This window comes from Tsukamurella conjunctivitidis, from assembly GCF_007858475.1.
Classification (GTDB): Bacteria; Actinomycetota; Actinomycetes; order Mycobacteriales; family Mycobacteriaceae; genus Tsukamurella; species Tsukamurella conjunctivitidis.
Window position 1 is genome coordinate 1 of the sequence record NZ_VIGX01000025.1, and the last position, 40,856, is coordinate 40,856.

General features: G+C 69.1%; 48 protein-coding genes and 3 pseudogenes. 17 read left to right on the top strand and 34 right to left on the bottom strand.

The genetic code is table 11. The features are described from left to right. Positions 1–396: 396 nt before the first annotated feature. The 3 genes from FK530_RS22505 to FK530_RS22515 form a co-directional block, all read right to left on the bottom strand. Positions 397–810, bottom strand: a complete 414-nt coding sequence (locus tag FK530_RS22505) for a hypothetical protein (RefSeq protein ID WP_146489203.1) — start codon at positions 808–810, stop codon at positions 397–399. 89 nt (positions 811–899) lie between these two features. Then, a complete protein-coding gene (locus FK530_RS22510) occupies positions 900–1,172 on the bottom strand; it encodes a PAAR domain-containing protein (RefSeq protein WP_114514739.1) in 273 nt (90 codons plus the stop codon). Further along, entirely contained in the window at positions 1,169–1,534 is a 366-nt protein-coding gene (locus FK530_RS22515) for a hypothetical protein (protein WP_146489204.1), read from the bottom strand. Before FK530_RS22515 ends, FK530_RS22510 begins: the two co-directional genes overlap by 4 nt. A gap of 106 nt (positions 1,535–1,640) precedes the next feature. Between FK530_RS22515 and FK530_RS22520 the strand changes: the two genes are divergently transcribed. Then, positions 1,641–1,862 (top strand): helix-turn-helix domain-containing protein, encoded by a 222-nt coding sequence (locus FK530_RS22520; RefSeq protein ID WP_114514741.1) that lies wholly within the window; start codon positions 1,641–1,643, stop codon positions 1,860–1,862. A 61-nt stretch (positions 1,863–1,923) separates the two neighbouring features. Here FK530_RS22520 and FK530_RS26920 read toward each other — a convergent pair whose 3' ends face one another. From FK530_RS26920 to FK530_RS22545, 7 genes are all read right to left on the bottom strand, one after another. Further along, positions 1,924–2,052 carry a hypothetical protein gene (locus FK530_RS26920; protein ID WP_269434178.1) on the bottom strand — a complete coding sequence of 43 codons (129 nt, stop codon included), beginning with the start codon at positions 2,050–2,052 and terminating at the stop codon, positions 1,924–1,926. Between the two features lie 948 nt (positions 2,053–3,000). Beyond that, positions 3,001–3,198, bottom strand: a complete 198-nt coding sequence (locus FK530_RS22525; RefSeq protein WP_114514742.1) for a hypothetical protein — start codon at positions 3,196–3,198, stop codon at positions 3,001–3,003. Between the two features lie 27 nt (positions 3,199–3,225). Next, positions 3,226–3,396: a hypothetical protein gene (locus FK530_RS25985; RefSeq protein WP_158645177.1), complete on the bottom strand. Its 171-nt coding sequence runs from the start codon at positions 3,394–3,396 to the stop codon at positions 3,226–3,228. 263 nt (positions 3,397–3,659) lie between these two features. Next, positions 3,660–4,064, bottom strand: coding sequence for a hypothetical protein (locus tag FK530_RS22530; protein WP_146489205.1), 405 nt, complete (start codon positions 4,062–4,064; stop codon positions 3,660–3,662). A 42-nt stretch (positions 4,065–4,106) separates the two neighbouring features. After that, positions 4,107–4,463 (bottom strand): hypothetical protein, encoded by a 357-nt coding sequence (locus FK530_RS22535; protein ID WP_114514744.1) that lies wholly within the window; start codon positions 4,461–4,463, stop codon positions 4,107–4,109. Positions 4,464–4,497: 34 nt separating this feature from the next. After that, positions 4,498–4,839 (bottom strand): hypothetical protein, encoded by a 342-nt coding sequence (locus FK530_RS22540; RefSeq protein WP_146489206.1) that lies wholly within the window; start codon positions 4,837–4,839, stop codon positions 4,498–4,500. A gap of 19 nt (positions 4,840–4,858) precedes the next feature. Further along, positions 4,859–5,107: a hypothetical protein gene (locus tag FK530_RS22545; RefSeq protein WP_146489207.1), complete on the bottom strand. Its 249-nt coding sequence runs from the start codon at positions 5,105–5,107 to the stop codon at positions 4,859–4,861. A 20-nt stretch (positions 5,108–5,127) separates the two neighbouring features. Here FK530_RS22545 and FK530_RS22550 point away from each other — a divergent pair, with 20 nt between their 5' ends. Further along, positions 5,128–5,451 (top strand): hypothetical protein, encoded by a 324-nt coding sequence (locus tag FK530_RS22550; protein ID WP_146489208.1) that lies wholly within the window; start codon positions 5,128–5,130, stop codon positions 5,449–5,451. Here the strand turns inward: FK530_RS22550 and FK530_RS22555 are convergent. The 3 genes from FK530_RS22555 to FK530_RS22565 are packed head-to-tail and all read right to left on the bottom strand — an operon-like array spanning position 5,448 to position 6,180. Continuing rightward, positions 5,448–5,756, bottom strand: coding sequence for a hypothetical protein (locus tag FK530_RS22555; protein WP_114514747.1), 309 nt, complete (start codon positions 5,754–5,756; stop codon positions 5,448–5,450). The two genes, FK530_RS22550 and FK530_RS22555, sit on opposite strands and share 4 nt — an antisense overlap. Before the next feature lie 22 nt (positions 5,757–5,778). After that, positions 5,779–5,973, bottom strand: coding sequence for a hypothetical protein (locus FK530_RS22560; protein WP_114514748.1), 195 nt, complete (start codon positions 5,971–5,973; stop codon positions 5,779–5,781). 15 nt (positions 5,974–5,988) lie between these two features. Then, positions 5,989–6,180 carry a hypothetical protein gene (locus FK530_RS22565; protein ID WP_114514749.1) on the bottom strand — a complete coding sequence of 64 codons (192 nt, stop codon included), beginning with the start codon at positions 6,178–6,180 and terminating at the stop codon, positions 5,989–5,991. A 91-nt stretch (positions 6,181–6,271) separates the two neighbouring features. Between FK530_RS22565 and FK530_RS22570 the strand changes: the two genes are divergently transcribed. Beyond that, complete coding sequence (locus FK530_RS22570) at positions 6,272–6,574, top strand: Rrf2 family transcriptional regulator (RefSeq protein ID WP_114514750.1); 303 nt, start codon at positions 6,272–6,274, stop codon at positions 6,572–6,574. Positions 6,575–6,861: 287 nt separating this feature from the next. Here FK530_RS22570 and FK530_RS22575 read toward each other — a convergent pair whose 3' ends face one another. The 3 genes from FK530_RS22575 to FK530_RS22585 form a co-directional block, all read right to left on the bottom strand. Continuing rightward, positions 6,862–7,527 (bottom strand): site-specific integrase, encoded by a 666-nt coding sequence (locus FK530_RS22575; RefSeq protein WP_146489209.1) that lies wholly within the window; start codon positions 7,525–7,527, stop codon positions 6,862–6,864. Then, positions 7,524–8,237 carry a tyrosine-type recombinase/integrase gene (locus FK530_RS22580; RefSeq protein WP_231706759.1) on the bottom strand — a complete coding sequence of 238 codons (714 nt, stop codon included), beginning with the start codon at positions 8,235–8,237 and terminating at the stop codon, positions 7,524–7,526. Before FK530_RS22580 ends, FK530_RS22575 begins: the two co-directional genes overlap by 4 nt. 190 nt (positions 8,238–8,427) lie before the next feature. Further along, entirely contained in the window at positions 8,428–8,799 is a 372-nt protein-coding gene (locus FK530_RS22585; protein ID WP_146489210.1) for a hypothetical protein, read from the bottom strand. Between the two features lie 115 nt (positions 8,800–8,914). Between FK530_RS22585 and FK530_RS22590 the strand changes: the two genes are divergently transcribed. Further along, positions 8,915–9,166, top strand: coding sequence for a hypothetical protein (locus FK530_RS22590; protein ID WP_146489211.1), 252 nt, complete (start codon positions 8,915–8,917; stop codon positions 9,164–9,166). A 74-nt stretch (positions 9,167–9,240) separates the two neighbouring features. Here the strand turns inward: FK530_RS22590 and FK530_RS22595 are convergent. Further along, positions 9,241–10,523, bottom strand: a pseudogene (locus tag FK530_RS22595) (IS3 family transposase). A gap of 157 nt (positions 10,524–10,680) precedes the next feature. Between FK530_RS22595 and FK530_RS26795 the strand changes: the two are divergent. Further along, positions 10,681–10,797 (top strand): annotated as a pseudogene (locus FK530_RS26795) (helix-turn-helix domain-containing protein); the annotation flags it as partial. A gap of 59 nt (positions 10,798–10,856) precedes the next feature. Here FK530_RS26795 and FK530_RS26800 read toward each other — a convergent pair. The 4 genes from FK530_RS26800 to FK530_RS22615 form a co-directional block, all read right to left on the bottom strand. Continuing rightward, positions 10,857–11,495 (bottom strand): hypothetical protein, encoded by a 639-nt coding sequence (locus tag FK530_RS26800; RefSeq protein WP_231706762.1) that lies wholly within the window; start codon positions 11,493–11,495, stop codon positions 10,857–10,859. 110 nt (positions 11,496–11,605) lie between these two features. After that, complete coding sequence (locus FK530_RS22605) at positions 11,606–13,255, bottom strand: hypothetical protein (protein WP_193560356.1); 1,650 nt, start codon at positions 13,253–13,255, stop codon at positions 11,606–11,608. Next, positions 13,252–14,568 carry an O-antigen ligase family protein gene (locus FK530_RS22610; protein WP_146489212.1) on the bottom strand — a complete coding sequence of 439 codons (1,317 nt, stop codon included), beginning with the start codon at positions 14,566–14,568 and terminating at the stop codon, positions 13,252–13,254. Before FK530_RS22610 ends, FK530_RS22605 begins: the two co-directional genes overlap by 4 nt. Continuing rightward, a complete protein-coding gene (locus FK530_RS22615; protein ID WP_146489213.1) occupies positions 14,568–15,338 on the bottom strand; it encodes a hypothetical protein in 771 nt (256 codons plus the stop codon). Before FK530_RS22615 ends, FK530_RS22610 begins: the two co-directional genes overlap by 1 nt. 148 nt (positions 15,339–15,486) lie before the next feature. Here FK530_RS22615 and FK530_RS22620 point away from each other — a divergent pair, with 148 nt between their 5' ends. Then, the gene (locus FK530_RS22620) at positions 15,487–16,917 is read left to right on the top strand and encodes a WecB/TagA/CpsF family glycosyltransferase (protein WP_114515415.1); all 1,431 of its coding nucleotides are present in this window, start codon (positions 15,487–15,489) and stop codon (positions 16,915–16,917) included. Here FK530_RS22620 and FK530_RS22625 read toward each other — a convergent pair. Next, positions 16,877–17,818, bottom strand: a complete 942-nt coding sequence (locus FK530_RS22625; RefSeq protein ID WP_231706760.1) for a glycosyltransferase family 4 protein — start codon at positions 17,816–17,818, stop codon at positions 16,877–16,879. The genes FK530_RS22620 and FK530_RS22625 overlap by 41 nt on opposite strands. A 260-nt stretch (positions 17,819–18,078) precedes the next feature. On the opposite strand from FK530_RS22625, the gene FK530_RS22630 reads away from it, so the two are divergent. Genes FK530_RS22630 through FK530_RS22640 form a run of 3 tightly spaced genes read left to right on the top strand, consistent with a single transcriptional unit; the run spans position 18,079 to position 22,516 of the window. Beyond that, positions 18,079–19,491, top strand: coding sequence for a flippase (locus FK530_RS22630; RefSeq protein ID WP_114515417.1), 1,413 nt, complete (start codon positions 18,079–18,081; stop codon positions 19,489–19,491). Further along, positions 19,488–21,470 (top strand): glycosyltransferase, encoded by a 1,983-nt coding sequence (locus FK530_RS22635; RefSeq protein ID WP_114515418.1) that lies wholly within the window; start codon positions 19,488–19,490, stop codon positions 21,468–21,470. Before FK530_RS22630 ends, FK530_RS22635 begins: the two co-directional genes overlap by 4 nt. After that, entirely contained in the window at positions 21,467–22,516 is a 1,050-nt protein-coding gene (locus tag FK530_RS22640; protein WP_193560357.1) for a glycosyltransferase, read from the top strand. Before FK530_RS22635 ends, FK530_RS22640 begins: the two co-directional genes overlap by 4 nt. Here FK530_RS22640 and FK530_RS22645 read toward each other — a convergent pair. Next, the gene (locus FK530_RS22645; protein ID WP_231706761.1) at positions 22,482–23,567 is read right to left on the bottom strand and encodes a glycosyltransferase family 4 protein; all 1,086 of its coding nucleotides are present in this window, start codon (positions 23,565–23,567) and stop codon (positions 22,482–22,484) included. The two genes, FK530_RS22640 and FK530_RS22645, sit on opposite strands and share 35 nt — an antisense overlap. 38 nt (positions 23,568–23,605) lie before the next feature. Between FK530_RS22645 and FK530_RS22650 the strand changes: the two genes are divergently transcribed. Both FK530_RS22650 and rfbB read left to right on the top strand, forming a co-directional pair. Beyond that, entirely contained in the window at positions 23,606–24,232 is a 627-nt protein-coding gene (locus FK530_RS22650; protein ID WP_146489214.1) for a hypothetical protein, read from the top strand. A gap of 4 nt (positions 24,233–24,236) precedes the next feature. Continuing rightward, on the top strand, positions 24,237–25,253 hold the full coding sequence (gene rfbB, locus FK530_RS22655) for a dTDP-glucose 4,6-dehydratase (protein WP_114515088.1): 1,017 nt from the start codon (positions 24,237–24,239) through the stop codon (positions 25,251–25,253). Between the two features lie 43 nt (positions 25,254–25,296). Here the strand turns inward: rfbB and FK530_RS22660 are convergent, their stop codons facing one another. Genes FK530_RS22660 through FK530_RS22680 form a run of 5 tightly spaced genes read right to left on the bottom strand, consistent with a single transcriptional unit; the run spans position 25,297 to position 30,205 of the window. Further along, positions 25,297–25,878: a dTDP-4-dehydrorhamnose 3,5-epimerase family protein gene (locus FK530_RS22660; RefSeq protein WP_114515089.1), complete on the bottom strand. Its 582-nt coding sequence runs from the start codon at positions 25,876–25,878 to the stop codon at positions 25,297–25,299. A gap of 2 nt (positions 25,879–25,880) precedes the next feature. Beyond that, positions 25,881–26,756, bottom strand: coding sequence for a glucose-1-phosphate thymidylyltransferase RfbA (gene rfbA, locus FK530_RS22665; RefSeq protein WP_114515090.1), 876 nt, complete (start codon positions 26,754–26,756; stop codon positions 25,881–25,883). A 4-nt stretch (positions 26,757–26,760) separates the two neighbouring features. After that, complete coding sequence (locus tag FK530_RS22670) at positions 26,761–27,759, bottom strand: glycosyltransferase (RefSeq protein WP_114515091.1); 999 nt, start codon at positions 27,757–27,759, stop codon at positions 26,761–26,763. Beyond that, complete coding sequence (locus FK530_RS22675; RefSeq protein WP_114515092.1) at positions 27,756–29,105, bottom strand: glutamate-1-semialdehyde 2,1-aminomutase; 1,350 nt, start codon at positions 29,103–29,105, stop codon at positions 27,756–27,758. Before FK530_RS22675 ends, FK530_RS22670 begins: the two co-directional genes overlap by 4 nt. Continuing rightward, positions 29,102–30,205 carry a transferase gene (locus FK530_RS22680; RefSeq protein ID WP_114515093.1) on the bottom strand — a complete coding sequence of 368 codons (1,104 nt, stop codon included), beginning with the start codon at positions 30,203–30,205 and terminating at the stop codon, positions 29,102–29,104. Before FK530_RS22680 ends, FK530_RS22675 begins: the two co-directional genes overlap by 4 nt. 14 nt (positions 30,206–30,219) lie before the next feature. On the opposite strand from FK530_RS22680, the pseudogene FK530_RS22685 reads away from it, so the two are divergent. Then, positions 30,220–30,771 (top strand): annotated as a pseudogene (locus tag FK530_RS22685) (dTDP-4-dehydrorhamnose 3,5-epimerase family protein). A 29-nt stretch (positions 30,772–30,800) separates the two neighbouring features. On the opposite strand, the gene FK530_RS22690 reads toward FK530_RS22685, so the two are convergent. From FK530_RS22690 to FK530_RS22705, 4 genes are read right to left on the bottom strand one after another with little or no spacing between them, the layout of a single operon-like run. Next, entirely contained in the window at positions 30,801–31,817 is a 1,017-nt protein-coding gene (locus tag FK530_RS22690) for an NAD-dependent epimerase/dehydratase family protein (RefSeq protein WP_114515094.1), read from the bottom strand. Further along, on the bottom strand, positions 31,814–32,470 hold the full coding sequence (locus FK530_RS22695; RefSeq protein WP_114515095.1) for a PIG-L deacetylase family protein: 657 nt from the start codon (positions 32,468–32,470) through the stop codon (positions 31,814–31,816). Before FK530_RS22695 ends, FK530_RS22690 begins: the two co-directional genes overlap by 4 nt. Beyond that, positions 32,467–33,246, bottom strand: a complete 780-nt coding sequence (locus FK530_RS22700) for a glycosyltransferase family protein (RefSeq protein ID WP_114515096.1) — start codon at positions 33,244–33,246, stop codon at positions 32,467–32,469. The genes FK530_RS22695 and FK530_RS22700 overlap by 4 nt, the downstream gene beginning before the upstream one ends. Next, positions 33,243–34,499: a class I SAM-dependent methyltransferase gene (locus tag FK530_RS22705; protein WP_114515097.1), complete on the bottom strand. Its 1,257-nt coding sequence runs from the start codon at positions 34,497–34,499 to the stop codon at positions 33,243–33,245. Before FK530_RS22705 ends, FK530_RS22700 begins: the two co-directional genes overlap by 4 nt. A gap of 238 nt (positions 34,500–34,737) precedes the next feature. On the opposite strand from FK530_RS22705, the gene FK530_RS22710 reads away from it, so the two are divergent. Continuing rightward, a complete protein-coding gene (locus FK530_RS22710) occupies positions 34,738–36,201 on the top strand; it encodes a sugar transferase (protein WP_158645179.1) in 1,464 nt (487 codons plus the stop codon). Between the two features lie 28 nt (positions 36,202–36,229). Further along, a complete protein-coding gene (locus FK530_RS22715; RefSeq protein WP_146489215.1) occupies positions 36,230–36,424 on the top strand; it encodes a hypothetical protein in 195 nt (64 codons plus the stop codon). 91 nt (positions 36,425–36,515) lie between these two features. Here the strand turns inward: FK530_RS22715 and FK530_RS26975 are convergent, their stop codons facing one another. Further along, positions 36,516–36,644 carry a hypothetical protein gene (locus FK530_RS26975; protein WP_331456365.1) on the bottom strand — a complete coding sequence of 43 codons (129 nt, stop codon included), beginning with the start codon at positions 36,642–36,644 and terminating at the stop codon, positions 36,516–36,518. Then, on the bottom strand, positions 36,641–37,030 hold the full coding sequence (locus FK530_RS26980; RefSeq protein ID WP_331456366.1) for a hypothetical protein: 390 nt from the start codon (positions 37,028–37,030) through the stop codon (positions 36,641–36,643). The genes FK530_RS26975 and FK530_RS26980 overlap by 4 nt, the downstream gene beginning before the upstream one ends. 128 nt (positions 37,031–37,158) lie before the next feature. Here FK530_RS26980 and FK530_RS22725 point away from each other — a divergent pair, with 128 nt between their 5' ends. From FK530_RS22725 to FK530_RS22735, 3 genes are all read left to right on the top strand, one after another. Continuing rightward, positions 37,159–38,202, top strand: a complete 1,044-nt coding sequence (locus FK530_RS22725) for a ThiF family adenylyltransferase (RefSeq protein WP_146489216.1) — start codon at positions 37,159–37,161, stop codon at positions 38,200–38,202. A gap of 239 nt (positions 38,203–38,441) precedes the next feature. Beyond that, complete coding sequence (locus FK530_RS22730) at positions 38,442–39,185, top strand: hypothetical protein (RefSeq protein WP_114515100.1); 744 nt, start codon at positions 38,442–38,444, stop codon at positions 39,183–39,185. A 208-nt stretch (positions 39,186–39,393) separates the two neighbouring features. After that, entirely contained in the window at positions 39,394–40,461 is a 1,068-nt protein-coding gene (locus FK530_RS22735; protein ID WP_158645180.1) for a GGDEF domain-containing protein, read from the top strand. Positions 40,462–40,856: the final 395 nt, after the last annotated feature.

The window sequence follows — 40,856 nt, forward strand, 5'->3', positions numbered from 1 at the left end:
CGGCGCAACCACACTGCGCACCCGCGGCCGCCCATCCACACCCCGGACTCTAGCGGCTCAGGGCCCCACTCAGGTGGGGCCGAATGAAACCGCCCTACCGGGGCCAGATCAACTTGACATAGCCATGCGCTGCCCGCCTGGCGTTCTCGACCGATCACTGACCTCTGCCTCCGTGCGACAGCGTCCGTAGCCGGTTCAGCGCGAGTGCGGCACTACCGACAGCTCCGGCGATCCCAACTATGAGCATCCCGAGGGCGATCTTGCCTATCAGAAACGGGGTGGCTTCGAAGACGAAGACCAGAACCAGCGCCGCTGCGAGGCAGGCCCCCGCCCCAATCAGGCTCTCGTAGAGTTTGGTGCGGGCTACCTGCACAGCTTCCGCCTGATGGTTCGTCCTCACGTTGTGACTCCCTCGTTCTCGGTCTGTTCCGCGAACCGCTGCGCAAGGCCGCACCAACCGCTGACGAGACCCTCCGTGGTCTCTATGGTTTCGGTACCTGACCAACCAGCAGGGCGCGAGGTGAGAAGTCCGGCAAGGAGGAACTTGGCCAGGCCGGCATGCTCGTTTCGTCGCGCTGCGGGTGATGGCGCCTCGGACAGCACGGCGGCCAGATCCGCCTCGGCAAACGCCCCGGCGACGCCACCGCCGCACACGAGGACGGGGTCTATCACGTGGGGTGAACGCGAGAACACGTCGACCAGGACCCCGACCAACACCTTCGTGTCGGCGGTCCCGCGGTCAAGGATCGCGTAAGGCATCCTTAGCCCGTCCAAGCGACGGGCGGTGAGACGGACGACGTCGACGTTCACCTCGCCAGCATCGAACCCTGCAGCATTGAGTGTGGCCACAGTCCGCACCAGCGGCCAGGAAGACGCCTTGTCGTACTGGCTTTTCCGCATCAGACGTTGCGCAGTCTGCTCGTGTGGCGCATGGCCGCGTAGACCGCATCCTGCGCGAGAGCGACGGCGCGGTCGACGTCGCCCAGGCCGGCGCTGGCTGCCTGCACGGTCACCCCTGCAGTCGTGGTGTCTCCGATCTCGTCGACGTCGAGCTCATCTGGATCGAGGCGCGCGAACTCATGCTTGATCTCGCTGAGCCGACGTCGGGTTCCCTGCAGGGCATCGAGCAGATCCACGACCTCGTCGTGAAGCTCTGCGGCAGTTTTGCTCATGGGTCCATCCTCCCTCGAAGGATGAGCAGGTCGGCAGGGGTGTACGTTCCGCGTGCGAGCCGATCGTTCCGCTCGATGGTGAGCTGGAGCGAGGCCATTGCTGCGTCGAGGCGCGCCAGCTCAGGGTCCTCCTCGGCGTGATTCGGGCCGGTGTCATTCATCGGAAGTCTGTTGCTCCGGATCTGCTCCGCACGTCGGTACGAGGGCCACAGGGGGCGCGTCGCCGCGACCATCGCACCCATGTAGAGCGCGGCGATCAGCAGGTGCGGCCAGAGGTCCGCCGTACCGGTTGCAGATACAACGCAGGCAACGACCGCCCCAGCAATGCTGAGCACCAGCGTCGGCATGAATGGTCGGATCATGCTGTACTCCCTTCGGCTTCCGGACTACTCGACCCTTGGTGCCCAGGCTCGACACAATCGGTACTGTGCTCTTTAGTCTACATCGAGTGTGCGGTATGGTCTACATGTGACGGAGGATCAAGCAGCCCGACTCAAGGAGCTCGGAGAGCGCCTCCGCGCGGCACGCGAAGGCGTCGATGAGACTCAAAGTCGCGCCGCGGAAAGCGTTGGCCTGCACCGCACCTACATCAGTCGGGTGGAGAACGGCGGCGAGAACATCACGGTGGGGGCGTTGTACCGTCTCGCGGATCACTACGGCGTACCAGCGAGCCGGATTCTGCCCGACTGAGGCCCCTTCCAGGGGGTTGCGACGTTTGCCCCCGCAGCCCCTGGAAATCTGGGGCCCGCGGTCAGTCGAACGAGATCACGTCGATCGGGGCCACCAGCTCCCAGTCCGGGATGCCCTTGCTCGGCGCCCAGCACGCCAGCTTCCGGTGCGGCTCCGCGATCCATCCACCTCGGGCGTTGAGGTCACGCAAGCAGTCAGCCTCGGAAACGTACTTGCCACAGACGAAGACCAGCCCCGAAGCAGGGCATGACTGCGTCGGTGTGGGTCCGGCGTTGGCGGCGCCAGCGGGTCCGATGGCGCTGATGCCAACGGCGGCAGCCGCCGCGGCGAGGAGAATCGTTGCGCGGGCATGCCCACGCGAGATCTGAGTGTTCATATGCGCTGTCCTTCTTCTTGGTGGGCGGTCACTACTCCGCCCACGCCTACTGGTCGCGGACCTCACGGTCCACACCTTCGATGCTAGCCGTTTTCGCAGCTCGGGAGAGGTGCTGACGAGTCGCGGATAGGGCGACCCTGCCACTGGGACTGAAGTATCCTCACCGCCCCATTCCATTCTGCCGGGAAGCCTGCTCACGGCTGCTGCTGTACGGGCGTCCCCCCATCGGCAGGCGCGCCCCTGCTTCAACCGCACCAGACTTCGCGCGGTGAGTCTTGTTGGGCAGCTTCCCGAAAGCTCTTGCGACAACAGATGGTCGGTTGACGCTGGCTACGGTGCGAAGATACTTGACCGCCCTCTTGGGATCCGAGGCGGAAAGTGCCGCCGCTACGTCTACGTCGTAATGCGAGACGTTGTCCGCGATCTTCGGGTTCCCCAGTTCCGCTGCTATCGGGTCGCCCTGTTGCTCTGGTTTCTGTCCACTCATTGCGCTGTCCTTTCGGTAGGGCGGTCACTACTCCGCCATGACGACCGATCGCCAGAGCTCTCGGCCTGCACCTTCGATGCTAGCTGTGCTGCCTCGTGAGGTTGGTGACACGGCCGATCACGCGGTGAGGTCGTCGAACGAAAGCTGCTGAGGGCATGCTGGCAGGTCCGGAACCACGATCCCGCTCGCCGTGAGGCGGTAGTCCTTCCACGGCACGCGGCTCACGGGCGGCCGGTGACCGAGGTCGGCGTGCGGCCGGTCGTGGTTGTAGAAGTTCAGGAACGTGGGTGTCCGCCGAGCGCTTCGACGACGGCCCCGTGCGCCGCGGCGTAGCGCTGAGCCTCGTCGGCCTCAGCGTCGGTGAACGTACGGACGTCGGCCGGACGGCCCGGGACCCGCACGATCATGGTCAGATCCGCGAGCTTCGCGGCACTTCGTGGACGCCGGCGCTCGGCGCGTTCGTCGTCAGCCATCGCTACCTCCTCGTTCGGTTTCCTGGACTATGCCAATGTCGCGAACACGCCACCTGTGGCCGTGATCGCCGAGCCTGCCCACACGGCCAGCGCCTTGATGCTCGTGACCCGCCCCGCCCCAACACGCGCAACGGTGATCACCTGGACCGCAATGAACACAGCGATGATGACCAGGGCGGAACCTTGCGATGCGCTCATCCGCTCACCTCTCCTTCGATTGATGGACTACTGGGCTGCCTGGTTGCGCCTAGGCACTTTTGCCCCTGTCGATGCGGCCGTGTGATTTCGGACCGTCCCGTCACCGACGAGCGCGATCCCCCTTCCGCAGACGGGACAGGTCCCCCGAGGGTGCGCGTACCCGAGGTACCTGCGGTCAAGACACTCCGCCTCAGCGCGCATTCGGCTGCCCGCGCACTTCTCGTACTGGCCCATCTTCGCCCTCGACTCCGCGCTCACCTCTCTCATGAGGCCAGCTCCCGGGTGATGGCGGCGCGGATCGCGTCTGCGAGCTCACGGAGGTCGATCGGGCCTTGATAGCCGACGAAGTACGGGTCGGGGTCCTCTTCGATGTACTCGCCGGCGTCATCGGTACGCCGAACGGCCGAGTTGTAGCACCACTCCTTGGTGACCAAGACCTCGCGCATGGTCTCTGCGAGCAGGTCGGATTCCATGCGTTCGGCTCGCTCGTTCAGAGCCTCCGCGGTCGCAGTCGCCTGATGGTCGATGAACTGGTCGATGCCGTCGCCCTTGCGCCGGATCTTTCGGACCCAGCCGCATCGGCACGCAACCGTACCGTTGCCGTAGGTCTGCTTGCGCTGGTGCTGCTGCGCGACGAGCCGGAGCGCCGCGTGTGGATACTCGGTCATGGCGTTCCTCCTCGTCGGGCCGGTTCGGTTTCAGTTCGGTTTTCAGACGTCTTCCGGGTGCAGCTTCATCAGCTCGGCTCGACGGGTGCCGAGCATGTGCTCGATCACGATTCCGTCGAACCAATGCTCATCACGCCCGTCGTCGAGCTCGTAGAGCTTCGGACGCACGACCCGGACGTACGCGTCGTCTGGATAGTCGGCCGCGGCCGCGAGCGCCGCGCGGAGATTTCCCAGCATGAACCCGTCGCCGTCCGAGTCGACCGGCTCTATCGCTTCGATGATGCGAGAGGCGACGCCGCGTTCGATCACCTCGAAGGCGCCGTTGTCCGCCCACTTCCACGACTCGTTGTCGACGGGCGCTCTCGCGCTGTCCGGCCAGAACGGCTCAGCCTCAGACATTTTCTGCCATCTCCCTTCGGTTCTCAGACGTAGATCAGTTCGGTCCGCCGTCGGTCGGCGGATGGTCCGCGACGTACGCGCTCGCGGAGAGTAGCGCCTGCGCGATCCGCCGAGCAGTGGCACGGGTGATGTGGCACTCGTCCGGGTAGTGGTCGAATCGGCGCCCAGCAGCGAAGGCGACCGTGCCGTCTTCTGTGATGATCGACAGCTCCTCAGACTCGTACCAGACTGCGCGCTTCCACTCCCCGTGATCTTCGATCCTCAGCGGCTGGGACATGAGGTAGGAGGTCGACGCCTGGGCAGCCAGCCGCTCGAGGTCGCGATGCAGTGCCCGCAGCGCGTCGTCTGCACTCGGCAGCCGTTCCACGTTCGTCACAGCGCTCCTCCTCTGTTCGCTATCCGGACGTTTCTTTGGTGCCGTCGGTGAGCAGGTCGTGCGCTGCGAGCATGGTGCGGAGTCGTTCAACCTCCTGCGCCAGCTCAAGGTGTAGCGCGTTTCCGCCGCCCCATTGGTACGCATATCGTGCTCGCACAACCACGTCGAGATCGTCTGCTCGGCCTTCATCGATTGCGCGGTTGACTAGGTCGCGAAGCTCCCTGTTGGGGATGTGTCCCTCGAAGGTCTGTGAATTGCGCTGCTGCATGGTGTTCCGATCTTCGATTTGTGGATGGTTGGGAGCGGATTCCATCACTGGAGATCGCCGGTGGTCGCCCGCTCGAATACGGCCACGGTGCCCAGGACACCTGCCGCCAGCCAGTGCTGGTCGGCTTTGAACCGGTCGAGCCGGATCCGCACGCGCTTCCCACCCGCGAGGTATCCGCACACACCGCGTGGGTCTCGTCGAGCTCGAGGACCCGCACCTTCCGGCCGGCCATCCGCCTGTCGTTGTCGGCCCACACCTGCCCGGGCTCGACACCGTGGGGGTTGTTGTTGGATGCCATCGTCGTCCTCGTGTTCTTTCTCGCGGCGCTTCGGTTTCTGGACTAGAGGCTGGCGCCGTTCCGCCGGCGCCGAAAGGTCACGGTCAAGAAGACCCCGACCGCAACGACCGCGTGGGCGCCGTAGAAGGCCACGGCTGCGATGGGGGTAAGGGGCGTGGGTTGTACCCACACGGCGAACCCAACCCCGAAGACCGTCATGGCCGGGTAGAAAGCCGCCGCGCTCACCATCTGGCCATGGCGCTCCTCGGGTGGGCGGATACTCCGCTGCGTCACGAAGAATGCGAACCAGAAGTCAGCAAGCAACACGACGACCGTGATTAGTGTTCCGATCAACGTCACGGGGTTCTCCATGGCTATTCCTTCGATTCGTGGACTAGGCCGGGGGATGATCTCGGTACTCGGCCACCGTCTCGCCCAGCAGCTTCGTCATGTCCGGCATCTTCGGCTCCCAGCGTCGGGACGGCGGCGTCTGAATCCGCGCCACTCGCCCCTCTCGACGCGGCTCCGCAGCCGTCGAATCGTGGTGCTCGCAGCAGCCGCCGTAGGTGGTGTCGTGCTCGTCGCTCATCGTGGTCTCCTTCGGTTACTGAACAGTGCCGAGCGGTTCGACGGTGGCCCCGTGCTCCGCGGCGTAGCGCTCGGCGTCGGGGCCCTCAGCGTCGGTGAATACACGGACGTCGGCCGGACGGCCGGGGACCCGCACGATCAAGGTCAGATCCGCGAGCTTTGCAGCGCCCCGTGGACGCCGGCGCTCGGCCTGTTCGTCGTCAGCCATCGTCTCTCCTTCGGTATGCCTCCATGGTAGCCTATTCTCGAATCATTGACAATCATTTGTAGCAATAGGCTGGTGGTGCATCGTGGCACGGATGGACGAAGGGGAATTGATTGTGCGACAGATCCTTTCCCAGACCTCGCCTGGGCAGAGGGTGGGCTCGGTCGATAGCATCTGCGAGGCCACTGGCCTGTCCACCGGCGGAGCGATTGCGGTGATGAAACGCCTCATCGAACAGGGTCTCGTCCGAAGCGAGCGCGGCCCCAAGGGCGGGTACTGGCGGACCGACGCCCCCGTGCCGGCGGCCGGCGCTCAAGACGAGCTGCGCGAGATCGCTAAGGCACTTGAGAGCATCACCGCCCGGGTCAACGCCCTCATCGCCGACGCCAATACGTAGGGGTCTGGTGTCTGGAAAGTGCATCTCTTGATGGAATCGAAGTGCAGACAATGAATCCAGACTCCCGCACCTGCCAGATCAGTGAGTTCTTTAGCGGTTCAGGGTGTCTGGCTCAACGGGGGCGTGGATGCGCGGATCGCGGCGATGATCCAGGCGTCGAGGTCTGGTCTCTCCGCGACTTCGGGTGCGAATCGGCCAGCTTCTGCGGCGAGAAGGGCGTCGAGGGCACGTTCGTACAGTTCATCGGTCACATGAATTGGACGCGCCAGCTCGGCGTTTGGTTCCCGTCAGGGTGCGGTTGCGTCGTCGAGCAGCTGGAGGAGCACCTCGAGGAGCTTGCTCGCTCGGGCATCGACCTCGTCGAGCACGTCATCGACGACGTGGTGCTGTAGTGCGCGTAGGTGCAGCCACTCCTCGAGCACGGCGGCTGGCGAGAGTCCGGCCGCGGGTAGGTCAGGCGCGGTGGTGTACTCTTCGCCGCCGTCGGCGGTGGTGGTGATGTGGAGCTCGTCGGTCTCGTCGTCGACGTAGATCGCGCCGGCGGTGAGCCGGGACAGCGCGGTCGGGCGGATCCCGCTTGTGGCGAGCACGAGGAGTAGCGTGTCGCGGCGGGCGAACAGCGCGGCGGGCCAGCCGTCGGGCAGGTGGGTCGCGACGTCGACCGCAAGGTCGGTGAGGTGGCGCCGGCGCGCCGCGCGGGTGGCGTCGATCGCCTCGCGCACCGCCTCGGCGATGCCGGGCGGGCGGTGGCCGGCGCGGCGGTGCGCGCCGTTGAGGACCGCGACCCGGCGGCGCTGCGTGCGAGGCGCCGCGGGGTTGGCGGCGATGAACCGGGCCAGCACGGCGGGGGTCGCGGGCACCGGGTGCTCGTCGACGGCCGCGCACCAGTCCGCCCAGAGGGTCCAGGTGGCGCGATCGCGGGCATCGAGGTCGCCTGCGGCGGGGATGGTCATAGGCCTAGTTTCGTGACGGAATTGGCGACGAGGGGCGCGTTTTCGCGGCGGTAGCGCAGGACCGTGCTGACGGTGTTGTGCCCGGTCTGGGCCATGACCTCCTCGAAGCTGGCGCCGTTGCGCAGGGTCTGCGTGACGTGACCGGTCCGGAGACTGTGCGCGCCGAGTCGTGCGATCACTGCGGGATCGATGCCGGCGCGCAGCGCCCGGCGCCGCACGATCGCGTGCACCGACGACTCCGACAGGGCAGCGTCGGAGAGTAGGCCGTTGCGGGCGGTGGACCGGAAGAACGGGCGGCGCGCTGCGACCCAGCGGACGGCGCGCTGGTAGGAGTTCGTGCCGACGTGGCCAGCCTCGAGTGGGGCAGCCTCGGTGAGCAGCCGGATGACGACGCGGCGGCCGTAGCGGTCGCTCGCGGAAGCGACCTCGGCCCAGCGGACCGCGGCGCACACCGGGCACCGTCGGGGATCCTCGGCGCGCGGCGTGGGGTGCCGCCCGGGCCCCTCAGCCCAGCCCTCGCCGGCTGCCACCGCACCGCACCACGCCGACGCCGACTCGAGCTCGTCGGCGGTGCACGCCACGCAGTACCGCGCCCCACCGCATCGCACCACGACACCGTCCGGACGGCGATAGATGTGCCCGTGACCGGCATTCGCGTCGCACGCAGAGTAGTTCGGCCACGAACCGAGGTCCGTCACGGGGATCTGCATATCGCCAACCTCTCTGATCCCGCTCATTATCGCGATCGAGGGGCAAACCGGGCAACCAACTTCTCACGCCGGCGCCGGCGTGTTGGCCAGGCCTACGCCGACCAGCACGGCAGCACCGTCGAGACGATGCGGGCCTAACAGCACTCATCGGCCCAGAGGGGGGGGGAGCGGCTCCGATCACTCCGCGTCGTCATCGTGCTGCGCCGACTGCACCACGCCGTCGAAGTTGATCACGCCGACCTTCGCGCTCAGCGACGCCGTTCCCTCGCTCGAGCTGCCGCTGCACTGCCGTCGCCCCGGGCCACCCGCGCAGCCTCTCCAAAGACGCCTGCAGCGGCTCCTCCACCAGCGTATGCAGCTCCGCGATCGACGAGACCAACGACAGATCGGACCCGAGCTGCTCCAGCATCCCGAACGTCTCCAGGCCAGCACCCGGATCTACGGACCCATCCTTGAGCCCGACGAAGAACCCCACGTCGTCGGTGCCGTCGAGCACCCCCACCTCTACGCCGCCTGGCGACGGCGCCTGTTCCGCACCCGGTGCCGTCGTCTTCGGCAGCAAGGGCCTCCTCGCCGCATCTCTCGCCGGAAGTGTGAGTGGCTATGTCAAGTTGATCTGGCCCCGGTAGGGCGGTTTCGTTCGGCCCCACCGGCGAACGAGGTTTAGTGTTCTGGGTGTGGATGGGCGGCCGAGGGTGCGGCGCGTTGTTGCGCCGACTGGTTGGGATCGCGAGTCGGTGCGGGTGTATGCCGAGTTCGTGATCGCGCGTGATGATCAGCTTGGTGATCAGTTATCGGTGCGGGTGAAGCTGCAGGATGAGGAGCCGTTGCCGAATCTGACGACGCGGTGGACCGTGGTTTATGTCACTCACCATAGCCGGACCTTGCGCCGGCATCTGTCGGTGGTTAAGGACGAGCGCCGCGCCTAGCCTGTGGAGGTTGCTGCTTCGGTGTGGGCGAGTCGGTAGCTGTGGGTGAACCGTCCCGGCTTTCCTGCCGTGGTTTACGTGTGGGCGGGTAGCTCGCACACGTCTTGTTGGTCAGCGTAGTGGGCGGTTTCGTATTCGTCTGGGGTGAGCATGCCGAGGCTGCCGTGCAGCCGTCGGGTGTTGTACCAATGAACCCAAGTGGCGGTGGCGAATTCAACGTCCTCACTGGTTCGGTAAGGACCGTTGTGGAAGACGTCCGTGCGGACGCATTCGGTCTTGTAGATCCCGTTGACGGTCTCCATCAGAGCGTTGTCATATGCATCGCCGACAGAGCCGATCGATGGGCGGATTCCTTCGAGGTGCAGGTGCTCGGTGAAGCGGATCGACGTGTACTGCGATCCCGCGTCCGAGTGGGCGATGAGCTGGTTCTTTGCGACTCTGTGCCCGGCTCGCTCGCGTTGCCACAGGGCCATCCGGACGGGGACGTCGACGAGCTCGACATCGCGGCGGGTGGAGTGTTCCAGCCGACGATCCGCTGCGAGAAGCAGTCCACGACGAACGCGACGTAGGTGAAGGTGGTGTGGGTGCGCACATACGTAAAGTCCGAGACCCATACCCGGTCCGGCGCCGGCGCGGTGAAATCCCGGTTAAGCAGGTCAGCAGCACGCAAGGCCCGCGAATCCGGGATCGTCGTCCGATGCGCCTTCCCACGGACCACCCCGGACAGGCCCAGGGATCGCATCGCCCGATCTACCGCACCGAACCCAGCACCAGGGAGCCTGCGGCGGGCGGCAGCGAGCATCTTCCGCCGCCCATACAGACCTTCTGGCGCAAGCTGTTTAGTCCCCTCCGGCGTGGTTGTGAAAGCGAGCTGCCGGATAGTGTCCTCCACGATCGCATCCGAGACGCCCCGCTCGGAAATCTCCTGGCTGCGCGCGCACCAGGCTCGTAGTGTTCGCGCCGCGACCTGCAAGCCTGCTACGTGCAGGGCCTGGTGGATCGACTCGACGGCGTGACCAGATGCCCGCATCTGGTAGATGAACGCCACGATCAGCGGTTTCGGGGGTCGAGTTCCCCCGCGAAGAAAATCGCCGCAGACTTGAGCACGTCGTTGACCTCCCGAAGGCGACGGTTCTCCGCCCGCAACCGGCGCATCTCCTCACGTTCGGCGGTGCTGACCCCGACGGCGCGGCCGATCTCATGCTGGGAAACCCACCGACGAACCGACTCCGGCGAGACCCCCAACGATTCTGCGACCTGCACCCGCACCGCGGTCGCCGAAGAGTACTCACTGCGGTGCTCGGTCACCAGGCGAACAGCCCGACTCCGAAGTTCTTGGGTCAACCTTGCGTGGCATAGAAGCCATCCTCTCAATCACTCACAAAGGAGCGGCAGAGAAGTCAGAACGGTTTACCTCTCGCGGGTGCTCCATCGCTGCCGGTCGAGGACGTTGCGCTGGCCCTTATCGGTGCAGCAGTCCCGACAGCCATCGCGGACCTTCGTCTCGTCGTCGCGGTCACACGTTGCGGGAGATCGCGAACCAGCTGAACAGGTCCGCGTCGACCATCAGCAGAGAGCTGCGGCGCAATCACGCGCCAGACGGAACCTATCGACCGTTCCAAGCGCACCGGATGGGTCGCCACGGTCGGCGTACGGACCGCCGGGGATGCACTTGCCGTAGCCGACTGATTCAAGGGTTCCTACGCAGGGCCTCGGTGCGAATATACCAGGCATCAATCCGTTTCAGGCGCTGCATGCCAAGGCTTGCGAGAAGATCTTCTACTCGTCGTTTGTCAAGCAGTGCCTTAAACGAGTAATTCAACCCAATTTCGTAGTCCATCGGTACGCAAACCGCAAGAATGGAGGCACCAGGGACGATGCTAAAATAATCAGCCACTTCACGCAGGAGCTCTGTCTCGTAGATTCCCTGCGAAGAGGATGAATCCATGTTATCGACAACTATTAGAATGTCGGCTTCAGAATGAAGTCGCGACATCGGCCTAGAGTTCCTCGTTTCTATTAACTCGCTTGCGATGGTGGATAACTTTCTGTCATTTGCTGCAGCTTCAAGAAGGCTTTCATTAGGTCCGCGCCGAAAGGAAATGATGGCCAGTTCGCACTCAATCAGCGTTATCGCGTCTAGCGTGTTAAAAGTTCTATAATCAAACTTTTCGCGAATTAAGGAAGCGGAAAACCATCTTATAGATGGAAACTCCTCTCGCTCAAATCGCGATGCTCGAGAAGACACTTTGAGAAGGATGTCATGGTCGAATTCACCAGTATTAGATCGATTGCTCTCGAATTTGTCTCCATTGGGTGCCTTGTTCATAATTTATCTTTCGGATAGCTTTCCAAGGGGTATCACCTCTGCATCTGCCGGGCTACTGGCGAAGCTGCTCTCGCACGGCAAGAGCTAGAAGAAGCAGCAGCAGCCATCGCTCAACGGACATCGATCTTCCCCACTGGATATGCGCCATCGCAGTCCCGACCGCGCAGTGCGAGATTCATAGGGGGCAGTTCCATCCTGTGGGTAGCGTCCAGCTTATGCTCGCTCCACGCCACTTTTACCCACAGAACATATGCGCCGGGGAGTAGCGGCACCGCGACGGTATCGGTTGTCTCCGCTACAGGCGGGCTGGCCGCAGTGTCCTCGTAGGGAACCGTCGGGCTCGCGAATAGGGTAGAGAGGTCGACACCCGCTGGCACGGAGGCGACTGATCGACCTTCGCCATCGACGAACTCGTACGTGGTCGTCCACCGGTCGTACGTCGGGGCCGAACCGAAGTTCGCCCAGCGGATGGTCAGCGTGGCAGGATCGCGGTCGGACGCGGGCGCTAGCCCGGCGGCGGTGACGGCGTACCGGTATCCCGCGTACTTCGTCGCGCGCGACCACAGGTCGTACTGTTCCGAGGTCATCCGCTCGGGCCGGCTCTGCGCCGGGAAACCGGTACTCGACGTCATCGAGACGTGTCCGTCGACGACCTGCGACACCGCCCGCCGGTAGTAGTCGAGGACTGTGCCTCCGGTCAGCATCTGCGGCGGCCACTCGGTGAGCACCGGCGCAGTCCGGTATCGCCGGCTCAGCAGCGCCACGATCGGATCGCGCTCGACGACGTACTGCGACCACTGGTTCTCCGCCCACGTCGGGATGACCGGATACGTGCCCAGCGAGTCGCTCCGCACGCCCACGGGGTGCCGGACACCCGCCAGTGCAGCGCTGTCCCTGAGCAGCAGGCGCGCGATCTCCGGGTTGCCCATCGCGGACACCACGCGCGTCGAGCGGAACGCGCGCAACGTCGCGTCCACGAGCCGCGCGGCGGAACCCGAGGTGATGTACTGGTCGCGGTACTGGCTGTAGTACCCGAGGCGCGCCCGGCTCTCCTCGGGCGAGGGCCCCGGGGTGCGCGCGTCGTCGCGGACGAATGCGACGTGGTTCTCACTGAAGTCCCCGTACCCCGACATCTCGTAGATCGCCAGCCGCTCGTCACGGTCGTACCGACGGCCGAGTGCCGCAACCAGATCGGTGAACCGATCCAGGTACTCGGCGCTGTTCCACTGCGGCACGACGTATCGGACGCCGTCCACGACATAGGTCTCAGTGGCGTCCGGTATCCCGCGGAGCCAGTCGGGCACGGACGACACCGTGCCGCCCCGCTGCGTGACATCGCAGCACGAGTCGAACGCCGTCACCCGGAACCCGAAGCGCTTGCCCTGCGCGGCCGCGTCGGCGATCGCCCGGTCGAGGGCGGAGAAGTCGTAGCGGCGCGAGTCCGGCGCCCCGGGCGGCAGCCGCCGCGGATCCTTCGGTTGCAGCGACTTCCACGGGATCCGTGCGCTGACGTCCGAAGCGCCGGGCCACGCCGGAAGCCCGCGGTTGAGGTCGGACCCCTGCGGGAACAGCGGTTCCATCAGGTTCTGGTACTGCCCCCGGAGCGGATTGACGAGATCGGGTTCGGAGAACGGGATCACGCCGATGGTCGGCGAGGCGGGCCGCGAAGCGGGGGATTCGGCGCAGCCCGCCAATCCCGTGACCATGACCGCTACGACCACGACGACCGCGAGCACCCGGGCCCGGACCGAGCGGGTCACGGCGCGGCCCGGGACAACCGGAACAACACACCCGCGAGCGCTACCAGGATCCACGTGAGGTACCAGACCTGGAGGAAGCCGGACGTGTCGAGGATCAGGGCGATCACCGCGAGTGCCGCCAATGCGCCGCTGACGCCGGAGCCGAGTTCGGCGGTGGGCCCGTCCGCGGCGGCGGAAGCGCGGACGGCCAGCACGAGTGCCACCGCCAGCGCGACGCAGAAGGCCACGAATCCGACCACCCCGGCCTCCATCAGTCGCGACAGGTACTGGTTGTCCAGGACCGGTTGCCGGAGCGCCGGATACGCGCCGACACCCTGGCCGACCCATAGGTGCTCCTGCACGTGCGCGGTCACGTACTCGATCCCCACCTGCCGGGACTTGATCGACGAGTCGGTACCGGACCCCGCGAAGGTCTGGACCAACGCGGAGACGACGTTGATCTGGGCCGCTATGCCCACGAGAGCGACGACCGCACATCCCACCACCAGACCGGCGAGCCGCCGGATCGGCCAGCGCCAGCACATCACCACGACAGCGGCGATGGTCCCGACGACGGCGGATCGCGAGACGGTGACCAGGTCGCCCACGACGAGGATCACCAAGCACACCGCCCAGGGCAGCGCCGATGCGCCCCGGGCGCGCGCGTTGAGGCACAGTGCCGCGGCGAGGGGAATGAGGACCGTCAGGATCGCGCTCAGCTCCAACGGGTGCCCGGCGCTGCCCTGCGGGCGGTCGAGTCCCTCCCGGGTGGCGTTCTGGACGATGACGAAGTCGTTGGCCTTGGTCAGCCCGGGGATCCGGAAATCCGGGGCGACGTCGATGCCCGTGCCGAACCGTACGAGCGCGAAGAGCGCGCTCAGCGTGCCGCCGAGAACGAGTCCCGCCAGCACGATCCGTACACCGTGTTCCGAGCGGAGCACCGCCAGTAGCAGGAGCACCACGCCGACGAGGCACAGGTCGACCACCACGTACCGGTCCATCGGCATGAGCGCCACGCCCGGCACACCGCGGGCGGTGGCGGCCCCGTACGAGAGGAACGACGCGAACACGTAGCCCGAGACCGCGACCACGACGGCCCGATCGGAGACCGGGCGCGCGTTGCCGGTGAGCCACGCGCCGAGCCACACCAGGGCGCCGGCCGCGAACAGGGTCTGCGCGAGGCTCATCCCGAAGGTCGCGGGGACGGTGATCGCCTGCCGCATCGAGAGCAGGAAGAATCCGGCGGTGCCCACGAACAGCGCGCCCGGAGGCCCGAAGCGCTCCAGCCGGGAGGTCAGTGCCGACCCGGCGGCCACCGGGTCCTGAAGCCGCATCACGCCACTGGCTGCGACCGGGCCGAGCCCTCCGCGTCGGCGGGAGGATCGTCGTCGGTGTCGGCCGCGTCGTCGGCGACTACTGCGTCGGCGGGAACGGCAGCGTCAGTGTCTACGGCAGAGTCGGCGTCCGGCTCACCGTTCCGGCGTCCGCGCAGCACGTCGGCTGCGGCACCCACCAGCAGCAGGACGAGGACGGTCCCCAGCAGCCCGCCGGACGCGTATCCGACCGCGGCCCGCAGCGCGCTTCCGCTCACCGCGGCCCCGTCCGTCGGCTCCACGGGCACCCGGAGATCGGCGAACGTCCCGTCCACCACGCCGGCCTCGCGCTGCATCCGCTGCAGCCGGTCGCGCATGAAATCGATCAACGCCGTCGCCCCGCGCCGCGCCGCCTCCGGGTCCGGAGCCGACACCGAGAACGTGACCTGCGGCGACAACTGGGCGTAGTTGGCCGCGTCCCCCGCCACGGTGGACAGCTGATAGTCGGGCGACGCGCCCGCCTTGGCGACCGCATCGCGAGCCTCGTCGCGCTCGGCGGCGGTCGCGAGAACGTACGCCAGCTGCGCGGTACTGGCGACGTTGACGAACGGATTCAATCCGGCGTCCCGGTTGCCCGCCCCCGGCGGGATGACGACGACGGCCGAATTCGTCACGTAGTGCGTCGAGGTGGACGACCACCCGAACACACCCGCGGCGACGGTGACGACCAGCACGGCCAGCACCGCCAGCCGGCGCGCGAGAATCGTCCGAACGAATCCTGCGACACTCATACTTCCCTCTATCTTCTCGGTCGGAGCGGGCCGGGATCGACACCCCGCACGGGTCCGGCCGGCGCTCGTCCGGGACCGTCGCGCCCGGAGACGCGACCCGGTTCGGGTCGCACAGTGACGCAGCCGACACGCACTTTACTATGATGCAATGTCCTGGATCCGAGGCCGCCCCGCGGCCTTCAGAGGCGCCCGCGAGGCGACCCTGCGCGCTGGTTCCACCGAGTACTCCGTGCGGCGTCCCCGGATCCGGGACTACCCGCACTGGCGGAGGACGCGGATCGACGAAAAGGCACGGCTTGCAGCCGCCTTCGGGTCCCCGGACGCGGACTGGCCCGACCTCCACTCACCGTCCGCGTGGGTGGAGTGGGTCACGTCCGTCCGGAGCGCGGCGCGGCGGCGCGAGGCACTGCCGTTCGTGCTCCTCGAGCACGGCGCCGACGGTCCCCGCTTGGTGGGCGAGATCGGCGTGGGCGCCGTCGACCCGCGCACCGGAACCGGCGAACTGTACGCGTGGGCGGTCCGCACCGCCCCCGAGGTCGTTCCGTGGGCGGTGGCGCAGGTGATCTCCCGGACCTTCGACCCGCCGTTCGCATTGGACCGGATCGTCGCCCCGACGGCGCGCGGCAACAGATCGGTGCACCGAGCGCTCGAAGTCCTGCGGTTCGAACACCGTGCGACTCGGCGACGGTTCCGCATGTACGCCGGCGAGCCGACCGATCACGACCTCTGGGTCATGGACAACACCCCCGACAACCGTGCCCGAATCCGGAGGCTCGCAAAGATGAAGACCACGCCCGTCATGCGGATCGACGACACAGTCGTCGTGAGGATGACCCATACCGAGGTCATCGACCTGGTGGAGCGCCGCGCCGCCGAACCGAGCGGCGCCCCGCTCGCGCTGTGCTCCGCGAACCTCGACCATCTGCATCACTTCCGGCCGGGCCGGCACCGCCTGGGCCGCGACGTCGACTGGGTGGTCGTCGCCGACGGTGCCCCCATCGCCCGGCGGGGGGCCCACCTCGCCGGCACCGATTGGCCGCGGGTCACCGGTGCCGACCTGCTGCCCGATGTGATCGCATTGTGCGAGGCCCGCGGGTGGCCGATCGGCTTCCTCGGCGGCACCGCCCACGCGCACGGACTGCTGCGCGACGCCCTGCACCGGGACCATCCGGGCCTCTCGGTCGCGGGGTACTGGTCCCCAGAGCGTGCCGAGCTCGACGACCCGGTCTCCGGGGCGCGCATCGCGGACGAGATCCGGTCGGCAGCGCCGACGGTGCTCGTGGTCGGCCTCGGCAAACCCCGTCAGGAGCAGTGGATCGACGATTGGGGGACACGCTCCAGCGCGGCAGTCCTCCTGCCCTTCGGCGCGGCCGCCGACTTCGTGGCCGGGACCGTCGAGCGTGCCCCCGAGCGGTGGCAGCGGAGTGGCCTCGAATGGCTCTACCGGCTGCAGCAGGAGCCTCGGCGCCTGGCCCGCCGCTACCTGATCCAGGGCCCTCCGGCGCTGGCGCGGCTCCGCGCCGCCACGATCGGGGAGATCACATCGCCCGCAGCATTCGAGCCAGGTGATCGGCCATGACCTCCGTCGTGAACCGCTCCCGGACTCGCGCTGCCGCCAGCCGCCCCATCTCGATCCGGCGGTCGTCGTCGGCGAGCAGTTCCTCGGTGGCCCCGGCGAACGCGTCGACGTCGCCTGCCAGCACCAGGAGGCCGGTTTCCCCGTGGTCCACGTAATCCGCTACGCCGGGGTTCGCGGTCACCACGACCGGCCTGCCGCTGGCCATCGCCTCGAGCACGACAGTCAGGCCCGACCCGGTGACCGTCGGGTGCAGCGCCACCGCGGCGACCGATGCCCGGCGGTACACGTCCCGGATGCGTCCGTTCAAACGCTCCGTGTGCAGCGTGACCAGGCCCTCGGGCGCCTGGAAGGGCAGGCCGGACGCGAGTTCGAGACGTACCTCCGGACGCCGGTCCCGGACGGCGCTCACGGCTCGGATCAGCAGCCCGTGGTCGCGGAACCGGTCCTCGCCCGCGCTCATCACCAGGCCGGGTTCGGCGGGGAGCGGCTGCTCCGTGTAGAAGTCCGTGTCGATTCCGAGAGGTATGAAATGCAGCCGCGATCGGGCCACGCCCCAGTCGGAGTCCATGAGCGGGAGAACGGCCGAGCACTGGGCCCAGACCGCGGCCGCGCGGGGCAGCGTCCGGGCCGCGAGAGCGCCGTGCACCCGGCCGGCTGCGGCCCGCGTCGTGAGCCAGCCGATACCGGCCGCGACCGGCGCACCACCGTCCAGCAGCGCGGGAACACCGGTCCGCTCGTCGTACGCCAGCACCGCGTCGGCGCCGCGACCACGGAAGTGATCGGCCGCGGCCTCGACGATCTCGTAGCCGTCGGTCCGGTGCCGCACGGCGCGCGCGAGACGCGCGGCGGCGCGGCCGGACCGGCCCGGACCGAAGCCGGCGGACGCGAACCGCACGTCCACTCCGCGATCCGTCAGCCGGTGGAGGCCGTACGGTGACCGATCCGGAACCTCCCCGGCGGCATGCCGCCGTGCCCAGTCCGACGCCGACAGACCACCCGCCAACGGCACCGTCACCAGCACTCGTGCATCCTCTCGAACCGGCCGTGATCGACCTCACGGCGCCCGTTAACGATGGTAACGGTCCGTCGAACGCGACACTTCGTGGTCGCGCATCGTCGGGTCGGATCGCTCGCGCGTTCGGGCTCCAGGTCGGCGCACGGATGGTGGGCCTGCTCGCGTCGATCGTCACGGTCGCGGTCACCACCCGCCATCTCGGCCCGGTGTCGTACGGCCATCTGACGACCGCGATCGTCTTCGTCGGGCTCTGGACCAGCCTCACCGAGCTGGGCATCGGTGCGGTGATCGTGCGGCGGGTGACCTCCGGCGTGGGGGACTTGACTCACCTCGTCCGGGTGAACGCGGGGCTCTCGCTCGTGTACTGCGTGCCGCTGACTCTTCTGACCTGCCTCACCGGCTGGGCCGTGTACGGCGACGACCCGCAGGTCGTGTGGATGATCGCCATCGTGGGTGGCACACTGCTGCTCACCACGCTGAGCTCGTGCTTCCAGCCGGTCTTCCTCACCGACGTGCGGTTCGGTGCGATCGCGGCCTCGGACGTGCTCGGGCGCGTGCTGTCGCTGGTGGGCACCGTCGTCCTGATCGCGATTCGTGCCGACCTCGTGTGGTTCGCCGCGGTGCAACTGATCCCGCCCGCGGTGGCGCTGCTGGTGCAGGGGATCGTCGCGCACCGGTTGGTCGGGGTGCGACCGATCTTCTCGGCGAAGGAGAGCTGGCACCTCGTTCGCGAGAGCCTGCCGCAGACCGGAGTCCTCATCGTGGCCGCGTTGTACTGGCGCGCGGACGGTTTCCTGCTCAGCCTGCTGAGCACGGCCGACCAGGTGGGTGCCTACGGCCTGGCGTACACGATCGCCTTCAACGCCACCGTGATCTCCGCGGTGTACCTCACGTCCGCCCTGTCGACCATGACGAACCTGTTCGCCACCGACAAGCAGGCTTTCGCGCGGTTCGCGGAGCGCAGCGTCGAGGCGCTGCTGTTCATCGGCGCACCCCTCGCGGTCGTGGGAATGATCCTCTCCCCCGGCCTCATCCGCCTACTCGGCTCGGCGGAGTTCGTGGCGGCCGGCGGGCTCACCCTCGGCCTGCTGTTCGTCGCGGTCGCCGTCACCTTCCTCACCGCGGCCCTCAGCCAGGCGCTGTTCGCCGCACACGATCAGGTGTTCCTGCTGCGCCTGAACGTCCTGAACCTTCTCGGCAACATCGTGCTCAACCTGGTGCTGATTCCGCACTACGGTGCCGCGGGCGCCGGGATCTCGCTCGCGGTGAGCGAGCTGATCGGCCTCGTCGTGGCCGGCTGGCGGCTGACCCGCCGCAGCCCGTACCGCACGCCGTGGCGGTTCGGCCTGCACCTCTGCGTCCCCCTCGCGGCGTCCTCGGCGACCTGCCTCGTGCTGTCCGACCTCCCCGTGCTCGTCACCGGAGCGGCCGCGGCCACCGTGTACCTCGCGGCCAACCTGATCGTCGGACCGGTCCACCTGAAGTCCGTGAAAGCCATGTTGACACAACGCGACCCCGCTCCCGCAGGCGAGCCGGGCACAGAAGGGAACGCATCGTGAGCGCAGAACTGGACCGCGCGTACCTACCGGGCGGGCCCGTCGCGTCCCCGCCGCCGGCGGTACCGACCGCCCGCGAGCTGGCGGTCCTCGTGGTGGCCTACCGGAATGCGGACGACCTGCGGTCCTGCCTGGACTCGGTGCGCCGCCACCTCCCCGACCATCCGGTGCTGGTGTGGGACAACTCCGGACCGGACTACCCCGGCATCGCCGACGTGGCGAGCGAGTTCGACGAGGTGCGCTGGCTGTCGAACGGCGCCAACCTGGGCTTCGCCGCCGGCGTGAACCGGCTGGCCACCGAAGTGCCGGAGCACGACATCCTGCTGCTCAACCCCGACGCCGTGCTGCTGGACGACCTGTCGCGCACCCGGGAGGCACTGCGTCGCCCGGGCATCGCCGCGGCCGCGCCCGGGGTCCACGATCCGCACGACGCCGGTGGGCGGCGCCGTCCGTGGGACGTTGCGCACCGTCGGCGCGGCGTCATCCGCGCGCTGGTCTCGCACGCGGGTTACGCGGAACGGCTCCGCGGCACCCCGTTCTCCGACCTGTACGGGTCCAGCCCGGATCACATCGACGGCTATCTGACGGGCGCCTGCCTCGCGGTCTCCCGCGACGCCTGGACCGCCGTCGGCCCCTTCGACGAGGAGTTCTTCCTGTACGGGGAGGAATCGGATTGGCAGGAGCGGGCCCGGGCAGCCGGCTGGTGCGTGGCGCTCACCGCCGACCGGGGCGTCGACCACTCGGGGCACGGCACCGTCCGGGGCGATTCCGTGGCGAGCCGGCGCTCCGCCGATCTGCTGCGGGCGAACGTAGCCCTGAACATCGAGCACGCGTCGGGGCCTCGCGCCGCCGGCGCGTTCCTCGCCGGGCTGGCCGCACTCGACCGCGTCCAGCGTTCCAAGCGGGCCGCCCGCACCGTCGCGGCCGGCACTCCCGGCCGTCCGGCCGTCGTGATCACCACCAACCGCCTGGTCTTCGGCGGAGCCGAGCGTCAGCACGTCTTGCTCGCCACCGAGCTGCAGCGCCGCGGCTACCCGGTCACCATCGTCTGCATGCAACGGTTCGGCCCGTTGATCGGCGAGATCCCGCACTCGATCCGCGTCGTGCGCCAGCCCTGGTGGGCGCCCGCCCCCGACCTCCCACCCGGGCCGGCCGTGCTGATCAGCGGCGACACCAACACCGAGACCGGCTACGCCTCATTGTGGCGGGCGGCGGGCAGGGACCGGCGCTGGCTGGTCGCCGCGCACATCCCGCCCGAGCCCGACGGGCCGACGTACTCCGCGGGCCTCGCCGCGGCGATCCGCCGCGCGGACGGATTCATCGCGCTGTCCCCGCGGCACTGGGCCGAGGCGACGGCGTTCCAGGATCTCGGCCGGCGGGTGTTCACCGCCCCGAACGGCGTCGCCGGTGCGGCCACGCTGGACGACGTCCCGGACCGCCCGGCGGTCGCGCCGCGACCCCGCCTCGTGATGCTGTCCCGCATCGTCGAACACAAGAACCCGCACCTGCTGGTCGAGGCACTCCACGGGCTCCGGCACCGGGATTGGGACCTGTCGATCTACGGCGACGGCCCCGACCGGGAGCGCCTGGAGGCACTCACCCCCGACGACCTCCGGGACCGCGTGCACTGGCGCGGCTGGTCGCCGGGACCGGATCACGCGCTCGCCGATTGCGACCTGTTGTGCGTGCCCAGCCGGTCCGAGGCGTTCCCCCTGGTGATCCTCGAGGCGATGGCCCGCAGGGTGCCCGTGGTGGCGTCGTCGGTGTGCGCGGTTCCCGACATGCTCGACGGTGGGCGGGCCGGCGCCCTGGTGGACGACATCTCCGTCGCGGGGTGGACGGCCGCGCTCGACGACCTCCTCCCCCGCCCGGAGACCTGGCGGGAGATGGGCGAACACGGCTTCGCGCGGATGCGGGAGCGGTACACGATCGAGGCGATGGCCGACGCGTACGAGCGCGCCTTCGACGGGATCGCCGAATGACCGGCCGGCTCCTGTGGTTGTCGCCGTGGATGCGGCCGTTGGCGCGGGTGTACTGCGAGGGCCTGCGGGAGCGGGGCTGGGAGGTCGTTCTGGTGACCTCCGATCAGCATCCCGAGTCGGACGGGGCCCGCCCCCGCCCGTACGAATGGGTGCTGGACCCGCGGCCGAAGACCCCGTCGACCTGGCCGCAGTACGCGACCGCCCTGCGCCGGGCCCGGGGGTTCGCGGCCGATGTCGTGGTCACCGAGCTCGTCCGCGATCCCCGCTGGATCGCCCTCGCCGGGCGCGCCCCGCGGGTGCGGCTCGTGCACGACGACCGCCCGCACGGCGCCGACGAGCACCTGCCCGGCTGGGAACGCGCACTGTTCGGCCGGTGGGGCCGATCGGCCGCGGCGACACTCGCGTTCAGCGAGTACGTCGCCGACGCGATCGGCGCGGACGCGCACGTACCGCTCACCAGCGACCTCGACCCGGCCCGCGTCCCCGCGCTCGTGCCCGCGGAGGACAGGCGGGACTTCGTGGCCGTCGGGCGGCTCAACACCTACAAGAACCTCGATGTGACGCTGGCGGCGTGGGACCGGCACGTCTCGGGGCCGGGCTGGCGCGGTGACGAGCTGGTCCTGATCGGCGACGGGGACGGGCCCGCGGACCTCGCGCCGCACGTGCGCTGGGAGCGGGGCCCGTACTCCTACGCCGACGTGCTCGGCCCGATGTCCGCCGCCAAGGGGTCGATCGCCCACTACCGGCGTGCCACGCAGAGCGGCGTCCAGGTGCTCGCGATGCAGCTGGGCGTCACGCCGATCGTCTCGCTCGAGGGTGCGCTACCCGAGTTCCAGCCGATGGGCGAGCCCGGCATCCCCGCCGACGACGTGGCCGGGCTCGCGCGGGCGCTCGACGACCTCGCCGACCCCGCGGCCGCGGCGCGGCGCGGCGCGGCCGCGCGCGAGCACTACCTCGCGAACTACGCCGTCGACGTGTCTGCGGGCCGGCTGGACGCGCTGCTGCGCGGCGTCATCGACGCGCGAGGCCGATCCACAGCTCGCTGAGCCGGTCGTACCAGCGGGAGACGGCGAAGTCCTCGGACCGGCGGCGCGCCGCCTCGGCCAGCTCCGCCGCGCGGGCCCGGTCGTGGACCAGCCCCGTGAGCGCGGCCGCGATGGCCGGCGCGTCCCCCGGCTCGACGAGCAGGCCGTCGACCCCGTCGGTGATCGCCTCCGGGATGCCGCCGATCGGCGTGCTGATCGGCACCAGCCCCGCCCCCATCGCCTCGAGCAGGGCCATCGGCAGCCCCTCGTCGTAGCTGGGCAGCGTGAAGACATCGGCACGGGCCAACAACCGATCGCGCTCGGCGGCGTCCACCCAGTCGCGCACCGTCACCGCACCGTCCAGCCCCGCGGTGCGCACCGCCGCCCGGACCTCGTCCACCTCGCCGTCGCCCGCCAGCGTCAGGTGCACCCGGCCGGCCACATCGGCCGGCAACCCGGCGACGGCCCGGACCAGGTCGTAACTCCCCTTGCGGTGTCCCAGGCGGCCCAGCGCCACCACCTCGACCACGTCCCCTGGGCGGTCGTCCGCGCCGGACACGGCGTCCGGGAGGACGACGGGGTTGTACAGCACCTCGACGACGCCCTCCGGCAACCCGAGCGCGGCGCGGTACTCGGCGGCGAGACCGGCACCGAGCACGAGCCAACGATCCGCGGGCAGCGCCACCCGGACCAGCCGGCGGACGGGCGCGGGCAGCCGCCCCATCCAGCCCCCGAAGTCGAAGCTGTGGCCGTGGATCACCGCCGGCACCCCGCGCAGTCGCGCGGCCCACAACGCGGGAGACTTCCGGATCACGCTGCCGCCGTGCGACAGATGCACGTGCAGCACGTCGACCCGACCCGCGAGCACCAGCCACACCGCGGTCGCCATGCCCGTCAAACCCACCCGAAGACGCTCAACGGTGCCGGCGTCGACGTACGTGGGCACGACCCGGATCCGCAGCCGCGTATCCGGGTGGTCACGCATGTGTCCGATCACGGTGGCCATGCCACCACGACTGCGGGAACCGGGGGGCGCGGGGCCGATCACGAGGACACGATGCGGTGCGGTCACCGGTACAGAGTAACCAATATCGATTACACTTCCGTCACATGATTGCGAACCGGCCCCGCGCCGACTGGGCCGTCCTCACCGGGGCCCGGGGGCGCATCGCGGTCCGGCGCGCACGGCGGACGGCGCGCGAACTCCGCGCGTTCCGCCGGTCCCCCACCGTGCCGTCCGTCGCGGGCGCCGTCGCGCTCCCCTCCGCCGAGGTGCGCACCGCGGCGCAAGCCGCCGGGTTCGGCCGGTTCACGACCCGGAGGTCGCTGCTCGACGGGACGCTCAGCGCCTACGCCCTTCCCGGGCCGGCGCACGCGCAGGACGTCCTGCTCTGCAGGATCGACACCGGCACGGCGACCGCGGAGCTGACGGTGACGGCCGCGCCGTCGGTCCGGAACGGTTCCGCCGTCACCGCGCTCGCGGCAGGTCTCCTGGCCGCGCACGAGGACCTGCGACGGGTGTCCCTGCCCCTTCACGCCTCCGCGCCCGCCTGCGCCGAGCTCCTGGCCGGGGGCTTCGTCGACGAGGGGTGGACGCCCCCTCCCGTCGGCGGGCCGCGGGCGCGCCCGCCGGTTCGGCGCGACGACGCTGCCGATCCCGGTTGGCACATGTTCACGCTGTTCGCCCCGGAGCCCGCCGACGTCCACCCGGATACGCCTCCGATTCGCTATCGTTGAGATCGTGCGAGTACTGGTCACCGGCGGCGCCGGCTTCATCGGCGCGAACTTCGTCCACCAGTCCCTGGCCGAGTGCCCCGGCGTCCGGATCACCGTGCTCGATGCGCTCACCTACGCGGGCAACCGGTCATCGCTCGCGAGCGTCGCGGACCGGATCGATTTCGTGCACGGCGACATCTGCGACGAGGAGCTGGTCGACCGCCTCGTCGCCGCGTGCGATCTGGTCGTGCACTTCGCCGCCGAATCGCACAACGACAACTCGCTGGAGCAGCCCCGGCCGTTCGTGCAGACCAACGTCGTGGGCACGTTCACCCTGCTGGAGGCCGTGCGCAAGCACGGCGTGCGGTACCACCACGTGTCCACCGACGAGGTCTACGGCGACCTCGAGCTCGACGATCCGGAACGGTTCACCGAGTCCACGCCGTACAACCCCTCGAGCCCCTACTCGTCCACCAAGGCGTCGAGCGACCTGCTGGTCCGGGCCTGGGTGCGGTCGTTCGGCGTCGCCGCCACGATCTCGAACTGCTCCAACAACTACGGTCCCTACCAGCACGTCGAGAAGTTCATCCCCCGGCAGATCACGAACCTCATCGACGGCGTGCGCCCGCGCCTCTACGGGGCCGGCCGCAACGTGCGGGACTGGATCCACGTCGACGACCACAACCGCGCCGTCTGGGCGGTCGTGGACCGGGGCACGATCGGCGAGACCTACCTGATCGGGGCCGACGGCGAGGTGGACAACCGCACCGTCGTCGAGACGATCCTGCGCGAGTTCGGGCGCACCCCCGACGATTTCGATTTCGTCACCGACCGCCCCGGCCACGACCTGCGGTACGCGATCGACTCCACGCGCCTCCGCGAGGAGCTGGGCTGGGAGCCGCGCTACCGCGACTTCGGCGAGGGGCTCGCCGAGACCGTCGCCTGGTACCGGGCCAACGAGGCGTGGTGGCGGCCGTTCAAGGGAGCGACCGAAACGGGCTACCGCGCGAGCGGCGAGGCCGTCCGGACGCCGCAGGGCTGACGCCGGAACCCGCTGCCGCTCCGGGCCGTCCGGGAACGGGAGGTCAGTGCGCCGGGGCCGGCCCGGTCCCGAACGCCGCCCGCAGCGTGGGCGCCGCGGCGTCCTTCCCGGAGCGCACGTACTCGAGCGGCGCACCGTCGCGCCCGGTGGATGGCCAGGCGATGCCGAGCTCCGGGTCGAGGGCGTCGAGGTCGTGATCGAGCTCCGGGCTGTACTCGAGCGAACACAGGTACATCACCGTCGACTGGTCCTCCAGCGACAGGATGGCGTGCCCCAGCCCCGCCGGCAGGTGCACGACGCGCCGGTCCACATCGTCGAGCAGGACGTGATCCCAATGCCCGAACGTGGGCGAGCCGGGCCGCAGGTCCACCACCACGTCGAGGAACGCGCCGCGCACGCACGTCACGTACTTCGCCTGGCCGGGCGGGTCATCGGTGTAGTGGATGCCGCGCAGCACCCCGGCGGCCGACACCGAGCAGTTCGCCTGCAGGAGCGTCAGCGGCGCGCCGACCACGGCCTCGAACTCCGACGCCTTGAACCACTCCAGGAAGCGCCCCCGGTCGTCGCCGAACTGCTGCGGCGTGAACTCCCACGCCCCCGGGACGGACAACTGCCGTGCCTTCATCGTCATCGGTTCCGCTCGCTCTCCAGAAGGCTCAACAGGTACGCACCGTATCCCGATTTCACGAGCGGCTCGGCGCGCGCACGCAATTCGTCGTCGGTGAGGAAACCGCGGCGCCACGCGACCTCCTCCGGGACGCCGATGCGCAGTCCCTGGCGTTGCTCGATCGTGCGGACGTAGGTCCCGGCGTCCAGCAGGGAGTCGACGGTGCCGGTGTCGAGCCACGCCGTTCCCCGCGGGAGCACGTGCACCTGCAGGCGCCCCTGTTCGAGGTAGGTGCGGTTGATGTCGGTGATCTCCAGTTCGCCGCGCGCCGACGGGCGCAGTCCGGCGGCGATGTCCAGCACGTCGTTGTCGTAGAAGTACAGGCCGGGGACCGCGTAGTTCGACCGCGGACGCTCGGGCTTCTCCACCAGGGACAGCGCCGTGCCGGCCTCGTCGAACTCGATGACGCCGTACCGCTCGGGGTCGCTGACCCGGTAGGCGAAGACGGCGCCGCCGTCGAGGTCGCCGAACCGCGCCAGCTGCGTCCCGAGACCGGGGCCGTAGAAGATGTTGTCGCCCAACACCAGTGCCGCCGAGTCGTCGCCCACGTGCTCGCGGCCGATGATGAAGGCGCTGGCCAGACCGTCGGGTTCGGGTTGCACCGCGTAGCTGATCGACACTCCGAACTGGGAGCCGTCGCCCAGCAGGCGGGTGAAGGCCTCGCTGTCGTGGGGTGTCGTGATCACCAGCACGTCCGAGATCCCCGCGAGGATCAGCGTCGAGAGCGGGTAGTAGATCATCGGCTTGTCGTAGACCGGGACCAGCTGCTTGCTCACGCCCAGGGTGATCGGATGCAGACGGGATCCGGTGCCGCCCGCCAGGATTATTCCGCGCACTCGCCTATCCTTCCTCGGTCCGCCCGCGACCGCCGCGCACGTCGTCCGCGACCAGGTCATCTATGCGGGCCAGGTACTCGTCCATCGTGCCGCCGCGCGCACGGGCCGCGGTCCGCAGCGCATCGCGCCGCGGCGGGTCCGCCAGGAGACGATCTATCGCAGCTCGCAGTGCCGCCGCATCGCCGGGCGGCACCAGTTCGGCGCACGAGGCATCGAGGTATCCGTGCAGCCCCGAGACATCGCTCGCCACGATCGGCACCCCCGCCTGGGTCGCGTTCATCACCCGGATCTGGCCGATGCTGGCGCCGGTCTCCGGCACGGGGATCACGTACACGGTCGCGGCGTCCACGATCGCCTGGTGTTCGTCGGCGGGAACGTCGTGCCGCACCACGACGCCCGCGGCGGCGAGCCGGCGGACCAGCGACAGGTCCTCGCCGGTGCACACCACCCGGACGTCCCAATCTGCACCGTCCGCCGCGGCGAAGAAGGTCTCCCAGTCCGTCCGCCGGCCCGTGGCGACCACGATCCGGCCGTCGTTCCGCGCGGCGAGCGGCGTGTCGTCGAAGCGACCGGGCCACTGCACCACGCGGAACCGGTCGGCCGGCACCCGCTGGACCGCGGCGAACCGCTCCACCTCGGCGGCGGTGAGTACCTGCGCGCGCAGCAGCGCGCGGCGGAGGAGTACCCGCCGCAACAGATGGAATCGCACGCGGGCGAGGCGGCCCGGCCCCTCCGGCGGGTGCACGATGTACTCGAGCAGCACGAGCCGGCGCCGGCCGATCAGTCCGTAGAGGATCAGGCAGACCGTCGCGCCGGGACTCGGGTTCGTGGTCACCACCGCGTCGGCGCGCAGCCCGACCGCCGCGAGCGCGAGCCCGCGAACGGTGCCGTTGCGCGCGGCCAGCCACCGGATCCGGGGCGGTAGCGCGCCGTCGAGCCGGGTGGCGCCGGAGATGGACGGCGCGTACCACGAGTCGGCGACGATCGTGCGGGGCCGGCTCACGCTCCGCCCCCGAGCCGCCGCGGTTCGGCCCGCCGCCGCAGGGCGGGCGCCACGGGGCGCCCGTGCAGCAGCCCGTCGACGGTACCCGCCGCGATCGCCCGTGCGTACACCTCGAGCGCCTCGGCCGTCGCGGCGACCGTCTCGGCCACGTCGGTGTCCGTGTGCGCCGCCGAGATCACGAACGACTGCCCGAGGACTCCCCGCTCGAGCAACTCCTGCAGCAGCAGGGTGCGGTAGGCCTGGGAGGGAGCACCGTCGGGTCCGCGCGTCACGAACACCTCGCACGAGGGCCTGCCGGCCACCAGCACGTGGTCGGCGACGCCCGCGGCCCGCGCGGCGGCGTTCACGCCGTCGGACAGGTCGCGCCCGGCGGCCTCCATCCGGCCGACGGGGTCGCCCTCGCGGTAGGCACGCACCACCGCCCGGAACGCGCTCAGGGACGCCGTCTCCGGACCGTGGGTCGTGGACAGCAGGAAGGCGCGGTCCCGGTCGGTGTTGAGGCCGCCGAGTTCCATGTACTCGCGCCGCCCCGCCAGCGCTGCCAGCGGGAAGCCGTTCGCCATCGCCTTTCCCCAGCACGACAGGTCCGGGGTCACGCCGTACACGGACTGCGCGCCACGCTCGGACCACCGGAATCCCGTGATCATCTCGTCGAAGACGAGGAGCGCGCCGTGCTCGTCGCACAGTGCGCGCACGGACTGCAGGAATCCCGGCTCCGGTTCGGCCATCGCGGTGGCGGCCTCGAGGAAGACGGCGGCGATGCGGCCCGGATGGGCGGCGAACACCTCGGCCAACGACTCCGGGTCGTTGTAGCGGAAACGCACAGTCGCCGCACGGATCCCGTCCGGGATGCCCGCGGACATCTCGGTGGTGCCGATGAACCAGTCGTCCACGGAGAAGAACGGCTGGTCGCAGACCGCGACCAGGTCGCGCCCGGTCGCGGCGCGGGCCAGGCGCACGGCCGCCGTGGTCGCGTCGGAGCCGTTCTTGGCGAACTTGACCATGTCCGCCGTCGGGACGAGCTCCAGGAAGTCCTCGACGGCCGCGAGCTCCAGCTCGGTGGGCCGGGTGAAGTTGACCCCGTCCCGGATGGCCTCCGCGACCGCGTCGACCACGGGGCGGTAGCCGTGGCCGAGGGTCACGGACCGCAGGCCCATGCCGTACTCGATGTACTCGTTCCCGTCGACGTCCCACACCCTGGCGCCCGCACCGCGCGCCAGGACGGGTGTCAGATGCTCCGGGTACTGGTCGGATCCCCGGGCGTAGGTGTGTGCCCCGCCGGGCACCGTCTCGTGCAGCCGCGCCTGCAGGCGCGCCGAGCGGCTCAGGTCGCGACGATCGCTCACGCGGACGTCCTCTCGGGTCGCGGGTCACAGGTCAGCCGGTGCGCCAGTTCGGGATACCGCCCCGCGACCTCGGCCCGCAGGTCCGGCACCGTGAGGAAGACGGTATCCGGCCGGGCGGCGATCAGCTCGTCGGGCGAGATGATCGGGATGTCGGTCCCGGGCATGCGCCGGCCCTGTTTGGCGGGTGAGGCGTCCGCGACGCCGGCCACCGTCGAGCGGTCCACGCCGGCGAGGGCGAACAGCGCGACCGCGCGGGAGGCGGCGCCGTAGGCGTACGCCCGGCGTCCGGCCGCGGCGTGCTCGCGCGCCCACGCGCGCAGGTCGCGCACCTGTTCGGCGCACGCGCGGCCGAGCCCGGACACCGCGTCCGGCGTGGTGATCCCCGAGGCCGCCTCGGCGGCCAGGATGAGCCGCAGCGCGGGGTCCGTGACCGGCTGCGTCCCGTCCCCGTGCTCGGCCGCCACCAGCACCGTGCCGCCGTACAGATCGAACTCCCACGCGGTGCGCAGGCGCATACCCGTGCCGGCCAGCAGCCGCCGGACCGATGTCAACGAGTAGTACGCGAAGTGGCCGTGCCGCAGCGCGTTCCATTGCCGTCCGGCCACGATCGCGGTCAAGGAGTGGAACTGCAGGAGGAGCACTCCGTCGGGCGCGGTGGCGGCGGCCCGCCGGGCGAACGCCGCCCGCTGATCGGGCTCGTGCATGATGCCGAAGCAGTCCAGGACCACATCGGCCGGAAGGGTGGACTCGGCGAAGCCGCGCTCGCCGAGCAGCGGCAGCCACGTGCCGCCGTGGGGACTGCCGAACTCCCGCACCGTCGTCCCCGAGAGGTAGCCCGCGGCCGCGACCCGGGCGACGGCGTCCGCGGCCTGCTCGCGCAATGCCGCCGGCTCCACGCCGCGCGGCTCCTCGGTGACCGTGTCGTCGTCGGCGAGCTGCGCGAGCCCGCACGACGGACACAGGTCCATCGCCAGGGGGTGCGCCGACTCCGCCGCCGAGATCGGCTCGTCCACCGGCGGGAAGTGATCCGCGGCCGGCACCGCACCGACGTCGAGGACGCGGTGGCCGCCGTGTTCGCCGCAACCCCGGCACCCGCTCATGGCACGATCACCCCGTGCGCATCGAGTACACAGACCTGGACGACGTCGTCCTGTTCGTCCCGCAGCCGCACCACGACGACCGCGGGCTCTTCACCCGGACCTTCGACGCCGACGTCTTCGACCGGCACCTCGGCCGGCCCGCGGCCGCGGCGTTCGTGCAGGACTCGCAGTCCCGCTCGCGCCGCGGCGTGGTCCGCGGGATGCACGGCCGGGCCGGGCGCGGCGAGGCGAAGCTCGTGCGCTGCGCGCAGGGCGCGATCCACGACGTGCTGGTGGACATCCGCCCGGAGTCCGCGACGTTCGGGCGCCGGCAGGCCTTCCTGCTCGACGGTGCGGACTTCCACCATCTCTACGTGCCCCCGGGGTTCCTGCACGGCTTCTAGGCGCTGACGGAGACCGCCGACGTCTGCTACCGGATCGACCGGCCGCACGATCCGTCGGAGGACCTGGCGGTGGCCTACGACGACCCCGAGCTCGGCATCGCCTGGCCGGAGCCGGTGACCGCGGTCTCGGCGCGGGACGCCGCCGCACCCGGCTGGGCGGACCTGCTGGCCCGCCTGACCTGAGCGGCGGGCGGATCGGGGAGCGGACATCGTCAGGTCCAGCGCATCGACGGGTCGAGCGCGCCGTCGGCGCGCAGGTGCTCGAGGTGCGCGAGGCGGGTGAACCGCTCGAAGAAGGCCTCCGACGTGAGGCCGCGCGCGGTGTACTCGCGGTACAGCTCGGCGGCACCGTCGGGGATCGACCATTCCGCCTCGAACCCGAGCCCCTCACGCGCGCGGCTGAAGTCGACCCGGTAGGAGCGCGGGTCCGCCCCCGCCTCGCCGGTGATGTTGAGCGTCGAGCCGGGGACGGCCGCCACGACCGACTCGGCGATCTCCGCGACGGTGAGGTTGTTGCGCTCGGTGCCGATGTTGTAGGCCCGGCAGGAGATGTTCTCGACGGGCGCGGTCAGGCACACCGCGAACGCGCGCGCGATGTCCTGGGCGTGCACCAGGGGCCGCCATGGCGTCCCGTCCGAGAGCACCTTGACCTCCCCGGTCAGCACCGCGTAGCCCACCAGGTTGTTCAGCACGATGTCGGCGCGCAACCGCGGGGAGAAGCCGAAGGCGGTGGCGTTGCGCAGGAAGACCGGCGCGAAGCCGGAATCGGCGAGCGCCGCGGCGTCGTCCTCGACCCGGACCTTGCTCTCCGCGTAGGGCGTCAGGGGGCGCAGCGGGGCGTCCTCGTCGACGAGTCCGTCGCCGGCGGCGCCGTACACCGAGCACGTGGAGGCGTACAGGAACCGGGACACGCCCGCCTCCTTGGCCAGGCGCGCCAGCCGGGTGGAGGCGTGGTGGTTGATGTCGTAGGTGATCTCCGGCGCGAGGGCGCCCAGCGGGTCGTTCGACAGCGCGGCCAGGTGGATCACCGCGTCGAAGCCCGCCAACTGCGCCACGGTCAGGTCGCGCAGGTCGACGGCGATCGTGGGGGTGTCGTCGGCGAGTCCGCCGAGAACGCAGTCCGCGAAGTAGCCGGTGTCGAGGCCGACCACGTCGTGCCCCTCCGCCCGCAGGATCGGGACCAAGACGGTGCCCAGGTACCCCTGGTGGCCGGTGACGAGAACTCTCATGACGGGGAACCTCCGAAGTCGATCGCCGCCTTCTCGATGAGGAAGGCCTCGGCGTGGGTGGAGCGGCACTGGACGCCGCGCAGGCGCGAGAGTCCCGCGAAGGACTGCTCGTCGAACCAGTCGTGTTCGACCTGGGACGGGTAGTGCCGGTGCAGCAGGCGGACCTTCTCCGCAGCGACCTCGTCCGTGATCGGGTGGAACAGCGTGGGCCGGGGGGTGTCGGTCTCCCACTTGAGGATCTCGTACCCCAGGATCAGGTGGTCCCGGAACTCGGTGGGCGCCAACTCGGCGAGCAGCCGGTGGTCCTGGTGCGCGTCGGCCCGGTGCGGTGCGAAGACCAAGTCGGGTGCGCTGTCGCGACGGAAGGCCGCGAGCGCGTCCTTGAGCCGGTCCCAGTGGGCGGGAGCGCGGCCGTCGGGCAGGTCGAGCACCGTCACGGCGACGTCCGCGCCGGGCGCGAAGGCCGCGAGGGCGGCGCGCTCCTCGGCCTCGCGTGCGGTGCCCGCGCCGCTGCCGACGAAGGCACGGACCCGCAGGCCCGGCCGGGACCGCGCCAGCGTGAGCAGCGTGCCGCCCATACCGATGGCGATGTCGTCGCAGTGCGCGCCGAGTACCGCGATCACCCGGATCGGTTGCGCGGCGAGTGCGATCACCGCGCGTGATCCCAGAGCATCCAGGGACGGTCGCCGCGCCCGTAGCCGGCGTCCAACTCGGCGCGCTCCTTGAAGGTGTCGGCGGGCTTCCAGAAGCCGTTGTGCTTGTAGCCGATCAGGCGGCGCTCCCGGGCGAGGGCGCCGCACGCGTCCTCCACCAGGTCGCCCCCTTCGGGCAGCACGTCGAAGACCTCCTGGGTCAACACGAAGTAGCCGCCGTTCTCCCAGATCGGGAACTTGGAGACGGGCGTGATCCCGGTGACGAGCGCGGACTCGTCCACGTCCACGCAATGGAATGACGACTGCGGCGGGACCAGCAGCATCGACGCCGCGGCGCCGCTCTCGCGCACGCGCTCGACGATGCGGTCCATCGGCGCGTCGCTCAGCACGTCGGCGTAGTTGGCGAGGAAGTACTCGTCGCCGCCCAGGTGCGCACGCACGCGCCGCAGCCGCTCACCGATGGCCGATTCGAGGCCGGTGTCGACGAAGGTGATCGTCCAGTCGCTCATGTCGGACTGGAGCAGCTCCACGTCGCCACCGCGGATCACGAAGTCGTTCGACGCGGTCTCGCGGTAGTTGAGGAAGTAGTCCTTGATGTGGCTCGCCCCGTAGCCCAGGCACAGGATGAAGTCCTTGTGCCCGAAGTGGGCGTAGTACCGCATCACGTGCCAGATCAGCGGACGCGGACCCACCATCTGCATCGGCTTCGGCACCATGTCGTCCGGGCTGTTGCGCATCCGCATCCCGTAGCCGCCGCAGAAGAGAACGACCTTCATGATTGACTCGCTTTCGTCGGTACGGCATCGGAGACGTGCAGTTCCGGCAGCGGGATCACCAGCTCCGCGCCCCAGTCCGCGATGTGCGCCAGCTGCGCGGAGATCTCGTCCGCCAGGTTCCACGGCAGTACGACGACCACGTCCGGACGGTCCTCGTCGATCCGCTCCGGAGCGTGGATCGGGATCCGCGTCCCCGGGGTGAACCTGCCGTGCTTGTACGGGTTGCGGTCCACGGTGTACTCGAGCAGGTCGGCCCGGATCCCGCAGAAGGTCAGCAGGGTGTTGCCCTTGCCCGGCGCGCCGTAGCCGACGATGCGCTTCCCCTCGGACTTGCGGTCCAAGAGGTACCGCAGCAGGTCGTGCTTGACCCGTTCGGTCCGCGGGCGCAGCGCGAGGTAGCCGTCGAGTGCGTGCAGCCCGGCCCGCTCCTCGAGGTCGAGCACGTCGGCGACCCGAGGATCGGGCTCGCCCGCGGCGGCCTCTGGCCGGGCCCAGAGCCGGATAGAGCCGCCGTGGGTGGGGATCAGCTCGACGTCCACGACCGCGAGCCCGGCCGTGGCCAGCGCGCGCTGCGCCGAGAGCACGGTGTAGTACTGGAAGTGCTCGTGGTAGATGGTGTCGAACTGCCCCAGCTCGACCAGGTTCAGCGCGTGGTGCACCTCGATGCTCAGCCAGCCGTCGTCCGCGAGGAGGGCACGCAGCGACCGGGTGAACCCGAGCAGGTCGGGGATGTGGGCGTAGACGTTGTTGGCGACTACCAGGTCGGCTGGGCCGTGCTCGGCGCGAACGGCCTGCGCGGTCCCCTCGTCGAGGAAGGCGGTGTGGGTGGGCACACCGCGCTCGCGGGCCGCGGCGCCCACGTTCTGCGAGGGCTCGATCCCGACGCAGGGGATCCCGGCGGCCACGACGTGCTGAAGCAGGTATCCGTCGTTGCTGGCCACCTCGACGACGAGACTGTCGGATCCCAGGTCCAGCCCCAGCCGGTCGCGGGCGGCGTCGACGAACCGTTTCGCGTGCGCCACCCAGCTGTCCGAGTACGACGAGTAGTACGCGTACTCGGTGAACGTCTCCTCCGGCAGGATCAGCGCGGGTATCTGCAGGAGCAGACACTCCTCGCATACCCGCAGGTGGAGGGGGTACGTGGGCTCCGGCAAGTCCAGCTCGTCGGCGGTGAGGAACTTCTCGCACGGCGGGGTGGCGCCGAGGTCCAACACGCTGTGCAAGCGGTCCGCTCCGCACAAGCGGCAATTCATCGACACCTGAGACATTCCTCACTCACCGTGGATACACACTTTAACATGACCAATAATCGGCCCGTCATGGCTACTCCGGGCGAGAGCCGCTCGGCATCATGAGTAATATCACAACACGGAAGCCGATGTTCAAGACCCTTGACATCGTCCTCGATCACACCTGATTTCTTCGCGCTACTTCATGACAGTGGGAAGACCGCGACGGCAGGGACAGGCAGCGACGTCGAGAGGTACAGCGGTGACGGATCACCCAGCGGAGGGGGCCGCGTTCGGCTCGGAGCCGGCATCGCTGCGCCTCCACAGGTCCGCCCCGTCCACCGCGGCGTGGGGCGTCGTCGACGCGGTGATCGCGGTGATCGCCACAGCGGCCGGTGCGGTCTGGTCGACCGAACACGGCGGCGGCGTCCTGACCAGCGCGTTCACGGCGGCAACCGCAGCCTTCCTCTGGTTCGTCCTGTTGCAGTGGTCGAAGGCCCTCGCGGTTCCGCTCCTGCGTTCCGGGACGCCGGAACTGCGGCACGTGGTGGTGACGACCTTCGTCGTCTTCGGTGGAGCCGCCATCCTGAACGAATTCGTCCGAGCCCCGATCCTGGACGGCCTGGCCAAGGTCTCGCTGCCGATCGCCCTGATCGCGATCGTGGTCTGCCGACTCGTGCGCGGAAGCTGGCTGCGCGCCTCCGACGGGCGCGCGCGCAACGACACCCCGACCCTCGTCGTCGGCGGCTACTACTCGGTGCGCGCCACCTGCCTCGCGCTCGGGCGTGCGCGGGCGACCGGGGCGCGCATCGTGGGGGCCTGCGTGCCCGAAGAGGTCGGCCGAGCGCACCGGACGATCGACCTCGGCGAGCAGGTCGTGCCGATCGTGGGCACCGACCGGGAGGTCATCGCCGCGGTCACCACCACGGGCGCCACTGTGGTCGCGCTGACCGCGACGGATTCGCTCGGCCCCGGCGATCTGCGGACCCTGATCTGGGAGCTGCAGGAGCTGTCGGTGGAGCTGATCGTCACCCCGGGCGTCGTCGACATCGCCGGGCACCGGATCGCGTACGCGAGCGTGGGCGACATGCCGATGCTGCACATCGCGATGCCCCAGCACGCGCGCGCGGATTCACTCGCGAAGCGGCTGTTCGACATCGTCTTCTCGGCCGCCGCGATCCTCGCGTCCGCCCCCGTCATGATCGCGGCCGCCGTCGCGATCAAGGTCGACAGCAGCGGGCCGGTCTTCTACCGGTCCACCAGGATCGGCGAAGACGACGCGCCCTTCGAGATGATCAAGTTTCGGAGCATGTTCGAGGACGCCGACCAACGCCTCGAGGACCTGCGCGCGGCGAACCAGGGCAGCGGCGCGCTGTTCAAGATGCACGACGATCCGCGCGTCACCCGGGTGGGACGGTTCCTCCGGCGCTACAGCATCGACGAACTCCCCCAGTTCTTCAACGTGCTCCGTGGCGAGATGTCCGTGGTGGGCCCCCGCCCGGCGCTGGGTCGCGAGGTCGACGAATACTCGCCCGTGATGCGCCGGCGGCTGCTGGTGAAACCCGGCATCACCGGGGCGTGGCAGGTGAGCGGCCGCTCCGACCTGAGCTGGAACGAGTCGATCCGGATGGACGTCGGCTACGTCGAGAACTGGTCGCTCGCCCGGGACCTCATGATCGTGGTCCGCACCGTCCGCGCGGTCCTGGCCAGCGACGGCGCGTATTGACACGGACCGGGACGCTACCGTGGTGGCCGTGACCGACGACCGGAGCCGCACCGCGCCGCCATCGCGACCCGAACCGCGCGCTGGGCACTCATCGGGACGGCCCCTGGGCGATGCGGGTTTCGCCGCGCGGGAGCTCGTCGTGACCGTCGTCGGCTGCGCCCTGCTCGGGGTGCTCTCCGGGGCCGTCGGCGGCCTGCCGGAGCGGATGGCCGGAGGACGATAGGTTCCGCGGCAATCGCGGTATGGAGCGGATCAGGCCCGGCAGTCGCCCCGGACGAAGGCTTTGAGCATGCCCACCGCCTGGTAGCTGTACGTCAGCGCCAGTCCGCGAGGTTGAACCGGTACTGCCGCGGCACCGCGCGCATCACGGTGCCGCCGTCGAAGCAGTGCCCGAAGACGTACCTCGCGCGGACCAGGTGGTACCCCCAGCTGACCACGATCACGGAGCACCATCCGTACCGCTCGGCAAGCCGCTGGGCGAAGATCGCCTCGCCGCGGGTCGTGTTGGCTCGAGCGTCTCGCACAGGACGCGGATGCCGCCGGCGTCCCCGGCGCACAGCCGGTCCATCAGCGGGGCGCCGCTGCCGTACGGATCGGACAGGACCACCGTTCCCGCGTAGCCCGCCCGCGCGAGGTCCAATCCGTACTCCTCGCGGCCGTCGTGCTCGGGGGCGAGCACGACGATCGCGTCGACCCGGGTCAGCGGATCTTCGGACGAGCGCCCGTACACCAGCCACCCCGCCGAGAGCACCGTCGCGACCACGACCGTCATCACGGCGGCGAGCCCCCAGACCGACCGCCGGAGCCTCGCTCCCCGCCTCACGCCCACCGGATCGAGAGTACCGCCGGCCCCGACGACCGGCCCCTCCCTGTTCGGGCGTGACGACGCGGCGGCCCAATGATCCGCGTAGGGTGCTCATCACCACGAGCCGCGCACCGCTTTCAGGAGTGACATCCATGGAGATCCTCGTTCCGGGTCCGGAGGCCGACGCCCGCGTGACCGAGCTGCGCGCCGCAGGGTTCGACCTCGTGGACGGCTGGTCCGCCGGAGGCCCGGAACTCACCGCGCTCGCCGCCCTGCCGCAGCCGCCGGCCGGATGCCCCGAAGCCTGGGACCCGGGCGACGAAGAGCGCGTGGAGGAACTGAGCCGCTACGTGGTGTGCAAGTGGCGGCGGACGATCGCCCGCCTGCCCCGGTCCGACGTCTACCACCTGCTCCGGACCGCCCGAAATCGCCACCTCATCTCCGACGCCGACCAGGCCTCGTGGTCGGCGTCGCTGGTCGGGGTCGTGGGGCTCAGTGTCGGCTCGTCGGCCGCGACCGCGTGCCAGCTCACGGGGGTCCGTCGCTTCCGCATCGGCGACGGCGACGAACTCGGGATCACCAATCTCAATCGCATCGTCGACTCCGCTTTCAACGTGGGCACGGCCAAGACCGAGTCACTGCGTCGCCGGCTACTCGAATGCGATCCGTACGCGTCGGTCGACACTTTTCCGCAAGGAATATCCGAATCCGACATCGATTCTTTTCTCTGTGGGGATTCGGGGGACGAACAGCTTTCGGTGCTGATCGAGGAGATCGACGGCATCCACATGAAGGTGGCCCTCCGCCGGCGCGCACGCGAGCTCCGCATTCCGGTGGTGATGGCGACGGATCTCGGTGACGACGTGGTACTCGACGTCGAACGGTTCGACATCGACGAGCACACCCCGATCCTGGGCGACCGTCTGGCGTCGTTCAGTGACGATCAACTGCGCGACCGGGAGCCGAGTACGGCGGTCGCGCTCGCCGGCGCCCTCCTCGCCGACGTCGTCACCCCCCGGATGCTGGAGGTCGCCGGCGAGGTCGGGCGGAGCCTGAGCTCGTGGCCGCAGCTCGGCAGCACCGCCATGCACTCCGGTGCTGTGGCCGCCCACGCCGCCAGGCTGATCTGCACGGGCCACGAGCTCGCCACGGGGCGCTATCTGCTGCGTTCCGAATTCACTACTACACACAACTGACGTGCGAATCGGGTAATCGCCCGAGCGCTTGCACCCCAGCTGAACGCAGTACGTCTTGTCGGTCTGCGATCGCACAGTTCACGACACCACCGCGTGATGCGGTTTTCGTCATTGGAAAGTTCGCGACAGAACTTCTCATCCAATCCTGCGCGTTTACCCTTTGAGCATTCGATCCGATATCGAATACCGCTCTCGGTCAAGAATACGACATGGCGTCGTCACAATTGAAAGGAACACACATGACCATCGATTCTGCCCTCGTCCGCGCGGTCACCGGTCCACCCGCCGCAACGCCTCTTCCCGAGCACGGCGTGGAGTTCGTCGATCGCCGCACCGGCGTGACCTGCATCTTGGACACCCCCGCGCGCCGCCCGGACCTCTGGCGCCAGTACCTCGACGGCGTCGAGCGCGCGTACCGGTCCTGGGGCGTCGAAGAAGCCTTCGATCGGCACGAGGTCGAGACCGGTTCGTCGACGACGCTGTTCTGCGCGATCGTGGACGACCAGACCGGCCGGGTCGTCGCGGGGCACCGGATGCAGGGGACGTACTCGAGCGCGGCCGAATCGCACGCACTCATCGAGTGGGCGGGACAGCCGAGCCTGCACCTCCTCGTCGACGCCATCGACTCGCGGCTCGACGGAGGGCTCATCGAGGTGAAGTCCGCCTACGTCGGGCTCACCGACGAGCGCGCGGGTGGCGTTGCCAACCTCCTGTCCCGCGTGGGCCTGATCGTCATGGCGCTCACCGACGCGCGGTACATGATGGCGACGGCGGCGGAGCACGTGCTCAAGCGGTGGTCCCAGGGCGGCGGCCGGATCGACCGGTCGATCCCCGCTACGCCGTACCCGGGCCCGCAGTACCGCACCCAGGTGATGTTCTGGGATCGGGACCGGTTGCGCGCCGACGCCGAGCCCGGCCTGTGGCCGCTGATGCTGACCGAGTTCCACGAGGCATTTGGATCTAACCTGCAGTCTGCAGGCTAAACAGCACATGCACCCGCGGCCACGTCGACAACCGGCGTTTCAATGACTGCCTAATCGCACCCATTGAACCGGCTGCATGAGGGATGCAATACAGTGTGTGCTTTGGTACGGAGGACTCCAGTGCGAGGCTGTGTATGAGGCCGCGCTGCGCACGGCAGAAGGTGGACCGAAGATGAAGCAGTCACCTGATGTATCCGGTAGACTACCGATGTCCGATTTCACGGGCGGAATCTACTTCGGCTTCGATCTCCGCTCGCTCGGCCTCCTCTTCAGTGTTGGCGGCGCGGTTCCCCTGCCGCTACTGGCACTAGTCGATCCTGGCCTGGTGGTCCCGGGCGCTCTACCTTGGTTGTCCGGGATCTGGTTCTATAGCGTGTTGTCGTTCATCGTCGTGGTCCGGGCGCGACCGGCGGTCAGCGATTGCACGTTCATCGCGCTCAGTTCGGGCGGAATGTTCGGCATCGGGCTGGCCTCATTCCTGGTGGCAGACGCCCCTGCGGCGAGCGTGATACTCTGCCTGAACGCAGCTATACCCGCACTCGCGGCAATGCAGTCACGGGCGGTAGTGGTAGTGGCGTTCCAGGTCGGCGCGCTGTTCTTCATCGTCGCGCACGCTGCTTCGGAGCGGGATGAGCCCGCAGTCGCCCTCGTCCGGTTCGGTGTCGCTACTCTGGCCACCTTATTCCCGACGCTTATCGTTCTCGGATTCCGCCGATCGCTGGAGCACCTCCTCCGGGTTCAGATAGAGCTCGCTCGGATCGATCCCCTCACTGGTGTGTTCAATCGCCGCGGGCTAAGCGATCACGCAGCTCGATTGCTCGCTTCCAACCAGAAAGTTGGTCTCCTGGCGATCGATATCGACAACTTCAAATCCATCAACGACGTCAACGGTCACGCACACGGCGACGAGGTTCTAGTCCGGACCGCCAGCCGCCTCGTAAGCCTCGCCGGGCCGGATGCGGTAACGGCTCGACTCGGTGGCGAAGAGTTCTTGATCGTGACGCCGGTCGATCAGCTCGAGTCGATCGAGCAATTAGCCGAGCAGATCCGTATCGCGATAGCTTGCGACGGCGAGGTCACTGTCAGCATCGGTGCTGTCATGCACCCAACACCGGTTCTTGGCCCGGAGACCCTTACCTGTAGTGCTGACGTTGGCGCAAACAAACCAGTGGCACTCTTTGACGACCTCATCAAATCAGCGGACCGACAGATGTACGCAGCCAAACAAGCAGGCCGCAACCGTGTCGTCGTGGAATATGCGATCGATCAGGCGTGAAAGGATTCTAATAATTCTCACTGGCGCCCACGTTGCATACCTATTGGCGGGTGGTTGGATTCCCAGACCGGATAATCGGTTCGATTAGGTCGTTAGATCATCCCCCATACTACTAATCCAAGTTGGACGCGCATTAGTGAGGTGCCTGGGGTATTCTTGACGTATGGCGAATACAGATCTCGCCCTGACCACCGCCCCTGCTACCGGTGACCTCCTTTACGGGCTCTTCCCATTCAGAGTGCGTTGACCCGGTCGGCGAGCTGACCGGAGGGACTGGTGCACGGTTAGGTGACATCTGATCTGGCTTGCCCCGGGAGGGCGGCCTGGAAGGATGACTACTGTGCCTAAGCCTTATCCGAAAGAGTTCCGTGATGATGTGGTCCGGGTTGCCCGGG

Coding starts and splice junctions, on each gene's coding strand:
- FK530_RS22510 (WP_114514739.1), bottom strand. CDS start 1,172: ATGAGCAAAACTGCCGCAGAGCTTCACGACGAGGTCGTGGATCTGCTC.
- FK530_RS22515 (WP_146489204.1), bottom strand. CDS start 1,534: ATGATCCGACCATTCATGCCGACGCTGGTGCTCAGCATTGCTGGGGCG.
- FK530_RS22525 (WP_114514742.1), bottom strand. CDS start 3,198: ATGGCTGACGACGAACGCGCCGAGCGCCGGCGTCCACGAAGTGCCGCG.
- FK530_RS25985 (WP_158645177.1), bottom strand. CDS start 3,396: ATGAGCGCATCGCAAGGTTCCGCCCTGGTCATCATCGCTGTGTTCATT.
- FK530_RS22530 (WP_146489205.1), bottom strand. CDS start 4,064: ATGACCGAGTATCCACACGCGGCGCTCCGGCTCGTCGCGCAGCAGCAC.
- FK530_RS22535 (WP_114514744.1), bottom strand. CDS start 4,463: ATGTCTGAGGCTGAGCCGTTCTGGCCGGACAGCGCGAGAGCGCCCGTC.
- FK530_RS22545 (WP_146489207.1), bottom strand. CDS start 5,107: ATGCAGCAGCGCAATTCACAGACCTTCGAGGGACACATCCCCAACAGG.
- FK530_RS22555 (WP_114514747.1), bottom strand. CDS start 5,756: ATGGAGAACCCCGTGACGTTGATCGGAACACTAATCACGGTCGTCGTG.
- FK530_RS22560 (WP_114514748.1), bottom strand. CDS start 5,973: ATGAGCGACGAGCACGACACCACCTACGGCGGCTGCTGCGAGCACCAC.
- FK530_RS22565 (WP_114514749.1), bottom strand. CDS start 6,180: ATGGCTGACGACGAACAGGCCGAGCGCCGGCGTCCACGGGGCGCTGCA.
- FK530_RS22570 (WP_114514750.1), top strand. CDS start 6,272: ATGGACGAAGGGGAATTGATTGTGCGACAGATCCTTTCCCAGACCTCG.
- FK530_RS22575 (WP_146489209.1), bottom strand. CDS start 7,527: ATGACCATCCCCGCCGCAGGCGACCTCGATGCCCGCGATCGCGCCACC.
- FK530_RS22580 (WP_231706759.1), bottom strand. CDS start 8,237: ATGCAGATCCCCGTGACGGACCTCGGTTCGTGGCCGAACTACTCTGCG.
- FK530_RS26800 (WP_231706762.1), bottom strand. CDS start 11,495: ATGAACAAGGCACCCAATGGAGACAAATTCGAGAGCAATCGATCTAAT.
- FK530_RS22610 (WP_146489212.1), bottom strand. CDS start 14,568: ATGCGGCTTCAGGACCCGGTGGCCGCCGGGTCGGCACTGACCTCCCGG.
- FK530_RS22615 (WP_146489213.1), bottom strand. CDS start 15,338: ATGAGTGTCGCAGGATTCGTTCGGACGATTCTCGCGCGCCGGCTGGCG.
- FK530_RS22620 (WP_114515415.1), top strand. CDS start 15,487: ATGTCCTGGATCCGAGGCCGCCCCGCGGCCTTCAGAGGCGCCCGCGAG.
- FK530_RS22630 (WP_114515417.1), top strand. CDS start 18,079: ATGGTGGGCCTGCTCGCGTCGATCGTCACGGTCGCGGTCACCACCCGC.
- FK530_RS22640 (WP_193560357.1), top strand. CDS start 21,467: ATGACCGGCCGGCTCCTGTGGTTGTCGCCGTGGATGCGGCCGTTGGCG.
- FK530_RS22650 (WP_146489214.1), top strand. CDS start 23,606: ATGATTGCGAACCGGCCCCGCGCCGACTGGGCCGTCCTCACCGGGGCC.
- FK530_RS22660 (WP_114515089.1), bottom strand. CDS start 25,878: ATGAAGGCACGGCAGTTGTCCGTCCCGGGGGCGTGGGAGTTCACGCCG.
- FK530_RS22680 (WP_114515093.1), bottom strand. CDS start 30,205: ATGAGCGGGTGCCGGGGTTGCGGCGAACACGGCGGCCACCGCGTCCTC.
- FK530_RS22690 (WP_114515094.1), bottom strand. CDS start 31,817: ATGAGAGTTCTCGTCACCGGCCACCAGGGGTACCTGGGCACCGTCTTG.
- FK530_RS22700 (WP_114515096.1), bottom strand. CDS start 33,246: ATGAAGGTCGTTCTCTTCTGCGGCGGCTACGGGATGCGGATGCGCAAC.
- FK530_RS22705 (WP_114515097.1), bottom strand. CDS start 34,499: ATGAATTGCCGCTTGTGCGGAGCGGACCGCTTGCACAGCGTGTTGGAC.
- FK530_RS22725 (WP_146489216.1), top strand. CDS start 37,159: ATGGAGATCCTCGTTCCGGGTCCGGAGGCCGACGCCCGCGTGACCGAG.
- FK530_RS22730 (WP_114515100.1), top strand. CDS start 38,442: ATGACCATCGATTCTGCCCTCGTCCGCGCGGTCACCGGTCCACCCGCC.
- FK530_RS22735 (WP_158645180.1), top strand. CDS start 39,394: ATGTCCGATTTCACGGGCGGAATCTACTTCGGCTTCGATCTCCGCTCG.